Annotated in this window: 62 protein-coding genes (1 of these 62 cut by a window edge); 39 read left to right on the forward strand and 23 right to left on the reverse strand. The window is 66.5% G+C overall.

The annotated features are described in order from the left end of the window. Positions 1-1,049, forward strand: a 1,049-nt coding sequence (locus U9J41_RS00005) for an IS256 family transposase (RefSeq protein WP_322399561.1), incomplete at its 5' end; no start/stop codon positions are given. On the opposite strand, the gene U9J41_RS00010 is transcribed toward U9J41_RS00005, so the two are convergent. Beyond that, positions 1,046-2,119, reverse strand: coding sequence for an IS481 family transposase (locus U9J41_RS00010; RefSeq protein ID WP_322399562.1), 1,074 nt, complete (start codon positions 2,117-2,119; stop codon positions 1,046-1,048). The two genes, U9J41_RS00005 and U9J41_RS00010, sit on opposite strands and share 4 nt — an antisense overlap. 208 nt (positions 2,120-2,327) lie before the next feature. Beyond that, the gene (locus U9J41_RS00015) at positions 2,328-3,572 is read right to left on the reverse strand and encodes a dienelactone hydrolase family protein (protein WP_322399563.1); all 1,245 of its coding nucleotides are present in this window, start codon (positions 3,570-3,572) and stop codon (positions 2,328-2,330) included. 204 nt (positions 3,573-3,776) lie between these two features. On the opposite strand from U9J41_RS00015, the gene U9J41_RS00020 reads away from it, so the two are divergent. The 7 genes from U9J41_RS00020 to U9J41_RS00050 all read left to right on the forward strand — a co-directional run bounded on the left by U9J41_RS00020 (position 3,777) and on the right by U9J41_RS00050 (position 11,131). After that, complete coding sequence (locus tag U9J41_RS00020) at positions 3,777-4,208, forward strand: MarR family winged helix-turn-helix transcriptional regulator (protein ID WP_322399564.1); 432 nt, start codon at positions 3,777-3,779, stop codon at positions 4,206-4,208. Further along, on the forward strand, positions 4,205-5,944 hold the full coding sequence (locus tag U9J41_RS00025) for an MFS transporter (RefSeq protein ID WP_322399565.1): 1,740 nt from the start codon (positions 4,205-4,207) through the stop codon (positions 5,942-5,944). Before U9J41_RS00020 ends, U9J41_RS00025 begins: the two co-directional genes overlap by 4 nt. 15 nt (positions 5,945-5,959) lie before the next feature. After that, positions 5,960-7,195 (forward strand): HlyD family secretion protein, encoded by a 1,236-nt coding sequence (locus tag U9J41_RS00030; RefSeq protein ID WP_322399566.1) that lies wholly within the window; start codon positions 5,960-5,962, stop codon positions 7,193-7,195. Then, positions 7,192-8,577: an efflux transporter outer membrane subunit gene (locus U9J41_RS00035; RefSeq protein ID WP_322399567.1), complete on the forward strand. Its 1,386-nt coding sequence runs from the start codon at positions 7,192-7,194 to the stop codon at positions 8,575-8,577. Before U9J41_RS00030 ends, U9J41_RS00035 begins: the two co-directional genes overlap by 4 nt. A gap of 17 nt (positions 8,578-8,594) precedes the next feature. Then, the gene (locus U9J41_RS00040) at positions 8,595-9,209 is read left to right on the forward strand and encodes an NADPH-dependent FMN reductase (protein WP_322399568.1); all 615 of its coding nucleotides are present in this window, start codon (positions 8,595-8,597) and stop codon (positions 9,207-9,209) included. Positions 9,210-9,259: 50 nt separating this feature from the next. Next, on the forward strand, positions 9,260-9,883 hold the full coding sequence (locus U9J41_RS00045; protein WP_322399569.1) for a tRNA-uridine aminocarboxypropyltransferase: 624 nt from the start codon (positions 9,260-9,262) through the stop codon (positions 9,881-9,883). 144 nt (positions 9,884-10,027) lie between these two features. Further along, positions 10,028-11,131: a PA0069 family radical SAM protein gene (locus U9J41_RS00050; protein WP_322400127.1), complete on the forward strand. Its 1,104-nt coding sequence runs from the start codon at positions 10,028-10,030 to the stop codon at positions 11,129-11,131. On the opposite strand, the gene U9J41_RS00055 is transcribed toward U9J41_RS00050, so the two are convergent. After that, entirely contained in the window at positions 11,128-11,670 is a 543-nt protein-coding gene (locus U9J41_RS00055; protein ID WP_322399570.1) for a GNAT family N-acetyltransferase, read from the reverse strand. The two genes, U9J41_RS00050 and U9J41_RS00055, sit on opposite strands and share 4 nt — an antisense overlap. A gap of 138 nt (positions 11,671-11,808) precedes the next feature. Between U9J41_RS00055 and U9J41_RS00060 the strand changes: the two genes are divergently transcribed. Further along, a complete protein-coding gene (locus tag U9J41_RS00060) occupies positions 11,809-12,417 on the forward strand; it encodes an ATP-binding protein (RefSeq protein WP_322399571.1) in 609 nt (202 codons plus the stop codon). A 12-nt stretch (positions 12,418-12,429) separates the two neighbouring features. On the opposite strand, the gene U9J41_RS00065 is transcribed toward U9J41_RS00060, so the two are convergent. Further along, the gene (locus tag U9J41_RS00065; RefSeq protein WP_322399572.1) at positions 12,430-13,758 is read right to left on the reverse strand and encodes a deoxyguanosinetriphosphate triphosphohydrolase; all 1,329 of its coding nucleotides are present in this window, start codon (positions 13,756-13,758) and stop codon (positions 12,430-12,432) included. Between the two features lie 138 nt (positions 13,759-13,896). Between U9J41_RS00065 and U9J41_RS00070 the strand changes: the two genes are divergently transcribed. After that, the gene (locus U9J41_RS00070; protein ID WP_322399573.1) at positions 13,897-14,568 is read left to right on the forward strand and encodes a PadR family transcriptional regulator; all 672 of its coding nucleotides are present in this window, start codon (positions 13,897-13,899) and stop codon (positions 14,566-14,568) included. 105 nt (positions 14,569-14,673) lie between these two features. Here the strand turns inward: U9J41_RS00070 and U9J41_RS00075 are convergent, their stop codons facing one another. From U9J41_RS00075 to U9J41_RS00085, 3 genes are all read right to left on the reverse strand, one after another. After that, a complete protein-coding gene (locus U9J41_RS00075) occupies positions 14,674-15,222 on the reverse strand; it encodes an ankyrin repeat domain-containing protein (RefSeq protein WP_322399574.1) in 549 nt (182 codons plus the stop codon). A gap of 82 nt (positions 15,223-15,304) precedes the next feature. Continuing rightward, positions 15,305-15,877: a gamma-glutamylcyclotransferase gene (locus tag U9J41_RS00080; protein ID WP_322399575.1), complete on the reverse strand. Its 573-nt coding sequence runs from the start codon at positions 15,875-15,877 to the stop codon at positions 15,305-15,307. A 34-nt stretch (positions 15,878-15,911) separates the two neighbouring features. After that, positions 15,912-16,985 carry a LysR family transcriptional regulator gene (locus tag U9J41_RS00085; RefSeq protein ID WP_425259779.1) on the reverse strand — a complete coding sequence of 358 codons (1,074 nt, stop codon included), beginning with the start codon at positions 16,983-16,985 and terminating at the stop codon, positions 15,912-15,914. Positions 16,986-17,080: 95 nt separating this feature from the next. On the opposite strand from U9J41_RS00085, the gene U9J41_RS00095 reads away from it, so the two are divergent. Both U9J41_RS00095 and maiA (U9J41_RS00100) read left to right on the forward strand, forming a co-directional pair. Beyond that, positions 17,081-18,106, forward strand: a complete 1,026-nt coding sequence (locus U9J41_RS00095; protein ID WP_322399576.1) for a fumarylacetoacetate hydrolase family protein — start codon at positions 17,081-17,083, stop codon at positions 18,104-18,106. Next, the gene (maiA, locus tag U9J41_RS00100; RefSeq protein WP_322399577.1) at positions 18,103-18,747 is read left to right on the forward strand and encodes a maleylacetoacetate isomerase; all 645 of its coding nucleotides are present in this window, start codon (positions 18,103-18,105) and stop codon (positions 18,745-18,747) included. The genes U9J41_RS00095 and maiA (U9J41_RS00100) overlap by 4 nt, the downstream gene beginning before the upstream one ends. 47 nt (positions 18,748-18,794) lie before the next feature. On the opposite strand, the gene U9J41_RS00105 is transcribed toward maiA (U9J41_RS00100), so the two are convergent. Beyond that, positions 18,795-19,253, reverse strand: coding sequence for a CBS domain-containing protein (locus U9J41_RS00105; protein WP_322399578.1), 459 nt, complete (start codon positions 19,251-19,253; stop codon positions 18,795-18,797). 164 nt (positions 19,254-19,417) lie between these two features. On the opposite strand from U9J41_RS00105, the gene U9J41_RS00110 reads away from it, so the two are divergent. From U9J41_RS00110 to U9J41_RS00170, 13 genes are all read left to right on the forward strand, one after another. Beyond that, positions 19,418-20,200 (forward strand): uracil-DNA glycosylase family protein, encoded by a 783-nt coding sequence (locus U9J41_RS00110; RefSeq protein WP_322399579.1) that lies wholly within the window; start codon positions 19,418-19,420, stop codon positions 20,198-20,200. Between the two features lie 158 nt (positions 20,201-20,358). Next, the gene (gene iscR, locus U9J41_RS00115; RefSeq protein WP_056442087.1) at positions 20,359-20,856 is read left to right on the forward strand and encodes a Fe-S cluster assembly transcriptional regulator IscR; all 498 of its coding nucleotides are present in this window, start codon (positions 20,359-20,361) and stop codon (positions 20,854-20,856) included. Further along, positions 20,856-22,112 carry an IscS subfamily cysteine desulfurase gene (locus tag U9J41_RS00120; protein ID WP_056442090.1) on the forward strand — a complete coding sequence of 419 codons (1,257 nt, stop codon included), beginning with the start codon at positions 20,856-20,858 and terminating at the stop codon, positions 22,110-22,112. Before iscR ends, U9J41_RS00120 begins: the two co-directional genes overlap by 1 nt. A gap of 31 nt (positions 22,113-22,143) precedes the next feature. After that, positions 22,144-22,545 carry a Fe-S cluster assembly scaffold IscU gene (iscU, locus tag U9J41_RS00125; RefSeq protein WP_056442092.1) on the forward strand — a complete coding sequence of 134 codons (402 nt, stop codon included), beginning with the start codon at positions 22,144-22,146 and terminating at the stop codon, positions 22,543-22,545. Between the two features lie 230 nt (positions 22,546-22,775). Then, positions 22,776-23,099 carry an iron-sulfur cluster assembly protein IscA gene (gene iscA, locus U9J41_RS00130; protein ID WP_056442094.1) on the forward strand — a complete coding sequence of 108 codons (324 nt, stop codon included), beginning with the start codon at positions 22,776-22,778 and terminating at the stop codon, positions 23,097-23,099. Positions 23,100-23,115: 16 nt separating this feature from the next. Next, entirely contained in the window at positions 23,116-23,631 is a 516-nt protein-coding gene (gene hscB, locus U9J41_RS00135; RefSeq protein ID WP_322399580.1) for a Fe-S protein assembly co-chaperone HscB, read from the forward strand. Positions 23,632-23,697: 66 nt separating this feature from the next. Beyond that, a complete protein-coding gene (gene hscA, locus U9J41_RS00140) occupies positions 23,698-25,587 on the forward strand; it encodes a Fe-S protein assembly chaperone HscA (protein ID WP_322399581.1) in 1,890 nt (629 codons plus the stop codon). Between the two features lie 316 nt (positions 25,588-25,903). Continuing rightward, complete coding sequence (gene fdx, locus U9J41_RS00145; protein ID WP_036230756.1) at positions 25,904-26,242, forward strand: ISC system 2Fe-2S type ferredoxin; 339 nt, start codon at positions 25,904-25,906, stop codon at positions 26,240-26,242. Between the two features lie 17 nt (positions 26,243-26,259). After that, positions 26,260-26,454, forward strand: coding sequence for a Fe-S cluster assembly protein IscX (gene iscX, locus U9J41_RS00150; RefSeq protein WP_056442104.1), 195 nt, complete (start codon positions 26,260-26,262; stop codon positions 26,452-26,454). Then, positions 26,441-27,349, forward strand: coding sequence for a class I SAM-dependent methyltransferase (locus U9J41_RS00155; RefSeq protein ID WP_322399582.1), 909 nt, complete (start codon positions 26,441-26,443; stop codon positions 27,347-27,349). The genes iscX and U9J41_RS00155 overlap by 14 nt, the downstream gene beginning before the upstream one ends. Positions 27,350-27,359: 10 nt before the next feature. Beyond that, positions 27,360-28,397, forward strand: coding sequence for a low-specificity L-threonine aldolase (gene ltaE / locus U9J41_RS00160; protein WP_322399583.1), 1,038 nt, complete (start codon positions 27,360-27,362; stop codon positions 28,395-28,397). Then, positions 28,394-29,104 (forward strand): RNA pseudouridine synthase, encoded by a 711-nt coding sequence (locus tag U9J41_RS00165; protein WP_322399584.1) that lies wholly within the window; start codon positions 28,394-28,396, stop codon positions 29,102-29,104. The genes ltaE and U9J41_RS00165 overlap by 4 nt, the downstream gene beginning before the upstream one ends. Positions 29,105-29,173: 69 nt before the next feature. Further along, positions 29,174-30,169 (forward strand): DUF2268 domain-containing putative Zn-dependent protease, encoded by a 996-nt coding sequence (locus U9J41_RS00170; RefSeq protein WP_322399585.1) that lies wholly within the window; start codon positions 29,174-29,176, stop codon positions 30,167-30,169. Positions 30,170-30,260: 91 nt separating this feature from the next. Here U9J41_RS00170 and U9J41_RS00175 read toward each other — a convergent pair whose 3' ends face one another. Beyond that, positions 30,261-30,731: a MarR family winged helix-turn-helix transcriptional regulator gene (locus tag U9J41_RS00175; protein WP_322399586.1), complete on the reverse strand. Its 471-nt coding sequence runs from the start codon at positions 30,729-30,731 to the stop codon at positions 30,261-30,263. 124 nt (positions 30,732-30,855) lie between these two features. Between U9J41_RS00175 and maiA (U9J41_RS00180) the strand changes: the two genes are divergently transcribed. Beyond that, positions 30,856-31,503 carry a maleylacetoacetate isomerase gene (gene maiA / locus U9J41_RS00180; protein WP_322399587.1) on the forward strand — a complete coding sequence of 216 codons (648 nt, stop codon included), beginning with the start codon at positions 30,856-30,858 and terminating at the stop codon, positions 31,501-31,503. Positions 31,504-31,631: 128 nt separating this feature from the next. Here maiA (U9J41_RS00180) and U9J41_RS00185 read toward each other — a convergent pair whose 3' ends face one another. Both U9J41_RS00185 and U9J41_RS00190 read right to left on the reverse strand, forming a co-directional pair. Continuing rightward, positions 31,632-32,945 (reverse strand): ATP-binding protein, encoded by a 1,314-nt coding sequence (locus U9J41_RS00185; RefSeq protein ID WP_322399588.1) that lies wholly within the window; start codon positions 32,943-32,945, stop codon positions 31,632-31,634. Further along, positions 32,942-33,685, reverse strand: a complete 744-nt coding sequence (locus tag U9J41_RS00190; RefSeq protein WP_322399589.1) for a response regulator — start codon at positions 33,683-33,685, stop codon at positions 32,942-32,944. The genes U9J41_RS00185 and U9J41_RS00190 overlap by 4 nt, the downstream gene beginning before the upstream one ends. A 173-nt stretch (positions 33,686-33,858) precedes the next feature. On the opposite strand from U9J41_RS00190, the gene U9J41_RS00195 reads away from it, so the two are divergent. After that, positions 33,859-34,566, forward strand: a complete 708-nt coding sequence (locus tag U9J41_RS00195; protein ID WP_322399590.1) for a cytochrome c biogenesis CcdA family protein — start codon at positions 33,859-33,861, stop codon at positions 34,564-34,566. A 10-nt stretch (positions 34,567-34,576) separates the two neighbouring features. Then, positions 34,577-35,077 (forward strand): thioredoxin family protein, encoded by a 501-nt coding sequence (locus U9J41_RS00200; protein WP_322399591.1) that lies wholly within the window; start codon positions 34,577-34,579, stop codon positions 35,075-35,077. Between the two features lies 1 nt (position 35,078). Here the strand turns inward: U9J41_RS00200 and U9J41_RS00205 are convergent, their stop codons facing one another. Genes U9J41_RS00205 through U9J41_RS00220 form a run of 4 tightly spaced genes read right to left on the reverse strand, consistent with a single transcriptional unit; the run spans position 35,079 to position 37,373 of the window. After that, positions 35,079-35,600: an RDD family protein gene (locus tag U9J41_RS00205; protein ID WP_322399592.1), complete on the reverse strand. Its 522-nt coding sequence runs from the start codon at positions 35,598-35,600 to the stop codon at positions 35,079-35,081. A 7-nt stretch (positions 35,601-35,607) separates the two neighbouring features. Next, positions 35,608-36,381, reverse strand: coding sequence for a DUF3106 domain-containing protein (locus U9J41_RS00210; RefSeq protein WP_322399593.1), 774 nt, complete (start codon positions 36,379-36,381; stop codon positions 35,608-35,610). 3 nt (positions 36,382-36,384) lie between these two features. Beyond that, positions 36,385-36,807 (reverse strand): DUF3619 family protein, encoded by a 423-nt coding sequence (locus U9J41_RS00215; protein WP_322399594.1) that lies wholly within the window; start codon positions 36,805-36,807, stop codon positions 36,385-36,387. Beyond that, positions 36,804-37,373: an RNA polymerase sigma factor gene (locus U9J41_RS00220; protein WP_322399595.1), complete on the reverse strand. Its 570-nt coding sequence runs from the start codon at positions 37,371-37,373 to the stop codon at positions 36,804-36,806. The genes U9J41_RS00215 and U9J41_RS00220 overlap by 4 nt, the downstream gene beginning before the upstream one ends. Before the next feature lie 166 nt (positions 37,374-37,539). Between U9J41_RS00220 and U9J41_RS00225 the strand changes: the two genes are divergently transcribed. The 4 genes from U9J41_RS00225 (at position 37,540) to ilvC (ending at position 42,043) form a co-directional block, all read left to right on the forward strand. Beyond that, positions 37,540-38,175, forward strand: a complete 636-nt coding sequence (locus U9J41_RS00225; RefSeq protein WP_322399596.1) for a glutathione S-transferase family protein — start codon at positions 37,540-37,542, stop codon at positions 38,173-38,175. Between the two features lie 509 nt (positions 38,176-38,684). Further along, a complete protein-coding gene (locus U9J41_RS00230; protein ID WP_322399597.1) occupies positions 38,685-40,409 on the forward strand; it encodes an acetolactate synthase 3 catalytic subunit in 1,725 nt (574 codons plus the stop codon). Next, positions 40,409-40,900, forward strand: coding sequence for an acetolactate synthase small subunit (gene ilvN, locus U9J41_RS00235; RefSeq protein WP_211521245.1), 492 nt, complete (start codon positions 40,409-40,411; stop codon positions 40,898-40,900). The genes U9J41_RS00230 and ilvN overlap by 1 nt, the downstream gene beginning before the upstream one ends. A 126-nt stretch (positions 40,901-41,026) precedes the next feature. After that, positions 41,027-42,043 carry a ketol-acid reductoisomerase gene (gene ilvC, locus U9J41_RS00240; protein WP_056442168.1) on the forward strand — a complete coding sequence of 339 codons (1,017 nt, stop codon included), beginning with the start codon at positions 41,027-41,029 and terminating at the stop codon, positions 42,041-42,043. Positions 42,044-42,161: 118 nt separating this feature from the next. Here ilvC and U9J41_RS00245 read toward each other — a convergent pair whose 3' ends face one another. Further along, the gene (locus U9J41_RS00245; protein WP_322399598.1) at positions 42,162-42,962 is read right to left on the reverse strand and encodes a PEP-CTERM sorting domain-containing protein; all 801 of its coding nucleotides are present in this window, start codon (positions 42,960-42,962) and stop codon (positions 42,162-42,164) included. A 207-nt stretch (positions 42,963-43,169) separates the two neighbouring features. On the opposite strand from U9J41_RS00245, the gene U9J41_RS00250 reads away from it, so the two are divergent. Together U9J41_RS00250 and pssA are read left to right on the forward strand one after the other, a co-directional pair. Continuing rightward, complete coding sequence (locus U9J41_RS00250) at positions 43,170-43,946, forward strand: SIMPL domain-containing protein (RefSeq protein WP_322399599.1); 777 nt, start codon at positions 43,170-43,172, stop codon at positions 43,944-43,946. Positions 43,947-44,030: 84 nt separating this feature from the next. After that, a complete protein-coding gene (pssA, locus tag U9J41_RS00255) occupies positions 44,031-44,891 on the forward strand; it encodes a CDP-diacylglycerol--serine O-phosphatidyltransferase (RefSeq protein WP_322399600.1) in 861 nt (286 codons plus the stop codon). Positions 44,892-44,960: 69 nt separating this feature from the next. Here the strand turns inward: pssA and U9J41_RS00260 are convergent, their stop codons facing one another. From U9J41_RS00260 to U9J41_RS00275, 4 genes are all read right to left on the reverse strand, one after another. Then, positions 44,961-45,587 carry a phasin family protein gene (locus U9J41_RS00260; protein ID WP_322399601.1) on the reverse strand — a complete coding sequence of 209 codons (627 nt, stop codon included), beginning with the start codon at positions 45,585-45,587 and terminating at the stop codon, positions 44,961-44,963. A gap of 316 nt (positions 45,588-45,903) precedes the next feature. After that, complete coding sequence (locus U9J41_RS00265; RefSeq protein ID WP_322399602.1) at positions 45,904-46,629, reverse strand: hypothetical protein; 726 nt, start codon at positions 46,627-46,629, stop codon at positions 45,904-45,906. A 56-nt stretch (positions 46,630-46,685) separates the two neighbouring features. Further along, entirely contained in the window at positions 46,686-47,204 is a 519-nt protein-coding gene (bamE, locus tag U9J41_RS00270; RefSeq protein WP_322399603.1) for an outer membrane protein assembly factor BamE domain-containing protein, read from the reverse strand. 21 nt (positions 47,205-47,225) lie between these two features. Further along, positions 47,226-47,729: a hypothetical protein gene (locus U9J41_RS00275; RefSeq protein ID WP_322399604.1), complete on the reverse strand. Its 504-nt coding sequence runs from the start codon at positions 47,727-47,729 to the stop codon at positions 47,226-47,228. Positions 47,730-47,919: 190 nt separating this feature from the next. On the opposite strand from U9J41_RS00275, the gene rpsO reads away from it, so the two are divergent. The 3 genes from rpsO to U9J41_RS00290 all read left to right on the forward strand — a co-directional run bounded on the left by rpsO (position 47,920) and on the right by U9J41_RS00290 (position 50,989). After that, positions 47,920-48,189: a 30S ribosomal protein S15 gene (gene rpsO, locus U9J41_RS00280; RefSeq protein ID WP_056442303.1), complete on the forward strand. Its 270-nt coding sequence runs from the start codon at positions 47,920-47,922 to the stop codon at positions 48,187-48,189. A gap of 212 nt (positions 48,190-48,401) precedes the next feature. Further along, a complete protein-coding gene (pnp, locus tag U9J41_RS00285) occupies positions 48,402-50,507 on the forward strand; it encodes a polyribonucleotide nucleotidyltransferase (RefSeq protein WP_322399605.1) in 2,106 nt (701 codons plus the stop codon). A gap of 170 nt (positions 50,508-50,677) precedes the next feature. Beyond that, positions 50,678-50,989, forward strand: a complete 312-nt coding sequence (locus U9J41_RS00290; protein ID WP_322399606.1) for a type II toxin-antitoxin system RelE/ParE family toxin — start codon at positions 50,678-50,680, stop codon at positions 50,987-50,989. Here U9J41_RS00290 and U9J41_RS00295 read toward each other — a convergent pair. Continuing rightward, positions 50,986-51,192 (reverse strand): hypothetical protein, encoded by a 207-nt coding sequence (locus tag U9J41_RS00295; protein ID WP_322399607.1) that lies wholly within the window; start codon positions 51,190-51,192, stop codon positions 50,986-50,988. The two genes, U9J41_RS00290 and U9J41_RS00295, sit on opposite strands and share 4 nt — an antisense overlap. A 257-nt stretch (positions 51,193-51,449) precedes the next feature. On the opposite strand from U9J41_RS00295, the gene U9J41_RS00300 reads away from it, so the two are divergent. Both U9J41_RS00300 and U9J41_RS00305 read left to right on the forward strand, forming a co-directional pair. Then, positions 51,450-51,647, forward strand: coding sequence for a hypothetical protein (locus U9J41_RS00300; RefSeq protein WP_322399608.1), 198 nt, complete (start codon positions 51,450-51,452; stop codon positions 51,645-51,647). Positions 51,648-51,656: 9 nt separating this feature from the next. Then, positions 51,657-52,058: a hypothetical protein gene (locus U9J41_RS00305; protein ID WP_322399609.1), complete on the forward strand. Its 402-nt coding sequence runs from the start codon at positions 51,657-51,659 to the stop codon at positions 52,056-52,058. Here U9J41_RS00305 and U9J41_RS00310 read toward each other — a convergent pair. Next, entirely contained in the window at positions 52,055-53,476 is a 1,422-nt protein-coding gene (locus U9J41_RS00310) for a sensor histidine kinase (protein WP_322399610.1), read from the reverse strand. The two genes, U9J41_RS00305 and U9J41_RS00310, sit on opposite strands and share 4 nt — an antisense overlap. Then, a protein-coding gene (locus U9J41_RS00315; protein ID WP_322399611.1) for a response regulator transcription factor crosses the window boundary here: on the reverse strand, positions 53,473-53,701 show its 3' portion. 452 nt of this gene lie beyond the right edge of the window; only the last 229 of its 681 coding nucleotides appear in the window; the start codon falls outside the window, past its right edge; its stop codon occupies positions 53,473-53,475. Before U9J41_RS00315 ends, U9J41_RS00310 begins: the two co-directional genes overlap by 4 nt.

Genomic DNA, 53,701 nt, shown 5'->3' on the forward strand with positions numbered 1-53,701 from the left:
TGACCAACAGCACCGCCAACACCCGTAACGGCCATAGCACCAAGACGCTCAAGGGCGATTTCGGCGCGCTGCCGCTCGACGTTCCTCGCGACCGCCAGGGCACGTTCGAGCCGCAGATCGTCGTCAAGCATCAGACCCGCTGGGCCGGCTTCGACGACAAGATCATCTCGCTATACGCGCGTGGCCTGAGCGTGCGGGAGATCCAAAGCCATCTGGAAGAGATGTACGGCGCCGAGGTGTCACCGACCCTCATCTCCAACGTCACGGACGCTGTCAGCGAGGATGTGAAGCTTTGGCAGGCCCGCCCGCTCGATGCCGTGTACCCGATCCTGTATCTCGACTGCATCCACGTCAAGGTGCGCGACAACGGCGCAGTGCGCACCAAGGCGATCTACCTGGCCATCGGCGTCAACATGGATGGCCACAAGGAAGTGCTGGGCCTGTGGATCTCCCAAACCGAAGGCGCGAAGTTCTGGCTGCAGGTCGTGACCGAGCTAAAAAATCGCGGCGTACAGGACATCTTCATCGCCTGCGTCGACGGCCTGAAAGGCTTCCCGGACGCCATCGAGGCGGTCTATCCGCAGACCTCGGTTCAGCTGTGCATCGTCCACATGGTGCGCAACAGCCTGAACTTCGTGCCCTGGAAAGCGCAGAAGGAGGTCGCAGCTGATCTGAAGCTGATCTACAGTGCAGCCACCACCGACGAGGCTGAGCTCAGGCTTGCTGAATTCGAGGATAAATGGGATAAACAGTATAAATCCATAAGTCAATCCTGGCGCCGCAACTGGGCGCGCGTTATACCGTTCTTCGACTACCCGCCGGAAATCCGCAAGGTGATATACACCACGAACGCTATTGAATCGATTAACATGAGCCTGCGAAAAGTGACCAAGGCCCGCAGTTCCTTTCCAACCGACGAAGCTGTCAGCAAGCTGTTTTATCTCGCCCTGAACAACATCAGCAAGAAGTGGACGATGCCGATACGGGACTGGAAAGCTGCGCTAAACCGCTTCGCCATCCAGTTTGAAGACCGCGTGCCGCAGACTTAAACAAAGACTCGTTTACACAGAATCTGGTACACCCCCCTCGGCCGGACAGCGACGGGTTCTCCCACCAAGCCCTCACCGACGAACAACTGCCGCCCCAAAAAGCTGATGTATCCGCTGCCGCGGACCTTTCTGACTTCGTCACCTATATCGTATTCAATAGCGAGCAATTGTTCGGGATACGGTCTTGCGCTGACTGCGTAGCGAGAGGAAGGCGGCTTCTGACCTAAAGCTTGATGCGGTCGAACCAGGTTGTACTGATCACGCCAGCGATCAAAGGCCTGTTGGCAGTTCTGGAGCGAGTTAAATCCGGTACGCTCAAGAAGTTCGCGCTTGAGGGTACGATGAAACCGCTCATCTTTGCCTTGTGTTTGAGGATGCATTGGTCGGCTATGGCCGACTTTAATGCCGACTCGCATCAGCCACGCCTCGATTTTTGTGATCCCGTTCTGTTTCGGGGTTCCCCAGGGATTGCCGTTGTCGCAGGTAATTTTCTCAGGCAGTCCATAACGCCTGAATGCGTCGGTGAGAGCTTGTTTGACATGCTCACCGGTCTCGCCGGGGCAGGCCTTCAGACAGATGGCAAAGCGAGAGTGATCGTCCAATACCGTCAACGGATAGCATCGCCCGGCGCGCGAGTCGGTCAACGCAAAGTGCCCTTTGAAATCCATCTGCCAGAGCAGATTCGGAGCTTCATGCTCAAACCTTTTTATGGCAGGTGACCGGGCGTCTGTCGATACCGCCACCTGCCGGCCATGCCGCTTCAAAATGGCAGAGATGGTATTGGCATGAGGCCTGACATCTTCTGGCAAAAAAGTCGCCAACTTGCGCGCTCCCCAGCAGGGGTACTTTTCGTGCAGTGCCAGCACTTCGGATTCGAGCTGCTCGCTACTACGTCGCGGTGAGGAGTGAGGCTTTCGCGACCGCTCCTGCAGCCCCTCACTCCCATGTTCTTTGAAGCGTGCAAGCAGTTTATAGGCCGTCTGTGGACTGATTCCAAACGAACGGCATAGGGCTCGAATATTTGCTCCCTGCGCCGTCGCGAGCGTGACGAACTCCAGTCGAGAAGACATCTTTGAGGATTCCTTCCAAGGCATCGCAAGCTCCAAATAACGAAGTTGCAATGATGATAAAAGGTGTCAACTATGTCTCTAGACAAGTGTCCACTATGTGTCTGTGCCAAACAGGCCCTCCGCCCACGCGTAACGCCAACGAACCGCACCCGTCACGCGTGGGCACGGCGTGCCCACCCTACGGTCATTGTGCAGAGCGAAAAAAAGGTCAGTTCGCCGCCGTCATCCCGGCCGCATTGCCCACCGCGCCATCGCCGGGCCCGACGGGCGCCGGGGTGTTCGATGCCGTGACGGCAGCCTTCTCGGCCAGGTCCGGGTTCCACACGACGTTCTCGTCCACCGAGTACAGGCGGCACGGCTTGTCGCTCTTCGCCGAGCAGGTGGCCAGCGCGCGCGCATCCGGGTCCTCGCCTTCCTCCGCCCAGCACCAGGCGCCGCTGGGCGACACGGCGAAGGCGCGCGGGGTCATCTTGGTGAGATATTCGCGGTAGGCGCGCCTGCCGTTCTCGCTGAGGAAGGGCACGGCGTCAATGTCGTCGATGCCGGCGAAATTGGTCGCCTGCGGCTGCGGCGGTTCCGGCACCTTGTACACCACCTTGGTCGGCATTCCGACCTGCTGCAGGAATTTCATCGTGTCGGCCAGCCACACCTTCTCGCCGTCGCGGCTCGCGAGCATGCCGTGCGAATCGCGCTTGAACGCGTCGTATTCGACGAGTGTGGCGCGGCCGCCGGCCTGTTCGAAGGCGTCGTGCATGCGCGCCACCAGTTCCGGCGAGAACAGCGAATCGTTCTGGCCATACATCCACAGGCTCGGGACCTTGTTCTGCGCGCCGTATTCGGCGAACGCGGAGACGAGCGCCGAGCGCCAGCCGCAGCCGTTGCTGTCGTCGCGCAGGCCGCCGGCGAAGTTGAGCAGGGCGCGCACGCCCGGCAGGTCCTGGGTGCCCAGCGCGACCGTCGCGAGGCCGCCGTACGACTGGCCGGCGACGACGATGTGGTCGGCGTCGATCCAGCTCTGCTCGCGTGCATAGGCGAGGGTGGCGACGATGTCTTCGGCCTGGGTGTAGCCGTTGGCCGTCATGTCGCAGCCGTGGTCGTGGTAATAACCGGTCGAGTTGGCGAAGCCCTGGCGCATCGGCACCATTACGGCATAGCCGCGTTCCACGAAGGCGTGGGCCATGTGGTAGAAGCGGTCGCGCGGCTGCAGGTTCGGGTGGCCCGGGTCCTTGCCGTGGTTGATGATGATGAGCGGGAACGGTCCCGGACCGTTCGGCTGGAACACCGTCGTCTCGAGGCGGGCCTGGTGGTCCTGGCCGGCCGGGATCAGGATGATGTGTTCATTGATCCGATAGTCGAGTTGCAACTCTTGTTCGATCGCGAGGCCAGGCAGCAGGGCCAGGGCGGCGAGGAGGGCGGACGTCAGCTTGCGAACGGAAATACGGGCTCTGAACATAGGAAACTCTGAAGGACACCGGGTTTGCTCGTTTTCCCCGAGAACTGATTGCCTCGTGGAATGAATTGATTCTAAGCACGGTGATTTTCCAGAGCAATATCCGAATAACCAATTCTCGAATTAAATCTTCGCGTGTGGCCACATTTGCCATAACAGGCAGATAATCTGCAGGGCCAACGATTGGGATGCCCATGTTTCCTTGACATGATGAATACCGACGACCGTTTCCTGCAGGCCCTGCAAGGCGGCGCGCGTGCCTGGCGCCTCGCGCTCGAACGCCACCTGAAGGCGCACGGGTTGACGACGGCCGGCTGGAATGCGTTGACGGCCGTGGCGGACAGTCCCGAGCCGCCGTCGCAGCGCGAACTGGCGCAGCGCCTCGGCGTGGACGGCGCCACGCTGGTGACGACGCTCGACCGCCTCGTCGCGAGCGGCCTGGTGCTGCGCCAGGCCGAGCCGGGCGACCGCCGCGTCCGGCGCATCGCGCTGGCGGCGCAGGGCGTGGCGCTCGCGGCGCAGGTGCGCGCGGAAGCGGCCGCGCTGCGGCGCGCGACGGTCGAGCGGCTCGACGCCGATGCGATGGCCGCCGCCGCCGGCGTGCTGGAAGCGTTCCAACGCCTGCTGGAGGATGCATGAGCGACGACGACGACTACGCGCCGCGCCAGTGGCATCCGGACGAGCGCCCCACGCTGCCGGGCAGTCCGTCGTTTCCCAGCCACTCGACGCCGCGCCGTATCGCCTATTTCCTGGTCGGCACGCTGGTGACGCTGACTGGCGGCCTGGGCAATGCACTCGTCACCGTCAACCTCGTCAACCTGCAGGGCACGCTGGGCGTCTTTTCGGCCGAGGCCAATTGGCTGCCGACGGCCTATGTGATGACCAATGTCTCGATGAACCTTTTGCTCGTGAAATTCCGCCAGCAGTTTGGCCTGCGCGCGTTCACCGAGTTCTTCCTCGTGCTGTACGCGCTCGTCACGTTCGGCCATCTGTTCGTGGGCGACCTCGGCTCGGCCATCGCCGTGCGCGCGGCCCACGGCATGGTCGGCGCGGCGCTGTCGACGCTCGGTCTGTACTACACGCTGCAGGCGTTCACGAAGCCGTGGCGGCCGCGCGGCATCGTGATCTCGACCGGCATCGCGCAACTGGCGCAGCCGATCGCCTACATCTTTTCTCGCAGCCTGCTGCAGATGGCGGAATGGCGCGGCCTGTACCTGTTCGAATTGGGACTGACGCTCGTCACGCTGGCCGCCGTGCTGTGGCTCAAACTGCCGCCGGGCGACCGGTTCAGGGCGTTCCGGCCCGCCGACTTCCTCACGTTTTCCCTGTTCGCGCCTGGCATGGCCCTGCTGTGCGCGGCACTGACGTTCGGCCGCGTGCTGTGGTGGACCGAGAACGTCTGGGTCGGCATCGCGCTGGCCCTGGCCATCGTGTTGCTGCTGGCCGCGATCTGCGTCGAGCACAACCGCGAGAATCCGCTGCTGAACCTCCGTTGGCTGACCAACGGCATGATCGTGCGGCTGGCGCTGGCGCTGATGCTGGTGCGCGTCGTGCTGTCGGAACAGAGCATCGGCGCCGTCGGCTTCCTGCGCCTCGTGGGCCTGAACAACGACGAAATGCAGACGCTGTTCGTCGTCATCCTGCTCAGTACCATCCTCGGGATCGCCGTGTCGGTATTGATCATCCGGCCGCCGCACCTGATGGCGCCGCAGGTCGTCGCCCTGCTGATCATGGCGCTGGGCGCGTGGGTCGATTCGCACGCGAGCAACGTCACGCGGCCCGCGCAGCTGTACGTGAGCCAGGGCATGCTGGCGTTCGGCGGCGTGATGTTCCTGGGGCCGCTGCTGCTGACGTTGCTGGGATCCGTGATTTCGAATCCCGCGAACCTGATCAGCTTTTCCGTGCTGTTCGGGCTGACGCAGAACCTGGGCGGCCTGATCGGTTCCGCGCTGCTGGGCACGTTCCAGGTGATGCGCGAAAAATACCATTCGTCCGTGCTGGCCGAGCAACTGAGTTCGCTCGATCCGCTCGTCGCCGCGCGCATCCAGCAGGGCGCGGCCGCGTACGCGCGCATGCTGGCCGACCCGTCCGCGCGCACGCGCCAGGGCATTTCCGTGCTGACGCAGGCGACCGCGCGCGAAGCGAACATCCTCGCCTACAACGACGTGTTCCTGCTGATCGCCTTGCTGGCCACCTTGCTGGCGGCGTGGATCTTCGGCCGCTCGCTGTGGCTGAAATACGTGGCGCCGCCACCGCCGGCGCCGCTGCCGGTCCCGGCGCCGCCCGACCCGACCGATTCGCCGATCGCGGTGCCGTCCGGCGACCGGCGCCTGGCGCCGCGTCCGCCCCTGCCGACGCCGGCCGTCCCCACCTGAACCGAGCCCATCGCCATGCCGGAAACGACCACCACGACCACCACGACGACCACGCAGCGGAAGTCGAACCGCAACGTCATCGCCAGCGGCCTGCTGTTCGCGTTCATCGCCTTGATCGGCATCCTGATCGTGCTGTACGCGTGGAACCTGCCGCCGTTCCACAGCGCGCTGCAGACGACCGAGAATGCCCTCGTGCGGGGCCAGGTGACGATCATCAGCCCGCAATTGTCCGGCTACGTCGTCGAGGTCGACGTGCAGGATTACCAGATGGTGCGCGAGGGCCAGCTCTTGGTGCGCATCGACGACCGCATCTACCGGCAGCGCCTCGACCAGGCCCGGGCCCAGCTCGCGGCGCAGCGCGCCGCGCTCGCGAACTTCGCGCAGAGCCGGCGGACGGCCAGCGCCACCATCGCCCAGAACCAGGCCGCCGTCGCCAACGCCGCCGCCCAGTCGCGGCGCGCCGGCGCCGACCTGCGCCGGGTCGAAGAACTGGCGGCCGACGGGGCGCTGTCGGCGCGCGAGCGCGACGCCGCCCGCGCCGCGCGCGCCCAGACCGTCGCGGCGACCGAGCAGGCGCGCGCCGCGCTGGAGATCGCGCGGCAGAACCTGCGCACGGTGGACGTCAACCGCGCATCGCTGGAAGCGGCCGTCGCGAACGCCGAGGCGGCCGTGCGGCTGGCCGAGATCGACCTCGCCAACACCCGCATCACGGCGCCGCGCGACGGCCAGCTGGGGCAGGTCGGCGTGCGCCTGGGCGCGTTCGTCAACGCGGGCGCGCAACTGACGGCGCTCGTGCCGCAGGCGATGTGGGTGATCGCCAACATGAAGGAAACGCAGATGGCCGATGTGCGCCTGGGCCAGCCCGTGACCTTCACCGTGGATGCGCTGAACCACGCCAGGCTGCGCGGTCACGTCGAGCAGATCTCGCCCGCGACCGGCTCCGAATTCTCCGTGATCGTGCCGGACAATGCGACCGGCAACTTCGTCAAGATCGCCCAGCGGATCCCGGTCCGCATCAGCATCGACCCCGACCAGGCGCTGGCCGCGCGCCTGCGGCCGGGGATGTCGGTGGTGGCGAGCATCGACACCAAGGCCGCCGGCCGCGTCCCGCCGGGCCCGGGCGACGCGCGTACGGTCGGCACCCCCGTACCCGCGCCACGGTCACCGGAGCCAGAAAATGGTAGGGTGGGCACCCCCGTGCCCACGCGGACGCCGCAGTCCGCGCCACGTTCACCGGAGCCGGCCCGATGAAACGCCGCCTCGTGCTCGGCGCCTGCACCGCGCTGCTAGCCGGCTGCCGCATCCCCGTGCAGCCGCCGCCGCAACCGACGCTCGTCGTACCGGCGGCGTGGCGCGCCAAGGTCGGCCCCGGCGCGCCCGTGGAACGCGACTGGTGGCGCGCGTTCGGCGACCCCGCGCTGGACCGTCTCGTGGCACGGGCGCTGGAACGCAACAACGACGTGCGCACGGCGCAGGCGCGGCTGCGCGAATACCGGGCACGCATCCAGGTGGCGCGATCGGCCCAGGAACCGACGCTGTCGGCCGGTTTCTCGCCCGCACGCGCACGCGCGATCGGCCCGTTCGGCACGCCCATCGATGCCACCGCCATGCAGGGCAGCTTCCAGGCCGCCTACGAACTCGATCCGTTCGGCCGCCTGGCCAATGCGACCGAGGCGGCGCGCCAGGATTACGCGGCGCAGCAGGCGGCGTCCGATGCGACGGCGCTGTCGGTGGCCGCGAACGCGGCGTCCGGCTACCTGAACCTGCGCGGGCTGGACGCGCAGCTGGCCCTCGCGCGCGCCACGCTGGCGTCGCGCCAGCGCTCGCTGGACCTGGCGCGGCGGCAGTTCGAGGTGGGCTACAGCTCGCGCCTCGAACTGGCGCAGGCGGAAGCGGAATACCGTGCGACGGCCGCCGTCGTGCCCCAGCTGGAACGGGCGATCACGCAGCAGGAGAACGCCCTCGACATCCTTGCCGGCGCCAATCCCGGCCCGGTCGAACGGGGCGCGGACCTGGCCGGCCTGGACGCGCCGGCGATCCGGCCCGGCCTGCCGTCCGACCTGCTGCGGCGCCGGCCGGACGTCGCCTCGGCCGAGCGCGCGGTCGCGGCGGCCGACGCCAGTCTCGCCGCGGCGCGCGACCAGATGCTGCCGTCGTTGCGGCTGACGGCGTCGCTGGGCGCGTATGCGCACGACCTGCCGACGCTGCTGTCGTCGCCGACCGCGTTGTGGAGCGTGGGCGGCAGCGTCCTCGCGCCGCTGTTCGACGCGGGCCGGCTGCGCGCCCAGGCCGACATCTCGGCATCGCTGCGCGACCGCGCCGTGTTCGCGTACGAGGCCGCCGTGCGTAACGCATTCGCCGACACCGAGAACGCCCTGAGCGCCGTGCAGCGCCTGCGCGAACAGCTGGACGAGGCCGAGGCGCGCCGGGTGGCGACGAAGGAAGTGCTGCGCATCGCCCACAACCGCTACCGCAACGGCTATTCGTCGTATCTGGAAGAGCTGGATGCCCAGCGCAACGCGTTCAGCGCCGAGACCGGCGCGCTGCAGCTGCGCGCCGCCTGGCTGCAGGCCCACGTCGACCTGTACCGCGCGCTGGGCGGCGGCTGGGCGCCGCTGGAATCGGTCAAATAACCACAAAGGAGGGGAGCATGATCAAGATCGGGATCATCGTCGGGAGCACCCGGCCCGGCCGCAAGGCGCCGGACGTCGCGCGCTGGGTGCTGGACATCGCGGGCATGCGCGCCGATGCCGTGTTCGAACTGGTCGACATCCAGGACTTCGACCTGCCGCTGCTGGACGAACCGGTGCCGCCGTCCCAGGGCCGGTATGCGCACCCGCACACGAAGGCCTGGGCGGCCGCCATCGCCGGCTTCGACGGGTATGTCTTCGTCACGCCCGAGTACAACCACGGCACGTCCGGTGCCCTGAAGAACGCGATCGATTTCCTGTACAAGGAATGGAACAACAAGGCCGCCGGCTTCGTCGGTTACGGCAGCGCGGGCGGCTCGCGCGCCATCGAAAGCCTGCGCCTCGTGATGGGCGAGCTGATGGTCGCGGACGTGCGCGCGCACGTGATGCTGTCGCTGCGCACGGACTTCGAGAATCATGCGACGTTCAACCCGGCGGCGCACCACGAGCAGGCCGTCGACGCCATGCTCGACCAGGTGGTGGCGTGGAGCCGCGCGCTCAAGTCCCTGCGGCCGGATGCGCCTGACACGGCGGCCGACGCGCCCCACGTGGGGCAGCGCATGGGCAGCCAGTGATGGCGTGACGGCGTGGCAGCGGGGGATAGACGCTACAATCGTCGCCGCCCATGACGAATCTCCCATCACCGCCGCGGCGCGCCACCTGCGCCGCCTGCCTGCGCGCGCAGAGCGCCTGCATCTGCCACTGGGTGCGGCCGCTGTCCAGCCGCGCCGACCTGCTGATCCTGCAACACCCGCTCGAGGTGCGCAACGCCAAGAACAGCGCGCGCCTGCTGCACTTGTGCCTGGGCGGCAGCCGGCTCGAAGTGGGCGAGGCGTTCGATGCCGCGGCCCTGCACGCGCTGCTGTACGCAGGCGGGCGCGTGCCGCTGCTGCTGTATCCCGAGACGCCGGGTGACGCCGCCGCGCCCACGCCCGATCCCGTATTGATGGCGCAGCCGGAGCGCCTGCGGCTCGTCGTGCTGGACGCCACCTGGCGCAAGAGCCGCAAGATGCTGTACGTAAATCCCGAGCTGCAGCACCTGCCGCGGGTCGCCCTGCACGACGTGCCGGCGTCGGCTTATCGGATTCGCAAGGCGCACGCGGCGCACCAGCTGTCGACGCTGGAAGCGGCCGCGCTGGCGCTGGCCCAGCTGGAGGGCGACGCCGCCGCATGCCGGCCTCTGCTGCAGGCGTTTGACGGTTTTGTGCAACAACAAGCTGCTCTTTTTTCGCGCTTGAACCCTTCCTGAGATCGGCGTACTATACTGTATAAACATACAGTACTTAAGGAGCGCCGTGTGAATCGGGTCAAAGCAAACGCAAGTCGGGCGGTCAGCCAGGTGGTGTTGCCGTTCCCGCAAAAGTCCGCCGAGGTCGTGCCCATCCACGGGCCCATGAAAGGCCGCGGCGCCGTCACCAACATCCAGGGCCGCTACGAAGTGAACGGCCGCGAGCGTTTCGACGACGGCTGGACCGTGCCGGGATCCAAGGACGAGGCGCCGGCGCCCCTCAAGACGATCGTCACGGACGAGATCGCGAAATCCATCCTCAGCCGCAACACGTCGCCGGACATCCCGTTCAGCGTCTCGCTGAATCCGTACCGCGGCTGCGAGCACGGCTGCATCTACTGCTTCGCGCGGCCGACGCACGCCTATCTGGGCCTGTCGCCGGGCCTCGATTTCGAAAGCCGCATCTTCGCCAAGGTGAACGCGGCCGACCTGCTGCGGCGCGAGCTGGCGCGTCCGGGCTACGTGCCCGAAAACATCGCCATCGGCGTCAACACGGACGCGTACCAGCCCTGCGAGCGCGAGCGCCGCCTCACGCGCGAGGTGCTGGAAGTGCTGTCCGAATGCCAGCACTCGTACGGCCTGATCACCAAGTCGGCGCTGATCGAACGCGACATCGACCTGATCGCGCCGATGGCCGCGAAGGGCCTGGCCTGCGCCGCCATCACCTTGACGACGCTGGACGGCGAGATCTCGCGCACGCTCGAGCCGCGCGCGGCCGCGCCCGCCCGTCGCCTGCGCGCGATCCGCACGCTGACGGAAGCCGGCATTCCCGTCAGCGTCAGCGTCGCGCCGATCATCCCGTTCGTGACGGAACCGGAGATCGAGCGCATCCTGGAGGCGGCGAAGGACGCCGGCGCCGTCGGCGCCCACTACACGGTGCTGCGCATGCCGTGGGAAGTAAACCCGCTATTCCAGCAATGGCTGCACGCCCACTTCCCCGACCGCGCCCAGCGCGTGATGAACCGCATCCGCGACATGCGCGGCGGCAAGGACTACGACAGCGACTTCAGCAAGCGCATGACGGGCGAGGGCATCTGGGCCGACCTGATCCGCCAGCGCTTCACGAAGGCCGTCAAGCGGCTGGGGCTCGAAGGCCGCATGAGCCGGTTCAATACCTGCGATCCCTCGCAGTTCCGGCGTCCGCTGGTGGTGCCGAAGACGGTCGTCAGGCCGACCAGCGCGGCGGCGGCGCAGATGGATTTGTTTTAAGGCGTCTCCGGCACCAGCGCCAGCACGTGCGCCGCGAGGGGCCGGCCGTGCAGGTTGAGGCGGTTGCGCGCCAGGCATTCGTGGATGGCGCCGGCCTTGCGGGCGAGGGCGAGGCTGGACAGGTTGCCGTCGGCGACGACGATCTCGACGCGCGTCTGGCCGAGGCGGTCGAAGGCGAAGCATGCGAGCGCACGGATGGCTGCCAGCCCCGCGCCCTGACGCCGGGCCGATGCGCGGACCCAGTAGCCGAGGTTGCAGAGGCGGTGGGCACGATTGAACTGGTTCAGGCCCGCCGCGCCGATGTAGTGGTGGCCGTCCCGGCGGAAGATGCCGAACTCGTGCGCGGTGCCGTCCGCGCGCGCGGTGGCGCAGGCCGCGATCCAGGCCAGCGCATCGGTCTCGACGTAGGCGGCTTGGGCCCAGGGCATCCACGGGCCGAGGCTCGCCATCGATTCGCGGACGGTCGTCACCATCGCCGGGGCGTCGGTCGGGACCAGTGGGCGGAGCAGATAGTCGTCGGCGTGAAGTGACAGTGTCATGGTGGCGCCTGCGCTGGCTGGTTTGCGTTGCCGACATCATAACGTGCTGGACTGGACTCACGGCGCCGACGCCGCCGGGTTGTGAGGATGCATGCTCTCGGCTACGATTGCGCTCTTTGGCGCGATCAGCAGGCGGATATGGTGGAGCAGGGCAGTGCGACGGACAAGGTGACGAACAAGGTGACGAACAAGGTGATGGACGACAGGGCGGCGAATGGCGTCCAGCGGGTCGTCTTCGTCGGCGCGGAATCGACCGGCAAGTCGACGTTGTCCAATTATCTGGCGCACGCCTACGATACCGTCGCCGTGCCCGAGATCGGCCGCTTCATCTGGGAAGAAAAGCAGGGCCGGCTGGGGCCGGACGATTATGTCGACATCGCCGTCAAGCACCGCGCGGCCGAGGACGAGGCCATGGCGCAGGCGCGGCGCTGGCTGTTCGTCGACACCAATGCGTTGACGACGCTGTTGCTGGGCATCGAGTTCCACCAGGTCGGCGATACGCCGCCGGCCGCGCTGCTGCGCTGCGCCGACGATTGCCGGGCGCGCTATGCCCACACCTTCGTCTGCGCCGACGACATCCCGTACGAGGAACAGGCCGTGCGCGAGAACGAGGCGTGGCGCGGGCGCATCCAGCAGCTCGTGTTGCGGGACCTCGCTGCGCGCGGCATCCCGTACACCGTCGTGCGCGGCAGCGTGGAGGAGCGGGCGCGGCAGGTGCGCCGCGTGCTCGACGGCGCCATGCGCTGACCGCGCGGCGCGCTAGACGATCGTGCCCGGCAGCTCGATTCCGTGCAGGCGCCGGAACAGCTTCAGGGCGAAGCTGTCCGTCATCCCCGAAATGTAGTCGGTCGCGCCGAGCAGGCGCGTGTACGGCGTGGCGCCGCGGCTGAATTGCTGGGGGATGATCTGGGCGATCTTGCGGTCGGCCGCCGAGCGGTCCGCTTCCGGCTTGACGAGTGCCGGCACGATCTTGCCCAGCAGGCCGCCGAGGATCTCGAAACCGGCCGCTTCGATCTGCAGCACCAAGGGCGTGGCATAGATGCGCTCGCGCGACAGCATGGCGATCGCCTTGAGCTCGGGCGCGAAGCGCGACGCGCCGGCGAGATCCTGTTCGAAGCGGCCGTCCAGGATGGCGTCGTAGTGCGCGCGGAACACGTCCAGCGCGGCCGTCACGAGATGGCCGATGGCGCGGGCGCGCAGGTATTCCACGCGGCCCGTGTCGTCGGCCAGTTGGCGATAGGACGGGCTCTCGCTTGCGCCATCGGGAAAGGCGATGGGCCACAGCAGGGTGCGCGCTTCGTCGAACGAGACGCGGCCGAGGCGGTGGCCGTCTTCCAGGTCGACGATGCCGTAGCAGATGTCGTCCGCCGCCTCCATCACGAACGCGAGCGGGTGGCGTGCCCATGCGCCCGGTCCCTTGCGCACGAGGCCGACGTGGGTCGCGACGCGTTCGGCCGTGGCGGCGTCGTCCGCGAAGTAGCCGAACTTCTTTTCGCTGATCTTGTCTTTCGCCGGCGCCAGGTCGGAGGCGCGCGGGTACTTCATGAACGCGGCCAGCACGGCATAGGTCAGCTGGAAGCCGCCGTGGTCGACGGCATTCTGCAGCCGCGTCACGAGGCGGAAACCCTGGGCATTGCCTTCGAAGCGCAGGAAGTCCTGGCGCTCGCGGTCGGTCAATCCGGCGAGCCAGCGATCGGCATGGTCGGCGAACCACGACTGGATCGCGGCTTCGCCGGAATGGCCGAACGGCGGGTTGCCGATGTCGTGGGCGAGGCAGGCGGCGGCCACGATGCTGCCGAAGTCCTGCGGCACCATCGACAACGCCGGCGCGCGCTCCTTGATGAATTCGCCGCACAGCATGCCGAGCGACCGACCGACGGACGACACCTCGATGCTGTGCGTCAGGCGCGTGCGCACGTAATCGCTGTCCGACAGCGGGAACACTTGCGTCTTGTCCTGCAGGCGCCGGAACGCGCTCGAATATACGAGCCGGTCCCAGTCGCGCATATAGCCCGTGCGGCTGCCGCCGTCGCCCCCGTTATCTTCGCGGCCCAGGCGCATCGTCGAGACCAGGCGTTCCCATTCCATCGACATCGTTCCTCGCTCGCGAAAAAGTGTGCACCAGTGTAACGCAAGGCGTGAAGGAGCCGTGTTTTCGGATAATGGTTGACAGTATCAACTTCGTTGTATATCTTACGATGTATCTTACGACATATGGAGATCACAATGCGACATCACATGCACCACCATCATCACGACCATGCCGGGTTCTCGCCTCGCCACGGCCACGGCGGCCATGGTGGTCACCCGGGCCGCGGCGGCCGTCCGGGCGGCTTCGGCTTTTCCGACGATGGCGGTCTGCCGCGCGGCCGCAAGTTGTCGTCGGACGACCTGCAACTGCTGCTGCTGGCGCTGATCGCCGACCAGCCCAGCCACGGCTACGAGCTCATCAAGGCGCTGGAGACGCGGTCGAACGGTTTCTATGCGCCGAGCCCCGGCATGATGTACCCGGCGCTGGCCTGCATGGAGGACCTGGGCTGGGTCACCATCCAGCTCGAAGGCACGCGCAAGCGTTACGCGCTGTCCGATGACGGCCGCGCCCACCTGGACGCCAACCGCGAACATGTCGACATGTTGCTCGAACGCTTACAGCAGGCCGCGCAGAAGATGGACTTGATGCGCAGCGCACTTGCCGAAGGGGAGGAGGGACCGGGCGGACGCGGCGCCTGGTCCGCGGAACTGGCGGAAGCCCGCCACGCGCTCAAGCGCGCGCTGATGACGCGCGCCGGTGCGTCGCTTGATGAGCAGCGGCGCATCGCCGCAATCCTCGCGCGGGCGGCGGCCGAGATCGAGCAAGGGCCTGCCTGCGGCGGCCAGCCCGGCTCGACCGGGAGCTGAACGGCAGCACGTCGTTCTCGAGCATGGCGAGCATGCGCGCACGCAGCCGCGAGCCCGGGCCGACATAGCCCGCGATCGCGGACGCCGCCGGCCGCCGCGTCGGTTTCAGCGCTCGCTGGTCGCGGCCGTCAGCAGTTCGGCCGTGTCGGCCGCGCCCATCCTGCGCGCCGCGTCGAGGATCGCATTCCCGTCCGCGTCCAGGCGGAACGGGTCGGCGCCGCGCGCCAGCAGCAGGCGGACGATGTCCACGCGGTTGAACATGGCGGCGAACATCAGTGCCGTCTTGCCGTTCGGCCCCGCGTTGTCGACCGCCGCGCCGTGGTCCAGCAGCAGGGTCGCGATCGCCGTGTCGCCCTTGAAGGCGGCGCCGGCGAGCGGGGTCTGGCCGGCGTCGTTCATGAGTTCCGGATCGGCGCCGTGTTCCAGCAGCACGCGGGCGGCGTCCGCATGGCCGTGGTAGCAGGCCAGCATCAGCAGGCTGTCGCCGCGTTCGTTGCGCAGGTTGGGCGGCAAGCCCTGACCCAGCAACGTTGCGAGTTCCCCGGCCTCGCCGGCGCGCGCGAAGTGGAAGACCTTGCGCACGAAGGCCAGCGTGTCGTCGTCGAGTTCGCTCGCGGACGGCGGGCGGGACGGTGGCTGCTGCGGTTCCTGCATCGTGGTCTCCTGACGGCATATGGCCCGACAGGATTAGACCACAACGCCGCGCCGCGCACGGCAGCGGTGGTGTCGCGCGGGATCAAACCTCGCGCCGGAACTCTTCCAGGTGGCGCTCGATCTCAAACACATGCGGGTCGGGCTTGCCGAGTGCGCGCAGGGCCTTGGCCAGTTCCAGCAGGTATTCGCTGTTCGGTCCGCTCGGGCCGCGCGCGGTGGCGATCTGTAGCGCAATGTCGCGCTCACTCGCCGGGCCGAGGTAGGCCGCGTTCTCGTGCGTGGCGATGTAGACGAGCCCTTCGGCGCTGCCGCCGTCCTCGAAGCGGATGTCGGTCGCCAGCCGCAGGTAGCCGTTCTTTTCGCGGTAATCGAGGTGGGCGAATTCCTCGGGCGTGACGAGGTAGGCCATGCCGTGGCAGGTCGCGCCGGCATCCGGCACGAGCGTCACGACGCGGCCCGGCGCCGTCTCCGTGCCGCGGTGGTCGTGCGAGCCTTGCCAGAAGCGCCGGGTCCAGCCGCCGATGCTGGCGGGGCGCCGCTCGAGGTAGGGGAAGTCGGCCTTGAAGATGAGGGAGCCGTAGCCGAACAGCCAGACGCTGGCGTGCTTGTCGAACTTGCCCATGCGCCGGTTGATCGCGATGGTGTTATGGGACATCGATGACGGGAGGTTGCGTGGTAGAACCCGCATTCTAGCGCGGCCGCAGCGCGCCCGCGGGGTTGTCGGCCGCGCCGACCCAGTCGAACAGGAAGGCGATGAACGCGGCCGCCGCCGGCGACAGCGACCGCTGCTCGCGCGTGTAGACGAAGAAGCGGCGCGTCAATACCGGCGCGTCGAGCGGCAGCATGCGCAGGCCATGCAGCCGCACGAGCGGCGCGGCATAGGGCATGCAGACCGTGACGCCGAGGCCGGACGCGACCATGGCCAGCGCGGTCGTCATATACGTGACCTCGTGGGCCGGCCGCAGGGCGACGTCGCGCACATTGCCGGTGCGGATGTCGCTGCCGCCGTTGGTTCGGCCGTTGCTGCGGCCATCGCCGCCGCCGTTGCTGCGACCGTCGCGTTCGGCATCGCCCCCGTCGTCGCGCACGCCGTCATCCTTGCCGGCGCCACCGTCTTTGCCGCCGCCGTTTCGCCGTGCCATGTCCGCCAGCAGGCGCTCGGTGAACTGGCCGCGCAGCGAGATCAGCGGATGCGCGGCCAGGTCGCTCCAGCCGAGCCGGCTGTGCTTCGCCAGCGGGTGATCGTGCGGCACGACGGCTTCGAACGGCATCTCCATCAGCTCGCGCGCTTCCAGTTGCGGCGCGCCGTCGCGTTCCGGGCCGATGCCGAAATCCGTCTCGCCCGACAGCACGCGCGTCGTCACGGCCTCGACCGGCGAATCGGACAGGCTGATGCCGATGTCCGGGTAGCGCGTGCGCCAGGCGGCGATCACCTGCGGCAGCAGGGTGCAGGCCATCAACTGGGGCACGGCCACGCGTACGATGCCTTTCCTTAGTTGCGCTTGGTCCGCAATGTTCGCAAGCGCACGGTCGAGGTCGTCAATCATCTGGCTGAATAGGGGATACAGCTCGTTTCCCGTTTCGGTGACTGCGATACGCCGCGTATTGCGGTCGACGACACGGACGCCGAGAGTTTGTTCCAGCTCTTTGATCAAACCGGACAAAGCGGACTGTGTAACGTGCATGTACTGCGCGGCAAGCGTAAAGTTACCGGTCTTTGCCAGGGCAACGAAGGCGCGCATCTGGCGCAGGGTGGGATTCATCAGAAAGTCCGATAAATAGAGCGGAAAATATTGTTTGTATGATAGTCCGTTTTACTTTTTAATGGCGGAAACATTAAATCGTTGAAGGAAACGCCATGAAACTCGCTACCCTGAAGTCGGGCGGCCGCGACGGTACCCTCGTCGTCGTCAGCCGCGACCTGGTCACCTGCCAGGCCGTCCCCAAGATCGCCCGCACGTTGCAGCAGGCGCTGGACGACTGGGATCACGTCGCGCCGCGGCTGCTCCAGGTCTACGACCAGCTGAATGCCGGCACGGCCGCCGGGGCGGAATCCTTCATCGAGGCAGAGTGTGCCTCGCCGCTGCCGCGCGCCTTCCAGTGGGCGGACGGGTCGGCCTACATCAACCACGTGGAACTCGTGCGCAAGGCGCGCGGCGCCCAGGTGCCGCCGTCGTTCTACACGGACCCGTTGATGTACCAGGGCGGCTCGGATTCCTTCGTCGGCCCGTGCGATCCGATCGCCGTGCTGTCCGAGGAATGGGGCGTCGACCTGGAGGCCGAAGTCGCGGTCGTTACCGGCGACGTGCCGATGGGCGCGAGCATCGAGAAGGCGGCGCAGGCCATCCGCCTCGTCATGCTGGTCAACGACGTATCGCTGCGCAACCTGATCCCCAAGGAACTGGAAAAAGGCTTCGGCTTCTTCCAGTCCAAGCCGGCCAGCGCGTTCTCTCCGGTGGCCGTGACACCGGACGAGCTCGGCGATGCATGGCGCGACAGCAAGCTGTGCCTGCCGTTGCAGGTCACGCTGAACGACGCGCCGTTCGGGCGTCCGAATGCGGGCGACGACATGACGTTCAGCTTCGCGCAACTGATCGCGCACGCGGCGAAGACGCGCGAGCTCGGCGCCGGTTCCATCATCGGTTCCGGCACGGTGTCGAACAAGCAGGGCAGCCTGCACGGCTCGAGCATCGCCAACGGCGGCGTGGGTTATTGCTGCCTGGCCGAGCTGCGTATGTACGAAACGATCGAGCACGGGGCGCCCAGCACGCCGTTCCTGCGCTTCGGCGATACTGTCCGTATCGAGATGTTCGATGCCGACGGCGCCAGTGTCTTCGGCGCCATCGACCAGGAGGTTGCACACTATCACGGGAGGAAGGAATGAAGCTCTATACCTATTTCCGCAGTTCTGCCGCGTACCGGGTGCGTATCGCACTCAACCTCAAGGGGCTCGAGTACGATGCGGTTCCGGTGCACCTGTTGCGCGGTGGCGGCGAACAGCTGCAGGCGAACTACGTCAAGATGAATCCCAGCGGCCTCGTCCCCACCTTCCAGGACGATTACATCACGCTGACGCAGTCGATGGCGATCCTCGAATACCTGGAGGACGAGTACCCGGAGGTGCCGCTGCTGCCCAAGGATGCCGCCGGGCGCGCGCGCGCGCGCGAGCTGGCGCAGATTATCGCCTGCGACATCCATCCGGTGAACAACCTGCGCGTGCTGCGCTATCTCGTGAACGACCTCGGCCTGTCGGAAGAGGTCAAGACGCAGTGGTACCGCCACTGGCTGCTGGGCGGCCTCGACGTGCTGGAAAAGCACCTGGCGCGCGACCCCAGCGCGGGACCGCTGTGCCATGGCTATCTGCCGACCATCGCCGACTGCTTCCTCGTGCCGCAGGTGTTCAATGCGCAGCGCCAGGGCGTCGACATCGCGGCCTATCCGAACATCGCGCGCATCAACGCGGCGTGCGTGGAGATCCCGGCCTTCGTGGCGGCGCACCCGTCCCAGCAGCCGGACGCGGAATAGCGCGGACCGCGCGGCGGATCGGCGCGCCGCGCAGTCCGCCGCGGATGTCAGTGCCGCGTCTGCGACCCGGTCGTCGAGCGATCCGGCGCGGCCGGCGTCGAAATTTCTTCCAGCGTGTGGTCGATGCCGGCCGAATGCTTGGCCGCCATGTCGCCCAGCGAGACGATGCCGACCACCTCGTGCGACGCCGCGTCGACGACGGGCACGCGGCGGATCTGCACGTCGCCCATCTGGTCCAGCACCTCGTCCACCGACTGGTCGGGCGCGCAGGTGCGCACGTCGGTGCTCATCACGTCGCCCACGCGCGTCTGTCCCGGCGCCTGGCCGGCCGCCGTCGAGCGGACCGTGATGTCGCGGTCGGTGATCATGCCGACCAGCCTGGGGCCGTCCAGCACGGGAATGGACCCCACGTTCAGTTCGTCCATCATCTGCGCGGCGCGCTGCACGGTGTCCTGCGGCGAAATGCTTTGCACGTCGCGGGTCATCACATCCTGAATGGTCTGCATTTGAACCTCCTCGATACGTTCACACGGCGTTAAAACGGAGATGCATGATGCACGCATTCGCGCAGGTCGGACGCTACGTTGACTTGCGGAACAGCCCGTAAATGAAGGACTTGTGCGAACCCGGCTCGGCTACAATCTGCCCCTTTTCAACCTGGATCGATGCCATGCCGGACCACGCCATTTCCGCCGCCATTCCCCAGACCGTCATCGAAGCCCTGGCGCGCGCCGACACGTCCTGGCGCCCGCATCTCATGGCCGGCCTCGACGCGATGATGCGGGCCACGCCCGCCTATCTGCCGGACCTGGCGAACGATCATTACCTGCCGACGGCCGGCCGCCTGTTCGCCGCGTTCGCCCTGCCGCTGCCCGCCGTGCGCTATGTGCTGGTGGGCGAGGGCCCGTATCCGCGCGAAGAAAGCGCGACGGGCGTGTGCTTCATGGATGGCGCGGTCGGACCGCTGTGGTCGGACACGGGCCTGTCGAAGCCCGTCAACCGCGCGACGTCGCTGCGCAACTTCATGAAGATGCTGCTCGTGGCCGACGGCCAGCTGAGTCCGGACGACACGGGCGGCGCGGCACTGGCGCCCGTGGCGAAGGCGGCCGAGGCGAATGGTGCGATCCGGACGCTGGCCGAGCTGCAGGACAACCTGCTCGGCCACGGTTTCCTGTTGTTGAATGCGGCCCTCGTGTTCCGCAAGCACGTGCCTCCGGTGCAGGAAGCGCGCGCCTGGGTGCCGTTCCAGCGCGCCGTGTTCGCCGCGCTGGCGGCGCGGGCCGACAAGCCGACGCTGGTCCTGTGGGGCAAGATCGCCGAGCAGCTGAACAAGGTGCCGGAAACGGCCGGCTTTCCGCAGATCCACGCCGAGCACCCGTACAACCTGTCGTTCATTCGCCACGCGGGCATGCAGCAACTGTTCGGCCCGATGCATTTGCTGCACCGCCGCTAAAAGGGGGGCGCCAAGCAAAGGCTGGCGAAATACGCTATACTTGACTAAATCGATCAACTAATCAGGCTTTTCCGAATGTCCTCGAGGACAGATTAAAGCGTGACTGGTTGAAGAGAAGCAAGATTTTAACACTGTCTGGAAAACCAACCGGGGTTGTGATGCGTCTGACCACCAAAGGCCGTTTTGCTGTTACCGCGATGATCGATCTTGCCCTGCGCCAGGGCAATGGTCCGGTCACGCTGTCGGGCATCAGCCAGCGCCAGGCCATTTCGCTGTCCTATCTGGAGCAGTTGTTCGGCAAGCTGCGCCGGCACGAGATCGTCGAATCGGTGCGCGGCCCGGGCGGCGGCTACAGCCTGGCGCGTACGGCCGACAAGGTGACCGTCGCCGACATCATCATCGCCGTCGACGAGCCGATCGATGCGACCCAGTGCGGCGGCAAGGAAAACTGTCACGGCGCCGACGCTGCCAGCGGCACCCGCTGCATGACGCACGAGCTGTGGGCCACGCTGAATGCCAAGATGGTCGATTTCCTCGATTCCGTCACGCTGCAGGACCTCGTCGACCAGCAGAAGCAGAAAGAACAGAACGTCGTGGTGATGCACCGCCCCGCGCCGTCGGAAAATACTGAAGCTAAGCATATTGGAGTGAACTGATGAACGCGCCCTTGGACAAAAAAATCGAGCAGAGCTTCGCGACTGCGCCGCATTTCCCGATCTACATGGATTATTCGGCCACGACGCCGATCGACCCGCGCGTGGCGGACAAGATGATCCCGTACCTGCGCGAGCAGTTCGGCAACCCGGCCTCGCGCAGCCACGCGTACGGCTGGAGCGCCGAGGCGGCCGTCGAGGAAGCGCGCGCGCAGGTCGCGGCACTCGTTGGCGCCGATCCGCGCGAGATCATCTGGACCTCGGGCGCGACCGAGTCGAACAACCTCGCACTCAAGGGCGCCGCGCACTTCTACAAGTCGAAGGGCAAGCACATCATCACGGTCAAGACCGAGCACAAGGCCGTGCTGGACACCGTGCGCGAACTGGAACGCCAGGGCTTCGAGGCGACCTACCTGGAGCCGCAGGACAACGGCCTGATCTCGCTCGAGCAACTGGAAGCGGCGATCCGTCCGGATACGATCCTCGTGTCGGTGATGTTCGTGAATAACGAGATCGGCGTGATCCAGCCGATCAAGGAAATCGGTGAACTGTGCCGCAAGAAGGGCGTGATCTTCCACTCCGACGCCGCCCAGGCCACCGGCAAGGTGCACATCAACCTGGAAGAGCTCAAGGTCGACCTGATGACCTTCACGGCGCACAAGACGTATGGCCCGAAAGGCATCGGCGCGCTGTACGTGCGCCGCAAGCCGCGCGTGCGCCTGGAAGCGCAGATGCACGGCGGCGGCCACGAGCGCGGCCTGCGTTCGGGCACGCTGCCGACGCACCAGATCGTCGGCATGGGCGAAGCGTTCCGCATCGCCCGCGAAGAGATGGATGCCGAGACCGCGCGCGTGAAGGCGCTGCGCGACCGCCTGGCCAAGGGCCTGACGGAGATCGAGGAGGTCTACATCAACGGCGACATGGAACACCGCGTGCCGCACAACCTGAACGTGTCGTTCAACTTCGTCGAAGGCGAATCGCTGATCATGGCCATCAAGGACATCGCCGTGTCGTCCGGTTCGGCCTGCACGTCGGCCAGCCTGGAACCGTCGTACGTGCTGCGCGCCCTGGGCCGCAGCGATGAACTGGCGCACAGCTCGATCCGTTTCACCATCGGCCGCTTCACGACCGAAGAAGACATCGACTTCGCCGTCAACCTGCTGAAGTCCAAGGTCGGCAAGCTGCGCGAACTGTCGCCGCTGTGGGAAATGCACAAGGACGGCATCGACCTGAACTCGATCCAGTGGGCCGCCCACTAATTCACCGAACCGAACACGAAGGAGTACTACCATGGCATATTCCGACAAGGTCCTCGACCACTACGAAAACCCGCGCAACGTCGGCTCGTTCGACAAGAATTCCGACGACGTCGGCACCGGCATGGTCGGCGCGCCGGCCTGCGGCGACGTGATGAAACTGCAGATCAAGGTCAACGAAGCGGGCGTCATCGAAGACGCGAAATTCAAGACCTACGGCTGCGGTTCGGCGATCGCATCGAGCTCGCTCGTGACCGAATGGGTCAAGGGCAAGTCGCTGGACGAAGCGCTGTCCATCAAGAACACGCAGATCGCCGAAGAACTGGCGCTGCCGCCGGTGAAGATCCACTGCTCGATCCTGGCCGAAGACGCCATCAAGGCGGCCGTCGCCGACTACAAGCAGAAGCACGGCGCCGAAGAAGTCAAAGCCGCGTGATCGCACGTGGGCACGGGGTGCCCACCCTACGGCCACGACAATCGTCGTAGGGTGGGCTGCCCGAGCCCACCAAATGGCGACGGCGATCATCGCAGGGCGGCACCCGAGCGCACCAAATGACGACGGCGATCATCGTAGGGTGGGCATTTGAGGCCGGGGGCCTCAAATGAAACGAGCCCACCTTGGCGCACGCATACCGCAACATCGTATTCAAGCTGGAGATTTTTGAAATGGCTGTGACCCTGACCGAAAAGGCCGCAAAGCACATCAACCGTTACCTCGAGCGTCGGGGCAAGGGCGTGGGCCTGCGTTTCGGCGTGCGCACGACCGGCTGCTCCGGCCTGGCCTACAAGCTGGAATACGTCGACGAAGCCGCGACCGAGGACACGGTCTTCGAATCGCACGGCGTGAAAGTGTTCGTCGATCCCAAGAGCCTGCCGTACATCGACGGCACCGAGCTCGATTTCGCCCGCGAAGGCCTGAACGAAGGCTTCCGCTTCAACAACCCGAACGTCAAGGACAATTGCGGTTGCGGCGAAAGCTTCCGGATCTGACCGGGAGCACTCGATCGTGCAAAACCACTTCGAGCTGTTCCAGCTGCCCGCCAGGTTCGACGTCGACATGGAAGCGCTGGACAGCGCTTACCGCGAAGTCCAGGGCCGCGTCCATCCGGACCGCTTCGTGAATGCGAGCGATGCCGAAAAACGCGTCGCGATGCAATGGGCCACGCGCGCCAACGAGGCCCACCAGACGCTGAAGAATCCGATGCTGCGCGCGCGCTACCTGTGCGAGCTGAATGGCGTCGACCTGCAGACCGAGTCGAACACGGCGATGCCGATGGACTTCCTGATGGAGCAGATGGAGCTGCGCGAAGCCTTGTCCGACGCGCGCGCCGCGAAGGACGCGGGCGCCCTCGACGAGTTGGACGCGCGCGTGCGCGGCGAGCGCAAGCAGCGCCTGGCGCAGGTCGGCAAGCTGCTCGACGCCGGCGATTACAGCCAGGCGGCGCAGGGCGTGCGGGCGCTGATGTTCCTCGATAAATTCGGCGACGAATTGCATTACGCGTTCGAGGCGCTGGAGAGTTGAGGCGACGATAAACGGGACGAGCGCAATTTGCGACAGTATCCAACAAGAAGATTAGGTAACACGACCATGGCACTACTGCAGATCTCCGAACCCGGCATGTCGACCGCGCCGCACCAGCACCGGCTGGCGGTGGGCATCGACCTGGGTACCACCAATTCCCTCGTCGCGACCGTGCGCCACTCGATCCCGGAAGTGCTCTCCGACGACGACGGCCGCGCGCTGCTGCCATCGATCGTGCGCTACCTCCCGAACGGCCACGCCAACATCGGCTACAAGGCCATGGCGGCCCGCACCACCGATCCCAAGAACACCATCGTCTCCGTCAAGCGCTTCATGGGCCGCGGCCTGAAGGACATCGCCCACGTCGAGAACCTGCCGTACGATTTTGTCGATGCTCCGGGTATGGTGCAAGTGAAAACCGTGGCCGGCGTGAAGTCGCCCGTCGAAGTCTCCGCGCAGATCCTGGCCACCCTGCGCCAGACGGCCGAGGATGCCCTCGGCGATGAACTGGTCGGCGCCGTCATCACGGTGCCCGCGTATTTCGACGACGCCCAGCGCCAGGCGACCAAGGACGCGGCCCAGCTGGCCGGCCTGAACGTCCTGCGCCTGCTGTCCGAGCCGACGGCCGCCGCCATCGCCTATGGCCTCGACCACGGCAAGGAAGGCGTGTTCGCCGTGTACGACCTGGGCGGCGGCACGTTCGACATCTCGATCCTCAAGCTCTCCAAGGGCGTGTTCGAAGTGCTGTCCACGGGCGGCGATTCCGCGCTCGGCGGCGACGACTTCGACCAGCGCCTGTTCTGCCATATCACCCAGCAGGCCGGCCTCGCGCCGCTGTCCGAAGTCGACACCGCGACCTTGATGGTCAAGTCGCGCCAGGCCAAGGAACTGCTGTCGACGAACGAAGAGACGACGGTCGAGGCGATCCTGAAATCGGGCGAAGTGGTGCAGGTGACCGTCAGCGCGAAGACCTTCGCCGAGATCACCCAGCCGCTCGTCGCGAAGACGATGAACGCGGTACGCAAGGCGATGCGCGACGCGAACGTGTCCGTCGAGGACGTCGACGGCGTCGTGCTCGTCGGCGGCGCCACGCGCATGCCGCACATCCGCCGCGCCGTCGGCGATTTCTTCAAGACGATCCCGCACGCGAACATCGACCCGGACAAGGTCGTCGCGCTGGGCGCCGCCATCCAGGCGAATCTCCTGGCCGGCAACCGCGCGGCGGGCGACGACTGGCTGCTGCTGGACGTGATCCCGCTGTCGCTCGGCATCGAGACGATGGGCGGCCTGGTCGAGAAGATCATCCCGCGCAACTCGACGATCCCGTGCGCCCGCGCGCAGGAATTCACGACGTTCAAGGATGGCCAGACGGCCCTCGCCGTGCACGTGGTGCAGGGCGAGCGCGAGCTGGTGTCCGACTGCCGTTCGCTGGCGCGCTTCGAGCTGCGCGGCATCCCGCCGATGGCGGCCGGCGCGGCGCGCATCCGCGTCACGTACCAGGTCGACGCGGACGGCCTGCTGTCGGTGTCGGCGCGCGAAACCCGCTCCGGCGTGGAGGCGGCGATCACGGTGAAGCCGTCGTACGGCCTCGGCGACGACGAAGTGGCGCGCATGCTGCAGGACTCGTACAACTCGGCGCAGGTCGACATGGTCGCGCGCGCGCTGCGCGAGGAACAGGTCGAGGCCGAGCGCATCCTGCTGGCCACGCAGTCCGCGCTCGATACGGACGCCGACCTGCTGAGCGCCGAAGAACAGGACGCGATCGCGGCACTGGTGCAGGTCGTGCGCGACGCGGTGAAGCGTTCGAACGATGCGGACGTCGCGGTCGACTCGCGCCAGAACGTGCTGCACGACGCCGTGCAGGCGCTGGCGCACGGCACCGAGGAATTCGCCGCGCGGCGCATGGACAAGAGCGTGCGCAAGGTGTTGGCCGGCAAGACGCTGGATCAGGTATGAAACGCTTGGTGGGCACGGGGTGCCCACCCTACGTGCTACGCCAAGCAACGTCGTTCCCGCGCAGGCGGGAATCCCACGTACATTAAAGCAGCGTCGTTCCCGCGCAGGCGGGAACCCCACGTACATTAAAGCAGCGTCGTTCCCGCGCAGGCGGGAACCCAAGTTGAGCAGCAGGAATCGTATCGGTTGCGGCGTGACCGGCGTACCGATTTCGATCGCATGCATTGGGTCCCCGCCTGCGCGGGGACGACGGTTTGAAGGGCGCGGATAACATATCGGCCACGCCACAGAGCAAACAAATCGAAGAGGTCAATCAGTGCCACAAATCGTCATCCTCCCCCATCCCGTCTTCTGCCCCGAAGGCGCCGTGCTCGACGGCCAGAGCGGCAAGTCGATCTGCGACACGCTGCTCGAGAACGACATCGAGATCGAGCACGCCTGCGACCGCGTGTGCGCCTGCACCACCTGCCACGTGATCGTGCGCGAAGGCTTCGATTCGCTGAACGAGCAGGAAGAAAAGGAAGAGGACATGCTCGACAAGGCCTGGGGCCTGGAGCCGAACTCGCGCCTGTCCTGCCAGGCCATCATCGCCGACGAAGACCTCGTCGTCGAGATCCCGAAGTACACGATCAACCACGCAGCCGAGAACCATTGAGCGCGACGGAGGGTACCATGAAGTGGACCGATGTCACGGCCATCGCCGAGGCCTTGTACGAAACCTATCCGGACGTCGATCCGGCCACCGTGCGCTTCGTCGACCTGCATAACTGGGTCGTCGCGCTGGATGGCTTCGACGACGACCACGCGCGCGGCGGCGAGCGCGTTCTGGAAGCCATCCAGGCGGCATGGATCGATGAAGCAAGATAAAAAACCAGTCCCGACGATCTACGAACAGGCGCCGGAAATCAAGCCGGGCCAGTCGATCGAGCTGCTGAAGGAACTGCACATCCTCACGCGCGACGGCAAGCTGAATCAGGACAGCCGCCGCAAACTGAAGCAGGTCTACCACCTCGTCCAGTTCATCGAGCCGCTGCTCAAGGACGTCGAGGCCCAGAAGGACGGGCAGGGCGCGACCGTGGTCGACCACGGCGCCGGCAAGTCCTACCTCGGCTTCATCCTGTACGACCTGTTCTTCAAGGGACGCGAGAACGGTGGCCACATCTACGGCATCGAGACGCGCGAGGAACTCGTGCAGAAGTCTACCGAACTGGCCGCGCGCCTGGGCTTCCCGGGCATGTCGTTCCTGAACCTGTCGGTCGCGGAATCGACCGGGTCGGACAAGCTGCCGGCCACGATCGACGTCGTGACGGCACTCCATGCCTGCAACACGGCGACGGACGACGCCATCGATTTCGCGCTGAAGAAGCAGGCCAGGCACATCGTGCTGGTGCCGTGCTGCCAGGCCGAAGTCGCGACCGTGCTGCGCAAGAACAAAGGCCGCGACCTGGGCCGCAGCGCCCTGACCGAGATCTGGCGCCATCCGATCCACACGCGCGAATTCGGCAGCCAGATCACCAACGTGCTGCGCTGCCTGCAACTGGAAGCGCACGGTTACCAGGTCACCGTGACGGAACTGGTGGGCTGGGAACACTCGATGAAGAACGAGCTGATCGTCGCCACGTACAAGAACCTGCCGCGCCGCCGGCCCGCCGAGCGCCTGCAGCAGGTACTGGCCGAAGTCGGGCTGGAAGAACTCTCCCCGCGTTTCTACTCAGGCCAGCCAGCGTCACAAGCGCAGGCCGCCGAATCAACGACCGATTGATGCCCACACCATGAGCGAACAACCAGACCGCTGGATCGACCTGCGCAGCGACACCGTCACCCAACCGTCCGCCGCGATGCGCGCCGCGATGGCCGGCGCACCCGTCGGCGACGACGTCTACGGCGACGACCCCACCGTCAACCGCCTGCAGGATTTCGCGGCCGAGCTGTTCGGTTTCGAGGCCGGCCTGTTCGCGCCGAGCGGCACGCAGACGAACCTGATCGCGCTGATGACGCATTGCGGCCGCGGCGACGAATACCTCGTCGGCCAGGAAGCGCACACGTACAAGTACGAAGGCGGCGGCGCGGCGGTACTGGGCAGCATCCAGCCGCAGCCGATCGCCAACCAGCCGGACGGCTCGATCGCCATCACCGATATCGCCGCGTACATCAAGCCGGACGACATGCACTTCGCGCGCACGCGCGTGCTGGCGCTGGAAAACACGATCGGCGGCCGCGTGCTGCCGCAGGACTACGTCAAGGCCGCGACGGATTTCGCGCATGCGCGCGGTCTCGTCACGCACCTGGACGGTGCCCGGATCTGCAACGCGGCCGTCAAGCAGGGGTTGAGCCTGCGCGCGGCGGCGGCCGGTTTCGATACCGTGTCGGTGTGCCTGTCGAAAGGGCTCGGCGCGCCGGTCGGCTCCGTGCTGCTCGGTCCCCGGGCCTTCATCGAGCAGGGCAAGCGCTGGCGCAAGATGCTGGGCGGCGGCATGCGGCAAGCCGGCGTCATCGCGGCCGCCGCGCACTACGCGCTGGAACATAACGTCGAGCGCCTCGCCGACGATCACCAGAACGCGGCGGACCTGGCGGCCGGCCTCGCGCGCATCGAACCCCTGCGCGTGACGGCGCCGCAGACGAACATCTTCTACGTCGAGATCCCGGACGCCGCGTGCGCGCCGTTGCGCGAGGCGCTGGCGCGCCAGGGCATCCGCGCGTCGATCGGCCCGCACACGCGCCTCGTCACGCACCTGGACGTATCACGCGCCGACGTGAAGAACACCGTCGCCTTGTTCGAAGCATTCTTCCGCGACTGGAAAGCACAATGACCGACGAAGGAATCCGCCTCGCCAAGCGCGTGGCCGAAGTGGTGCCGTGCTCGCGCGCCGAGGCCGAACGCTATATCGCGGGCGGCTGGGTGACGGTCGACGGCGTCGTCGTCGAAGACCCGGCCACGCGCGTGACGGCGCCGCAAACCGTCGCGCTGCTGGCCGGCGCCGAGCCGGTCGACGTGGCGCCCGTGACGATCCTGCTGCACAAGCCGGCCGGCGTCGACGCGGCCGGCGCGCTGGCGCTGATCGCACCGGAGACGCTGGCCGCGACGGCGGGCACGCGCTTCCTGCGCCGGCACCTGGCGCGGCTGTCCATCGTCACGCCGCTGGAACCGGAAGCGAGCGGCCTGCTCGTGCTGAGCCAGGACTGGCGCGTGACCCGCAAGCTGGTCGAGGACGGCGCGCGCATCGAACAGGAATACGTGGCCGAGGTGACGGGCGCCATCGCGGACGACGGATTGTCCCGCCTGAATGGCAGCATGCGCGTGCAGGGCAGGGCGACCGTGCCGCTGAAGGCCAGCTGGCAGAGCGAGGCGCGGCTGCGCATGGCCGGCAAGGACATCCGCCCGGGCCAGGTCGCGGCCATGTGCGCCGAGGTCGGGCTCACGGTCAAATCGCTGCGGCGGCTGCGCGTGGGCCGCGTGGCGCTCGGCGCGCTGCCGAACGGGCGCTGGCGCTATCTGCTCGAGACCGAACGCTTCTGACTTGCCGGAAAGGCAACGCCTCCTGTACACTGCGCCGCGCGCATCCGGCGCGACAGAGAGGATCGATGGATGAAGTTCAGTAAGCTGCTTCTGCCCGTGCTGATGCTGTGGGCGGGGACCGTTCTTGCGGCGGGCGTCGACCCGCTGACGGCCGATATCGACGCGCGCGACGCGCTGCGTTTCGCGAATCTCATGAAGGACGGCGCCGTGCCGACGGCCGACGCCCTGCAGCGCGGTTATCTGGACGGGGCCGGACCCGGCGTGAAGATCTTCACCCCGGCGCCGCGCATCATCGATGCGCAACGCCTGGCGAAGGCGGTCGCCGCCAGGCCCGACACCTACCGCTATGCGATCCGCGAATGCCTGCCGCAGTTGCCGGCCCTGCGCGGCGACCTGCGCGCGATCTACCTCGCGTTTGCCGGCCTGCTGCCGGAGCGTCCGCTGCCTGCCATCGACGTCGTCTTCGGCGCCAACTCGTCGGGCGGCACCGCCAGCAACGACACGCAGGTGATCGGCCTGGAGGTGACGTGCCCGCCCGGTACCACGCCCGAACAGTTCCGCACCACGATGCGCGGCTTCTTCGCGCACGAGACGGTGCACACCTGGCAGGACGACGAAACGCCGGCGGCGCTGGCCGATCTCCTGCTGAGCCAAGCCTTGCGCGAGGGCGTCGCCGACTATCTCGCGACGCTGGTCACGGGCACGATCCCGCATCTGGACCGCGACGCCTGGGCGCGCCCGCAGGAAGCGCGGTTGTGGCGCGCGTTCCAGCGCGACCGCGCGGCCATCCGCGGCAGCGGCGGCGGCGTGGACAAGCTGGTCGCCAGTCCCCACTTCCGGCGCTGGTTCGCGAACTGCGGTGCCGCGCCCGAAGGATGGCCTTGCGAGGCCGGCTACTGGGTCGGCATGCGCATCGCCGAAGCGTATTTGGCGCGTTCCGCCGACAAGCGCGCCGCGATGCGCGAACTGATCGAGTTGCGGGACCCGGACGCGATCCTCAGGGCGAGCGGCTATGGCGGGCAAGGCGCTCAGGCCACGAAGCCCGCGTCGGCCCCGACGAGGTAAGCCGCCGGTGCCGCGCAACTGGGCGCGACGGTCGATTTCGTCACCACCGCGCTGAAGGCGCATGGCGCCCCGGTCGCGGAAGCCTGGCGGGTCAGTCGCCGGTCCTGGCGGCCGCCGCGATCAGGTTGTCGCGCAGGTGCACGACGGCCTTTTGCAGGGCCGGGAATTCTTCCGGACCCAGGCCCGATGCGGCCACCGTCTGCTTGCCGAAGCCCAGTCCCCGTTCGCGCAGCGCGCGGCCCGCGTCGGTGAGGGAGAGGCGGACGTTGCGCTCGTCTTCCTTGTCGCGCTCGCGGTGCACATAGCCCATGCCTTCCAGCCGCTTGAGCATGGGCGTGACCGTGCTCGGTTCGAGGAACAGTTTTTCGCTCAGGCTCTTCACCGTCTGGTTGTCTTCTTCCCACAGCGCGATGATGGCCATGTATTGCGGATAGGTGAGCCCCAGCGCGTCCAGCACGGGCTTGTACACGCGCGAATACGCGAGGTTGGTCGAATAGATGGCGAAGCACATGAAGTCCGCCATGCGGGCGGCCTTGGCGCGGGTATCGTTGTCGTTAGGCATGAGTATCGAGAAAATTATCGTGATAACGATTATCGTACTTGAAATTGGCGGAACGCGCTGCTAGACTTTGCGAAAATAATTACTTCGATAACCATTATTTCGATAGCCAACAACGGAGCCAACGATGAAACTGTACGACGCCGCCATCTCGTCCGCCGCCGCGCGGGTCCGTATCGCTCTTGCGCTGAAAAGCCTCGCCGTGGAGCGCATCCCCGTCGAGATCGTCGGCGCCGGTGCGGAGAACCGCCGGCCGGCCTACCTGGACGTGAATCCGCAAGGCCTCGTGCCCGCGCTGCTGACGGACGACGGCGTGCTGCTGACCCAATCGCTGGCGATCGTCGAATACCTGGACGAGGTCTTCCCGCAACCGCCGCTGCTGCCGCCCGACGCGGCGACGCGGGCCTGGGTGCGGGCGTTCGTGCTGGCCGTGCTGGCCGAGACGCATGCGATCGTGACGCCGCGCGTGATAAACCGTTTATCCAGTTTGCCGGGCGCCGACGAGACGACCGCGCCGGCCTGGCGCCGCCACTGGACGGAAGAGGGCATCGATGCGCTGGAAGCCCTGCTGGCGCGCCGCCACGCGGCGGCGCCCAGCCGTTTCTGCGTGGGCGACGCGCCCGGCCTGGCGGACGTCTTCCTGTTCCCGCAGGCGCTGAATGCCGGCCGCGTGGGCCTGCCGTTGGCGCGCTGGCCGCACGTCGAGGCGATCGCGGTGCGGCTCGCGGAGATTCCCGCGTTTCGGGATAACGCGCAGGCCATATTGCAGCGCTAGGGTGAGGCGAGTGATGCCGGGGCGTCAATCACGTGCCCACGGTGCACGACGACACCGCCGGTTCAGCCGCGGCCACCGAGAAATCGCAGGGTGGGCGGCCCCCGCCCACGGTGCACGGCCGCAGTCCGTCATCGGGACAGCGTCAGCCGCGCTTCCAGTCCGCCCTCGGGCCGGTTGTTCAAGGTGAGCGTGCCGCCTAGGCTCCCCGCCAGCTGGCGCGCGATGGCGAGGCCCAGGCCGGTGCCGCCCGTGTCGCGGTTGCGCGACGCCTCCAGCCGGAAGAATGGCTCGAACACGGTCTCCAGCTGTTCGGCGGGGATGCCCGGACCGTCGTCCAGCACGCGCACGAGCACCGCGCCCTGGCTGTCGCGGCCGACGACGATGTCCGCGCTGCCGCCGTAGCGCAGCGCGTTGTCGACGAGGTTGCCGACGATGCGGCGCAGCGCCTTCGGGCGCGTCTGCACCGGCGTGCCGATGCGGCCTTCCAGCTGCACGGCGCTGCCGGCGTCGCGGTAGTCCAGCACGAGGCTGTCCAGCTGGGCGTCGAGGTCGATGGCGCGCGCCGGTTCCCGTTCGCCGTGCATGGCGCGCGCATAGCCGATGCCGTCCTTGACGAGTCCCTGCAGTTCGTCGAGGTCGGCGCGCAGTTTCGGCTGCTGGGCCTCGTCGTCCATCAGGTCCACGCGCAGGCGCATGCGGGTGATCGGCGTCTGCAGGTCGTGCGAGATGGCGGCCAGGATGCGCACGCGCTCGTCGACATAGGCGGCGATGCGGCGCTGCATGGCGTTGAACGCGCGCGCCGAACGCAGGACTTCGGACGGTCCGCGTTCCGGCAGTTCGACGGGACGCAGGTCGGGGCCGAGCGCGTCGGCCGCCTCGGCCAGCGCGCGCAGCGGCCGCACGGCCTGGCGCACCGCGAGCCAGCAGCACGCGGCGAGGATCGCCAGCTGCGCGGCCAGCACGTACGGCAGCCACGGCGACAGCGGCACGCCGCGCATCGGCTGCACGTCGATGGTCAGCGGCGACCCGTCGGACAGGCGCAGGTGGACCTGCATGCGGCCGTTGTCGCCGAGGCCGTTCACGGTGAGCGGGTAGCTGCGCCCGATGCCTTGCGCGATCGAGCTCGCGATCTGGGCGGACAGCTTCTCGTCCGGCATCGCGCCTGTCGTTTCGCCCGGGCCGAGGATGAAGCGGTAGCTGCGCCGCGCGAGGCGGGGCAGCCAGGCCGGGCGCTCGGCCGCCGGCAGCAGGTCGAGCAGGGCGACGGCGCTCGCGACCTCGCGTTCCACATAGCCCATCATCAGCTGCGTCGTGGCCTGGTCGCGCTCCGTGAACGTGAGTGCCACCGACAGGCCCTGCGCCAGCGCGAGCCCCGCGAACAGGATCAATGCCAGGCGTGCGTACAGGCTGCGCGGCCATGGACCGGACCACCGCGCGTTCATGCCGTCCGGCCTTCCAGGATCGTCACGTCGGACGAGAACACATAGCCCTCGTTGCGCAGCGTCTTGATGTAGCGGGGCTCGCGCGCGCCGTCGCCCAGGCGCTGGCGCAGGCGGCTCACGAGCAGGTCGATCGAGCGGTCGAAGAATTCGGCGTCGTTGCCGTGCGTGAGACCCATCAGCTGGTCGCGCGACAGCACGCGCTGTGGGTGGTCGAGGAACACGCGCAGCAGCCGGTATTCGGCGCCGCTCATCGCGACCTCGACGCCGTCCGCATCGAGCAGGTGGCGGCCGACCGTGTCGAGGCGCCAGTCGCCGAACGCGAGCAGTTTCGCGGCCTCCGTCACCTGCAGGTTCGGCGGCAGCATGCGCGTGCGGCGCAGCACGGCGCGGATGCGGGCCAGCAGTTCGCGCACGGCGAACGGCTTCGGCACATAGTCGTCGGCGCCGAGTTCCAGGCCGACGATGCGGTCGGTCTCGTCGTCGCGCGCCGTCAGCATCACGATCGGGACCGCGCGGTGCTTCCCGGCGCGCAGTTCGCGGCACAGGGTCAGGCCGTCCTCGCCGGGCATCATGATGTCGAGCAGGATCAGGTCGGGCGCTGCGTGCATCAGCGCGTTCTTCATCTCGCGGCCGTTGGCGGCCAAGGTCACGCGCAGGCCCTGCTTTTCCAGATAGGCGCCGACCAGTTCGCGGATGCCGCGGTCGTCGTCGACGACCAGGACGTGGTCGTTCTCGTTCATGTTGTCTCCTTCGGTGGTTGCGGAGGTAATGTAGCGCGGCGTACCGGCGTCATTATGTCCGAATGTGTCGGGGCCGGGCCAGGACACATGGCCTGACAAAAACGGGAGGTTGCGGACACATCGCGCACACATCGCGGGCGTCCAATGGAGTCTCACAAAACAAGGAGGCTCCCATGACCCATGCGATCGAATCCCCGCTTGCGCTGCTGGCCGGCCTGGCCACGGTGGCGTCCCCGTGCGTGCTGCCCGTGCTGCCGTTCCTGCTCGGCGCGACCGTCGACAAGGTGGACGGCGCGCGCCGCCGGCGGCCGCTTTTGATCGTGGCCGGCTTCGTGCTGTCGTTCTCGGCGTTCGCGCTGGCGCTGGGCGCCGTGTCGAGCGCCGCGCAACTGGCGCAGGAAACGCTGCGCAACGCGGCCATCGTGCTGCTGGGCGTGTCGGGCCTGCTGCGCATCTGGCCGCGGCCGTGGGACCTGCTCGTCGGATACGTCCGTCCCGTTTGGGCGCGGCTGCGCGGCGTCCGCGCCGACGCGGTGCCGAAGCAGAGTGGGGCGTTCGTGCTGGGCCTGTCGCTGGGTGCCGTGTGGACGCCGTGCGCCGGCCCGGTGCTCGCATCGATCCTCGCGCTCGTCGTGCAGGCGCACGATCCGGCCAGGGCCGTGCGGCTCGTCGGCCTGTATGCGCTGGGCGCGGCGCTGCCGATGCTGGCGCTGATCCACGGCGGCCAGGCCATCGTCCAGCGTGTGCGCGGCGTCGCCCGCCATGCGGTGGCGCTGCAGCGCGCATTCGGCGTGCTCGTGCTGGCCAGCGCGGCCGCGATCTGGTTCCAGGTCGACACGCAGCTCGCCGCCCATATCCCTTCCATTTTCCCGACCATCTAAGGAGTTCGCCATGAAATACGCCATCCGTTCCCTCGCCGCCGCCGTCGTCGCCATCGCCGCCGTGAGCGCGCACGCCGCCCCCGCGCCGGAATTCGCGGGCATCGACAACTGGATCAACAGCGCGCCGCTCAGCATGCAGCAACTGCGCGGCAAGGTGGTGCTCGTGGATTTCTGGACGTATGACTGCATCAACTGCCAGCACGTGCTGCCGTACGTGAAAGGCTGGCACCAGAAGTACAAGGACCAGGGGCTCGTCGTCGTCGGCGTGCACACGCCGGAATACGGCTTCGAGCGCAACCTGAACAACCTCAGGACGGCCGTGCAGCGCAACGGGATAACGTTTCCGGTCGCGCAGGACAACCGGTATGCCACGTGGAGCGCGTACAACAACCAGTTCTGGCCCGCGTTCTACCTCGTCGACAAGAAGGGGGCCGTCGTGTACACGCACTTCGGCGAAGGCGATTATGCGCAGACCGAGGCGACGATCCGCAAGCTGCTGGCCGCGCCCTGAATCAGGCGGCTTCGGCGGGGGCGGCGGCCGGGGCCGGCCGCTTCTTCGGCAGCACGACGATGCGCGTGCCGGCCAGGCGGTCGTGCAGGAAGCGGCGGTCGCGGTCGAGGAAGGCCGTCAGGCTCCAGCCCAGCACGCCCAGGGCGATGGCGGCGCCGACCTGCCCCTTGTCCTTCAGGCCGAGCGCCGCGCAGGCGAGGAGGGCCGGCAGGAACCAGCCCCACGCCAGCAGGTAGCGCACGATGGCGGTCGTCAGCGGCAGGCGCGCGTGATCGGCCGTCACGACCTGCATGCGCCACGTCTTCATGGCGAGCGTGTGGCCGCTGTTGGTCCAGCCCCAGACGAAATAGGCGCCGGTGACGACGAACAGCCAGACCTTCAGGCCGTACTGGAACACGGGGGCGTGATTGTTGAGGGTGATGAGCAGGTACAACGCCACCGCCAGCATCTCGACCGCCAGCAGCAGGAAGGTCTCGTAGACCATCGCGATCAGGCGGCGTTTGATGGTTGGCGTGTCAGTCATGCGGACCTCAGGCGTTGTTGGGTGTGATGCCCCAGTTGGCCGGCACCTGCTTTTCCGGTTCGGGCGCGGGCGGCTTGGCGGGCGTCGGCGGCTGCACCGGTTGCGGCGGCACCGGCGTCGCGGACGCCGGGGGCACGCAGGGCGGGGCGGCCGATACCGTGTTCTTGACCATGCCGGCCGGGCACGACGTCGCGCCCTGGCCCAGCGGCGCGACGACCTTGCCGCTGGCCTGCGACGGCACCACCCGCGGCGACTTGCGCGCGGTGGCCGATGCGGCCAGCTTTTTCTTTTGCTCTTCCGGCAGCTGTTGATAGGTTTCCCACGTGGCGTTCTTTTGCTCGGGAGCGATCTTGCGGGTGCGCGTATAGGTTTCGCGCGCCAGTTCACGCTGCTCGGGCGTCAGCTTGGCCCATTCGCGCATGCGTTCGTGCACGCGCGCCTGTTCCGCCGGTTTCAGGCCGGCGAAGCGGTTCGCGAGCTGCAGCCATTTCTGCTTGCGCACGCCGTCCATCTGGTCCCACTCGGCCTGCAGCGGCTGCAGGGCGACCTGCTGGGCCGGGCTCAGGCTGTGCCACAGGGGCTTGTCGCCGCCTTTGTGGCTGCCGGTCGCCGGCTTGGCGGGCTGGGCGTGCGTGGCGGGGACGGCGGCCGGCGCTTCGCGCGTGGCCGGGCCGGAGGCGGCGGGGAGGGAACCGCCGCGCTGGCTGATGCTCAGTACGGCCGCGCCAACGAGCACGACGGCGGCGGCGGCGCCGGCAAGTTTGAGCTTGTTGGCCGTCATCCTTTACTGGGCTCGCTGCGGCTGTTGCTGTGCTTGCTGCTGTTGTGCCAGGTAAGCGTTGAAACCGTGGTCGGTGTAGGCGGTCAGGGGCAGGTCGTCGGACAGCACGGCCGCATCCAGCTCGGCCAATTCGGCGACGCGCTGCTCACGTTCGTACTGGTAGACGCCGACCATGCCGGCGACCATCGCCAGCAGCGGGGCGACGACGGCGGCGCGCGCCACCCATTGCATCGAGAACAGCGCGCCCAGGTCGAACGTGGCGCGTTGCGGCGCCCTGCCGCGGACCGGCGCATCGGCCTTCTTGCGCGCCAGTGCCTGCGCGCGCGCGGCGGCCAGGCGGTCGGTCGTCGACGCCGGCAGGTTGTCGAGATTTTCGTTCAGGGCATGGCGGATCTTGTACGCCAGGTTGATGTCGTCGGTGTTCATAGTTTAATTCCCTTGGCCTCCAGGGCTTTCTGCAGGGTATGCGTAGCGCGAGAACAATGCGTTTTTACACTGCCCTCGGAGCATCCCATCGCTTCGGCCGTCTCGGCCACATCCATGTCCTGCCAGTAACGCATGAGGAACGCTTCCCGTTGACGCGCCGGGAGTTTTTGTATCTCTTCCTCGATCAGGTGCAGCGTTTGCGCCCGTTCGACCTGGTCCGCGCTGGACTCCGCGGCGGACGTCCCTTCCTCGGCCTCATAAGATGCCAGTATATCAAATTCCGAGTCGTCTTCGTCCCTGCGGCCGAGGCCTCCGAAGAGGCTGACCCAGGTGTTCCTGACTTTTTCGCGGCGGAAGTAATCGAGGATGGTGTTTTGCAGGATGCGCTGGAAGAGCATCGGCAGTTCGGCCAGGGGCTTGTCGCCGTACTTCTCCGCGAGCTTGATCATGGCGTCCTGAACGATGTCGAGCGCTGCCTCGTCCTTGCGGACCGCGTACGCCGCCTGCTTGAAGGCGCGCCGCTCGACACTCTCGAGGAAGTCGTTGAGTTCTTTATCAGTGGCCATGCGATAAGTGGTGGACGCCACCGGTACGTTGCCTGTGGCTTTTCGGAAAACTTTCGAATCCTAGCAAAAATTACGGATGACCGCACCCGAAACCGGCAGGCGCGCGCGTGCGGCCTTGTCGTTTTGACTCTAGAATAGGCGGATTGACGCGATTCCGGAGGCGGGCTTGGTGCGTATCCTCGGCAAGGCAAGTTCGATCAACGTTCGCAAGGTCTTGTGGACCTGTGCCGAACTCGACATTGTATTCGACCGGGAAGACTGGGGCAGCGGTTTCCGTTCGACGCAGGATCCCGCCTTCCTGGCGTTGAATCCGAACGCGATGGTGCCGGTGCTGGTCGACGGCGACGTCGTGCTGTGGGAGTCGAACACGATTTGCCGCTACCTGGCCACGCGCTACGGCGACGGGGCGGCGACGAGCCTGTTGCCGCGCGACGCGCAGGCTCGGGCGCACGTGGAGCAGTGGATGGACTGGCAGGCGACGGAACTGAACAATGCCTGGCGCTATGCCTTCATGGGACTGGTGCGCGGCAGTCCCGCCCACCAGGACCCGGGGCGCCTCGCCGCCGGCATCGCCGACTGGAACCGCCATATGGGCATCCTCGAACGCCAACTGGAGACGACCGGGGCGTATGCGGCCGGCGCGGCGTTCTCGCTGGCCGACGTCGTGCTGGGCCTGTCCGCGCACCGCTGGCGCAAGACGCCGATGGACGACCGGCCGGCTTATCCCGCCGTCGCCGCATGGATGGCGCGGCTGCGGGCGCGGCCCGGCGCGGGCGCGTGGCTGTCCGACGATACGGCGTGAGCCGGCGTGTCGCGGGCACAGGGTGCCCGCCCTACGGCGCCATATCCCCGTGCCATACAACCCCGGGCCCACGATGCAACGTCGAAACGCGTGGTAGGGCGGGCACCCGTGCCCACGATGCGATGCCGAAACGCACGCAAAACTCGTGGAAAAATAATTATTTATCTTGACCAGAATGGTGCGACGCAGTAAGGTATGAAACGCTTTGCACCCCCGAAGCATATTGTCAAGCCAGCTTGTCACACAAAGTCAACCTCGGCATGACGCGCTTTCACAATGTAGGCAGTTTGCTCCAACCCGTGCCACAAGCGCGAGAGATTCGCATTCCGCTACAGTAACTCAAGCTGAACGAGTTGCGTCCAGCGTCGGTTCGTAAGGATCCTACGGTATCCTGAAAGATCGTCGCGACCGCAGAGAGAAGGGAAGCATGAGCACTGTTGCGTGACACGTATCTCGTCAGGGACGAGCATCCGATCAATCTCCCTATGGGTCTTGAAAGGAAACGTATCATGAGTAACGACGCAGCAGCTTCCATCACGGGCGCTGAGATCGTAGTCCGTTGCCTGGCGGAAGAGGGCGTGAAACACGTCTTCGGTTACCCCGGCGGAGCGGTTCTCTACATCTACGACGCCATCTTCAAGCAGGACAAATTCCAGCACATCCTGGTACGTCACGAGCAGGCAGCCGTGCACGCGGCCGACGCGTATTCGCGCAGCTCGAACGAAGTCGGCGTTTGCCTGGTCACGTCCGGTCCGGGCGTCACCAATGCCGTCACCGGCCTCTCCACCGCCTACATGGATTCGATTCCGATGGTCGTGATTTCCGGCCAGGTTCCGACCGCGGCGATCGGCCAGGACGCGTTCCAGGAATGCGACACCGTGGGCATCACGCGCCCGGTGGTGAAACATAATTTCCTCGTCAAGGACGTCAAGGACCTTGCCGAGACGATCAAGAAAGCCTTCTATATCGCACGTACCGGCCGTCCGGGCCCGGTGCTCGTCGATATCCCGAAGGACGTCAGCATGCACAAGGCCGTGTACTCGTATCCGAAAGAGATCGAGATGCGTTCCTACCGCCCCGTCGACAAGGGCCACGCCGGCCAGATCCGCAAGGCGGTGCAGCTGCTGCTGGCGGCCGAGCGTCCGATGATCTATTCGGGCGGCGGCGTCATCCTGGCCAATGCGGCGAACGAATTGAACCGGCTGGTCGACAAGCTCGGCTTCCCGATCACGAACACGCTGATGGGCCTGGGCGCGTTCCGCGCCACCGACGAGAAATTCGTCGGCATGCCCGGCATGCACGGCACCTACGAAGCGAACATGGCGATGCAGCACTGCGACGTCCTGATCGCCATCGGCGCCCGCTTCGACGACCGCGTGATCGGCAACCCGAAGCACTTCGCGACCAATCCGCGCAAGATCATCCACATCGACATCGACCCGTCGTCGATCTCGAAACGCGTGAAGGTCGACATCCCCATCGTCGGCAACGTCAAGGACGTGCTGATCGAACTGCTGTCGCAGCTGGACGCCGCCGAACAGCGTCCGAACCCGGCCGTGCAGAAATGGTGGCAGCAGATCGCAGACTGGCGCGGCCGCCAGTGCCTGCGCTATGCCACCTCGGATGAACTGATCAAGCCGCAATCCGTCGTCGAGAAGCTGTGGGAAGTGACCGGCGGCGACGCGTTCATCACGTCGGACGTGGGCCAGCACCAGATGTGGGCCGCGCAATACTACCCATTCGACAAGCCGCGCCGCTGGATCAATTCCGGTGGCCTGGGCACGATGGGCGTGGGCCTGCCGTACGCGATGGGCGTGCAGATGGCGAACCCCGGCGCGACCGTCGCCTGCGTCACCGGCGAGGGCTCGATCCAGATGAACATCCAGGAACTCGCAACCTGCAAACAGTATCACCTGACGCCGAAGATCATCCTCCTGAACAACCGCTTCCTGGGCATGGTGCGCCAGTGGCAGGAACTCGACTACGGCGGCCGCTACGCCGAGTCGTACATGGATTCCCTGCCGGACTTCGAGAAGCTGGCCGAGGCCTATGGCCACGTCGGCATGCGCATCGAGAAGCCGGGCGACGTGGACGGCGCGCTGCGCGACGCCTTCGCCATGAAGGATCGCCTGGTGTTCATGAACTTCATTACCGACCGTAGCGAAAACGTCTGGCCGATGGTCAAGACGGGCAAGGGCTTGTCGGAAATGCTGCTCGGATCGGAGGACCTGTAATGCGACACATCATCTCCGTCCTGCTCGAAAACGAAGCCGGCGCGCTGTCGCGCGTCGTGGGCCTGTTCTCGGCACGCGGCTACAACATCGAGACGCTGACCGTGGCGCCGACCGAAGACGCCACCTTGTCGCGCATGACCATCGTGACTTCGGGCTCGGACGACATCATCGAGCAGATCACCAAGCACCTGAACCGCCTGATCGAAGTGGTGAAGGTGGTCGACCTGACCGAAGGCCAGCACATCGAGCGCGAGCTCATGCTGATCAAGGTGAGGGCGGTGGGCAAGGAGCGCGAGGAAATGAAGCGCACCGCCGACATCTTCCGCGGCCGCATCATCGACGTGACGGAAAAAACGTACACGATCGAGCTGACGGGCGCGAAGACGAAGCTGGACGCCTTCATCGACGCCATCGACCGCGCCTCGATTCTCGAGACCGTCCGCACGGGTGGTTCCGGCATCGGCCGCGGCGAGCGCATCCTCAAGGTTTGACGCCGGTGGTGTGGTGGGCACGGGGTGCCCACCCTACGGCGTCCGTTGCGCCGGCAAATGAACGTAGGGTGGGCTCCCCGAGCCCACCGAACACATAACGAAACACATAAAAGTACAGGAATAATCATGAAAGTTTTCTACGACAAAGACTGCGACCTCTCCCTCATCAAAGGCAAGAACGTCGCCATCATCGGCTATGGCTCGCAAGGCCACGCACACGCCCAGAACCTGACGGAATCGGGCGTCAATGTCACCGTCGGCCTGCGCCGCGGCGGCGCGTCCTGGGGCAAGGTCGAACAGGCCGGCATCAAGGTCGCTGAAGTCAACGAGGCGGTCAAGGCCGCCGACGTCGTCATGATCCTGCTGCCGGACGAGAACATCGCCGAAGTCTACAAGAACAACGTCGAGCCGAACATCAAGCAGGGCGCCGTGCTGGCGTTCGCGCACGGCTTCAACGTGCACTACGGCCAGGTCGTGCCGCGCGCCGACCTGGACGTCATCATGATCGCACCGAAGGCCCCGGGCCACACCGTGCGCGGCACCTATCGCCAGGGTGGCGGCGTGCCGCACCTGATCGCCATCTACCAGGACAAGTCGGGCTCGGCGCGCGACATCGCCCTGTCGTACGCGATGGCCAACGGCGGCGGCAAGGCCGGCATCATCGAAACCAACTTCCGTGAAGAAACCGAAACCGACCTGTTCGGCGAGCAGGCCGTGCTGTGCGGCGGTACCGTCGAGCTGATCAAGGCCGGCTTCGAAACGCTGGTGGAAGCCGGCTACGCGCCGGAAATGGCCTACTTCGAGTGCCTGCACGAGCTGAAGCTGATCGTCGACCTGATCTACGAAGGCGGCATCGCCAACATGAACTACTCGATCTCGAACAACGCGGAATACGGCGAATACGTCACCGGCCCGCGCGTCGTGACCGAAGACACGAAGAACGCGATGCGCCAGTGCCTGAAGGACATCCAGACCGGCGAATACGCCAAGTCCTTCATCCTGGAAAACAAGGCCGGCGCCCCGACCCTGATCTCGCGCCGCCGCCTGACGGCCGAGCACCAGATCGAAGAAGTCGGCGCCAAGCTGCGCGCGATGATGCCGTGGATCGCCAAGAACAAGCTGGTCGACCAGTCGAAGAACTGATCGTTTAGTTCGCTGAAGTACCGTCGCCCCTGCGCAGGCAGGGGCCCAATCCGGCGTTGCCGCAACGCTGGAACCTGGGCCCCCCGCCTGCGCGGGGGCGACGCTTTTTTGGGGGCGCTCAGATTCGCTGTCGTCGCGCCACGCCGGTCAGCAATCCGGCGCCCAGCACCAGCATCGCCCACTCCCCCGGCTCGGGCACCGGCGCGGGTCCGCCCTGGATCTCGCCCGAGACGCCCACGTCATAGATCACATGCCCCTCGATCCACGTGTCGCCGGTGTTCGCCCAGCTCACCGTCGCGGTCCGCGTCAGGTCGAACGACGACGGAAAGTCGCCGGCCTGGCTCGTTCCGGCCGAGCCGAACAGGCCGTCCACGATCGGCGCGCTCCACGCGCCCGAGGCGGTGCGGTAGTACAGCGTCGCGAAGGCGTTGGCGCCGCCGTATTCGCTGGCGGTCGCGCCCTCGTCGAGGGCCATGGCGATGGCGACGTCGAACGAGAACGCGATGCCCGTGTGCGGCGCCAGCGTGAAATACCAGGGCGCCAGCGTCGCGGTCGCGGCGCCGCGCGTGAACGCATCGGGCGCGGTGTCGACGTCGAGCGCCGTGCGCACGCCGAGCCGGCCCAGGCTGGCGTCCACGTGCACCTCGGGCGTCCAGTTGCGCGACAGCGTCGTGGGCGTGGTCGCCGTGACGTCGGCGATGTGCTCGTCCGGGCGCGTGCCGGGCGCCATCAGCAGGCTCTGGACGCTCAGCGCGACCGCCTGCCCATTCGTGAAGTTCACGGCCGGCGCGAGGCCGTCGGCGGGCGTGAGGTCGGTCAGGGTGTAGCGCAGGTTCGTGGCCTCCGCGGTACCCTGGACCTGGCCCCAGGCCGGTGCGGACGCGGCCAGCGCGGCCAGCAGGGACAAGGCGATGCGCATGATCTTCTCCTCGACGCGAACGGCATGATGATCGGGCTAACTTAGCACGGTCGCGTCCGCATGCGTCGCGCCGTGTATGGCGTGCGCAACTGCACTCCTTTGCAATCAATTGCAACTTTCCATTACACAAACTCGACTTCCGCGCAAAACCGGTTATCGTTCTCGTGCCGCGGCACCACGCCGCGCATGCCATCAAGGAGAACAACGATGTCCATCAAAAAACTCGTCCTGCTGTCCGCGCTGACCTGCGCGTTCGCGGCCCAGGCGCAAGTCCAGGCCGCACCGGCCGTCGCCACCACGAGCGGCACGCTGGTCGTCGTGCCCGCGTTCGGCGAAGTGAAACATGCCAACGACGAGGCCACCGTCACGTTCGCGGTCGAGGAACAGGACAAGGACCGCGCCGCGGCCACGGCCCGCGTCAACCAGAAGATGAAGCAGGGCACCGACACCGTGCGTCGCGAGGACCCGCAGGCGGAACTCAAGACGGTCGGTTACTACACCTACCCTGTCTATCCGGAAGTGCCGGACGGTCCGCGTCCGCTGGCGCATCCCGCGGCGCGCCGCATCCCGGTCGGCTGGCGCGTCGGCCAATATCTCGAAGTCAAAACGCGCAACCTGCAGGGGCTGCCGAAGACGGTTGCGGCCGCGCAGAAGATCCTCAACCTGAACGGCATCGATTACCACCTGAGTCCGGAATTGTCGAAGCGCCTCGACGACGAGCGCATCGCGGCGACGTACCGCAACCTGAACGAGCGCATCGCATCGATCGCGCGCGCGATGGGCCGCAACGTCGGAGATGCCGTCATCGACACGGTCGACTTCGAAGGCAGCGGCAATTACGCCGGCGGGCAGGCCGAGGCGGTGCCGACGATGATGCGCATGACGGCCAAGCGCGCCGACGTGGCCGAGATGCCGGAACCGAGCTTCGAGCCGGGGGAAACGACGTTGCAGATGCGTCTCGTCGGCAAGGTGAAATTCCGCTGACGATAGTGGTTCGCTAACACGGGGGTGCGGACACTATAATGGCGTGGTCCCGCGCCGCTGCGCACTGTTAAGAAAAAGAAACCTATGCCGAACCTTCCCCGACGCCGCAAACCCGGCGCCATCAAGGCACCCCGCTTCGCCCGGTTCAGCCGCGTCCGCAAGTCCGACGCCGCCGCGGGCCGCCCGCGCCGGGGCATCTTCCTGCTGCCGAATGCCTTCACGACGGCCGCGCTGTTCGGCGGCTTCTACGCGATCGTGATGGCGATGAACCAGCGCTTCGACCAGGCCTGCTGGGCCGTGTTCATCGCGATGGTGCTGGACAGCCTGGATGGCCGCGTCGCCCGCCTGACGAACACGCAATCCGAATTCGGCGCCCAGTACGACAGCCTGTCCGACATGGTCTCGTTCGGCGCCGCGCCGGCCCTCGTCATCTACGAATGGTCGCTGCGCGGCCTGGGCAAGCTGGGGTGGATCGCCGCGTTCGTCTATTGCGCCGGCGCCGCGCTGCGGCTGGCCCGCTTCAACACGAACATCGAAGTGGTCGACAAGCGTTTCTTCCAGGGCTTGCCGAGCCCGGCCGCCGCCGCGCTCGTCGTGGGCTTCGTGATGATGATGACGGACCCGGACATCAACGTCAGCGCGCGCAAGGTCGACTGGATCTCGTGGGGCATCGCGCTGTTCGCCGGCCTGACGATGGTCACGAACGTGCCGTTCTACAGCTTCAAGGACGTCAATTTCCGCAAGTCCGTGCCGTTCATCGTCGTGTTCCTGATCGCTCTTGCGCTGGCGCTGCTGGCGATCGACCCGCCCAAGGTCTTGTGGCCGCTGTTCGTCGTGTACGGCCTGTCCGGCTACGTCGTGTACCTGTGGCGTCTTGCCAAGGGCAAGCCCGTCAGCATCATCCAGACGGATGAAGAGACGCTCGACCCGAGCGAGCGGCGCTGAAACGGCGGGAGTCCACCAACGACAACGCCCCTTCCGGGGCGCTGTTGCGATGATCCTTTCCGGCCGGCGTCAGCTGGCCTTGGCCGGCTTGCCTTGCGGGCCCTGTTGGCCGGTCTGCTGGCCGCCCTGGACATTGCCGCGGAACGTGCCGTCACGCGCATCGGCGTCGGCGTGCATGCCGGCCTCCGCGCCGTTACCGCCGCTTTGCAGATTGCCGCGGTGCACGCTGCCGCTGGCGCCGGCGTGCTGGAACGGATCGCGGAAGTTCTTCAGCGTGTCCTGCTGGGTGCGCAGGCTGTTCTGCGTCTCTTCGGACGCGACGCGCGCCACCTCGTCGGCCAGCGTCCTGGCCGTACGCGAGGTCTCGGGGACGTGCTGCTCGGCCACGCGGGCCATCTCGACCTGGGAGTCGGCCATGACGCGGGACAGGTGCTGCTGGTAGGCGCGCAGCTTGTCCGCGGCGGGCTGGGCGCGCGACGCGGCGGCCGAGATGATCTCGGCCGGATGATTGGTGGTCAGCAGTTGTTGGCCGGCGATACTGCTCTCTTCGAGCAGTGTCTGACTCAACTGGATGTTGGCCTCGACGATGTTCTGGATCGAACGCGACCACGATTTCGACATGTCGTTGAGGAAGGCGACCTGGGCGTCCAGGTGCGAACGGATTGCGGGCGTAACCGATTGCGAGAATAGGAACATGGATGACCTCATTAAAGTGTATCCGCTCTATGAAATGCGATGCCCTGGCATGAAGATGCCAAAAATCAATAGACCTCGATAATTTTGCACCGCACAATCACGCTACTTCGCAAAATGCGTACTAGCGCGAGTTCGTTAGACTAGACCATTTCGATGACATTTCAACCGCTTTTTCAATCGTGCGGGCGAAATAAATGACTTGCATCAGCGTTTTCCCACGCAAGCGGCCAATTGTTTTTTTGTACAGTATCCTGTCGGCTTTTAAACGAAATTGCTGCGACGCAGCAGGTCTGTCATGGGGGCACGGCGCACCCTGTCAATCGCGCGCGGTGCGCCATTCCTGCCCGTTGGCCGTCGATTCATGCGCCGGACAATTGGTCTGTCTCCACTTGCCGTGCTTTTCGACCATGTCGATGCTCGTCGCGGGCGAGCGCTCCGTCATGCAATAGGTGCCGCCGCCCGTGATGACGCGCGTGCGGCGGGCGCCGTCGCCCGTATTGTTCACAAGTTCCGCCGTCTTGGGCGCTTCGTACCACGCGTTCGGCGCCATGTCGGCCGCGGCCTGGATGCCCTTGCGCAGGCGGATCTGCGGGCTGTCCAGCGGCGCCACGATGTACGGGTTATTTTCCTTGCGCAGCGCGCGGTCGACCGCGCCCGCGTCGCGGCGTGCCCGTTCGAGCAGCGCGGCGGCGGCGGACGGCGCGGCAGGCGCCGCCGGTGCGGATGCGGCCGCGGCGGGGGCGCTCACGGCCGGCGGTGCGGCAGGCGGCGTCGGCCGCACCAGCGTGATCGCATTCGTCCGCGGGACCACGTGCGGCCGGGCCGGCGCCATGCGCTCGTCCTCGCGGCGCGGCAGGGGCGCGGCGGGCGCGGGCAGGCGTATCCACTGGATGGTCGTGCGTGGGGGCTCCGGCGCGACGGGAGGCAGCCGGCGCGTCGCCTGCCAGCCCAGGATCAGGACGGCATGCACGAGCACCGTGGCGGCGATGCCGGCAGGGCGGCGGTCGCGCGGCGGAAGGAGGGCGGGAGCGGTGGCGATCATGGCGTCCCAGTATAGCCAGCGCCGGGCGTGCCATTCTCACACATTGTCGCGCGCCGTCAGCGGCGGTGGAAGCGGTCGTCGTACATCGGGTCCGGCCCGTTGAGCATCTGGCGCACGACGCCCTGTTCGTCGAAGTGGACGTTCATCATCGAATTCCACACGCCGGCTTCCTTGTAGCGGTAGGACCAGACTACGTAGTTGTGCGTGTACACGCGCGAGACTTCGGCGGGGCGGCCGAAGTGGCGCAGGATGTCGTCACGGGTCCAGCGGTCGACCTTGACCTGCGCGAAGTTCTCGCTGGTGAGCACCTGGTCGTACGAGACGAGGCGGCCGTCCGGGCCGATGTGCGCCATGTACTGGAACTGTCCCATCGGCTGGCCGCGGTATTCGAGCATCTGCCCGCCGTCCGGCAACGGGTAGGCGGCGTTCGGCTGGCCCAGCTGCGCCGTGACCGCGGCCAGCGGCGCGCCCGCGGGCGGCGGCTGCCGCAGCAGCGTGGTGCAGGCCGACAGGGCCAGCGCGGCGGCGAGCGCCACGCCGGCCGCGCGCGGCGTCGAACGGAATCGGGTGGTCATCGCATTCCTCCGTTGGCGCGGTCAGACGCCTTTCGAGCGGTCGTCGAGCAGCGGATCGGGGGTGATGTCCGTGTGGTGCACTTCGCCCCGGCCGTTGAAATAGATGTTCATGAACGAATCCCAGACGCCGTCCTGCTTGTAGCGGTACGACCAGACTTCGAAGCCGTTCGCGCGCGCGCGCCCGACCTCGGCCGGGCGGCCGAAGTTGCGCAGGATGTCGTCCTTCGTCCAGTGGCCGGGCTGCACCTTCGCGAAGTTTTCGCTCGTCAGCACCTGGTCGTACGAGACCAGCCGGCCGTCGGCGCCGATGCGCGCCATGTGCTGGTACTGGCTCATCGGCTGGCCGCGGTATTCCAGCACCTGGCCGCCGGCGGGATCCGGATACACGGCATCCGGCTTGCCCAATTTCGCCGTCACCTCGGCCAGCGGGGTGCCGGCGGGCGGCGTGCGGCTGAAGGTCGCGCAGGCGGACAGGGACAGGGCGAGTGCGAAGGCGGCGGCGATGTTCTTGGTCGGATTGTTCATGGTATGGTCGCATCATCGGGCGTGCCGGAACGGCATCGCCAACCCGCCGATTTTAACGGAAGACGACGAAACACTGGCTCCTGGCCGCATTTTCACCTATACTTCCCGGTCTTGGCCTTCCGGCCAGGTTTTTTATTAATTCACGGTGCGCTGGGTTCCGACTCTTGCACCGCATGTGAAAGGCAACATCATGACCGTAGAAAACATCAACAAGGCCGCGATCATCGCGGACAACGCACGCGGCGACAAGGACACCGGTTCGCCGGAAGTCCAGGTTGCACTGCTGACCGCCCGCATCAACGATCTGAACGGCCACTTCAAGCAACACCAGAAGGACCACCACTCGCGCCGCGGCCTGATCATGATGGTCAACCGTCGTAAGAGCCTGCTGGCTTACCTGAAGCGCAAGGATCTGAACCGTTACCGCGACCTGATCTCCAAGCTCGGCCTGCGTAAGTAATCAGCAGTTCCTGAGCATTGCGCCAGACGGCACAAGCTTCGAAATGCCTGCGTCAGTTTTACTGTCGCGGGCATTTTTCGTTTTTGTAGTCAGTCGGGGTCAGAGCACACCCGTGAAAACCGTGCTCTGACCCCGAAAAACGAAGGAAAAAAACGTAGTTGAGGTGAACGACAGCGCCTGAAAATCTGTCGGCAAATAGAAAGGGATTACCCATGTTTAACAAAGTTACGAAAACCTTCCAGTACGGCGACCATACCGTCACCCTCGAGACCGGCGAAATCGCCCGTCAAGCCAGTGGCGCCGTCCTCGTGTCGGTCGAAGACACCGTCGTCCTCGCGACCGTGGTGGCCAGGAAGGACGCGAAGCCGGGCCAGGATTTCTTCCCGCTGACCGTCGACTACATCGAGAAGAGCTATGCCGCCGGCAAGATCCCGGGCGGTTTCTTCAAGCGCGAAGGCCGTCCGTCGGAGAAGGAGACGCTGACGTCGCGCCTGATCGACCGTCCGATCCGTCCGCTGTTCCCGGAAGGCTATCTGAACGAAGTCCAGGTAATCATCCACGTCCTGTCGGTCAATCCGGAAATCGATCCGGACATCCCGTCGATGATCGGTGCCTCGGCCGCCCTGTGCGTGGCCGGCATCCCGTTCAACGGCCCGATCGGCGCCGCGCGCGTCGGTTACGCGAACGGCCAGTACATCCTGAACCCGACCACCGCCCAGCTCAAGACGTCGCAGATGGACCTGGTCGTGGCCGGTACCGAACACGCCGTGCTGATGGTCGAATCCGAAGCGCAGCAGCTGTCGGAAGAAATCATGCTGGGCGCGGTCGTCTACGGCCACGAGCAGATGAAGGCCGTGATCGACGCGATCCATGCGCTGGTCGAAGAAGGCGGCAAGCCGGAAGTCGAATGGTCGCCGGCACCCAAGAACGAAACCCTGATCGGGCAGGTCGCGCAACTGGCCGACGCGAAGATCCGCGACGCCTACCAGACCCGCGAAAAGTCGGCGCGCCAGCAAAAGCTGAAGTCGCTGTCGACCGAAGTGATGGCAGGCCTGGCCGGGCAGGGCATCGACGCCGACTCGGCTGAAGTCGGCAACATCCTGTTCGACATGGAAGCCAAGGTCGTGCGTTCGCAGATCCTGGAAGGCGAGCCGCGCATCGACGGCCGCGACACCCGCACCGTGCGTCCGATCTCGATCCGCACCAGCGTCCTGCCGCGCACCCACGGTTCCGCCCTGTTCACCCGCGGCGAAACCCAGGCGCTCGTGATCGCCACGCTGGGCACCGGCCGCGACAGCCAGAAGATCGACGCGCTGATGGGCGAGTACACCGACGACTTCATGATGCACTACAACATGCCCCCGTTCGCCACCGGCGAAACGGGCCGCGTGGGCACGCCGAAGCGCCGCGAGATCGGCCACGGCCGCCTGGCCAAGCGCGCGCTGATCGCCGCGCTGCCGGCGCCGGAAGAGTTCAGCTACTCGGTCCGCCTGGTGTCGGAAATCACCGAATCGAACGGTTCCTCGTCGATGGCTTCCGTCTGCGGCGGTTGCCTGGCGCTGATGGACGCCGGCGTGCCGATGAAGGCCCACGTGGCCGGCATCGCCATGGGCCTGATCAAGGAAGGCGGCAAGTTCGCCGTCCTGACCGACATCCTGGGCGATGAAGACCACCTGGGCGACATGGACTTCAAGGTCGCCGGCACCGCCAACGGCATCACGGCGCTGCAGATGGACATCAAGATCCAGGGCATCACCAAGGAAATCATGCAGGTGGCACTGGCGCAAGCCAAGGAAGGCCGTCACCACATCCTGGCCGAGATGCAGAAGGCCATGCCGACCGTGAAGACCGAGCTGTCGGACTTCGCCCCGCGCCTGATCACCATCAAGATCAACCCGGAAAAGATCCGTGACGTGATCGGCAAGGGCGGCGCCGTCATCCGCGCGCTGACCGAAGAGACCGGCACGCAGATCGACATCACCGACGAAGGCATCGTGACCATCGCCTCGGTCGACGCCGCCGCCGGCCAGGAAGCCAAGCGCCGCATCGAAGAGCTGACGGCATCGGTCGAAGTGGGCAAGACCTACGACGGCACCGTGCTGAAGCTGCTGGACTTCGGCGCGATCGTGCAGGTGATGCCGGGCAAGGACGGCCTGCTGCACATCTCGCAGATCGCCAACGAGCGCGTCAACGCCGTCGCCGACTACCTGAAGGAAGGCCAGCAAGTGCGCGTGAAGGTCCTCGAGACCGACGAGCGCGGCCGCCTGAAGCTGTCGATGAAGGCAGCGGCTGCGGACGACGCGGCAGCGGCGCAGTAAGCCGGTGGTGGGGCGCCGCGGCGTCCCGCCAGACAAAAAAACCGCCAGTGCGTGAGCCTGGCGGTTTTTTTTATCGGTACGGACGATGTGCTGAATGCAGCGCTTAATTTGGTTGCGCCATGGCAGGATACCGTCCTTGCCCATGGCCAGAAACAAATCGAAGAAGGCAAGTGACCGATCATGGTGATCTGTTCGCCCGGCTCGAACTTCGTGCCCACCCCAAGATGCACCAGTCAGTGGCGTTCGTCAACAAGGTGATCGAACATATCCGCGACGAGGTCGGATCGCTCAAGGACTGGCCATCCAAGGGCGTCCATGTGCGGGAACTGGAGGAGCTTCAACTGGGCCAGTACCGGGAGCTCCCCGCGGGCCGGCAGCGCATCATAATCGAACGCACGGGCGACGCGTTCTACATCCACATCGTTTGCCATACGGGCCGCGATCTCGAATCGCTGTTGCGCCGCCGGCTGCTGGCTGCTTAGGCCGCCAGCGCGGCCTTCTGCGCGGCCGTGAGGCGCTTGCCGACGATGACGATCGTGATGGCCGGTGCGGTCGGCACGGCCTGGACGACCGGCCGGGCGGCCAGTTGCAGGGGCGCGGCGGGGGCGGCGAAGGTGTTCGAGATGCTCACTGCCACGACCAGGGCTGCGAGAAAGACGGCTTCCATGTTTTTTGCGATGTTCATTTTTTTCTTTCCGTTTCGTTTGACTGTACGGACATTATCGGAACGGATGAGATATAAATCCAATTTCAAGTTCAAATACTCGGCATTCCCCCGGTAAATATCTTGCTGGCCGGACAGCGCAGTGATATCACGACAGTGAATAATTTGATTGAAGTCCATGAATGAGGTGGCTGGATTTTCGCGCCGTGCGCGGAACCGTCGGCCTGCGCCCGCGCACATATGCCCAGTGCCGATCAGGCAGCCGACGACTGGACATCATGGACAAACTATTCTTCATCCAACATTTTTTCTCTAAAAAACCGCCGGCGAAGCCCGACCGGCACCCGGCCTGCGCGTCGTTGAGCGACGGGAGGCTGGTGGTGACGGCGCGCGGTCCCGCCGCGCGACACCTGAGCGACGACGTCGACTGGGGCCATATGCGGGGCCTGCCGCGAAAAGGCGGAGAGACGGCATAAGGGGGACACGTGCAACATGATGCCGGCACTGCCCCTGGCACGCTCGACGGTTCGCCGGCGCGGATCAGGGCGCTGCTGCGCGAACTGATCGAGCTGGCCGGCGACGACGAGGGCGGCATGCCCACGCTCGAGCTCCGGTTTGGCGATATCCTGACGCGTACCGCCCTGCATGCGCCGGACGAGAATGCCCTCGTGATCACGGCCATGCTGCCGCCGTGCGGCGAGGGCGGATACCGGCCGCCGCACGGGCAGCACATGGAATTCCTCTGGGATGCGGACGAGGGCCGCTATATCGGCTTGCGCCTGGTGCCCATCGGATCGCTGCCGGACGAACGCGGCGTGCTGGATGCGATCCTGGCGACGGCCGACATGGCGGCGGCCTGGTTGACGGCGCTGCGTCGCGGCGCCTAGGCGGCCGGGTCGCCCGGGTCGGCAAGGCGGCGCGCGAAGCGGACCCGCGCCTCCAGTCCGGTGACCGCGCCCGCCGCGCCGCAGTTGCACAGCGTCAGTTCGGCGTGCATCGACACCCCGATTTCGGCGCAGATCGCGAGCCCCAGGCCGCCGCCTTTCGAGTTGTGGGCGGCGGCGAACGGTTCGAACACGCGCATCTCCTGCTGGTCGGCGATACCGGGACCGGAATCCCAGACGCACAGCAGGGCGCCCCCGTCGAGGGGCGCGACGCGAATGCCGAGGCGGGACTCGGCCGGCGTGTGGCGGATCGCATTGTGCAGCAGGTTCGACACCATCTCGGCGGCCATCCAGTGGCGTCCCTCGACCCAGACGCTGCTGGCGTCCAGCTCGAAATCGAGGTTCTTGTCCGAGATCAGCGGGGACAGGTCGATCGCCACCTCGCGCGCCACGTCCGCCAGGTTGCACCGCTCGCGCGTGGGCTTGCCGCGCAATTGCTCGATCCTGGCGAGCGACAGCAACTGATTGGCCAGCTTGGTGGCGCGCTCGACCGTTGAACGCATTTCGCGCAGTGCCAGTTCCGGCTCGATGTCGCCGCTCAGTCCCGATTGCAGCTGCGTCTGCAGCACGGCCAGCGGCGTGCGCAGCTGGTGCGACGCGTTCGCCACGAAATGCTGCTGCAGGTCGACGGTGCGGTGCAGCCGGCTCATCAGCTGGTTCAATGCCGCCACCACCGGCCGCAGTTCGCGCGGCGCGGACGCGCAGTGGAGGGCCGACAGATCGTCTTCGTGGCGCGCGTCGAGCTGCGCGCGCAGGCTGTCGAGCGGGCGCATGGCCAGCGTGACGACGGCCATCGTCACCGCGGCCGCGACCGCCAGCAGCAGCGCCTGTCCGAGCACCGTGCCCCACAGGATGCCGCTCACTACCTCGCGCCGATACGTCAGCGGTTCGGCGATCTGGATGATGAGATCGTCTTCGTGGTGCCGCAGCTTCGACGGTTGCGCCAGCGCGGCGACGCGCACGGGCGCGCTGCCGTAGGTGCTTTCGTAGACTTTCAGCAGGGTCGGCTCTTTCGGCCACCGGACGTTGTTGTTGCGGAAGGTCGGCAAGTCCTCGTCGCCCGCGACATACCGGCCGTTGCGGTCGCTGATCTTGTAGATCATCCGGGTCGAAAACCCCGCCTCGTAGACTTCCAGCGCGGCGAAGGCCACCTCGTTGAGCAGGTGACCATTCTCCATTGCAAGATCGTTGCCGATCGAATAGGCGGTCGTCACCAGCATGCGGTCGTAGGCCGTGTTGGCCGAATCGAGCGCGCGCTCGTACAGGCGGAAGGCATTGAGGACGATGAACAGCGCGATCGGCGCCAGGATCCCGGCCAGCAGGTAACGGCGCAGCGAGCGGTCGCGCAGCGCGAACTTCATGCCGGCCGCACGGTCTCGGGACGCAGCAGGTAGCCGACGCCGCGCAGCGTCATGATCTCGGTCCTGGTCGCCATCAGTTTCTTGCGCAGGCGGTGGATGACGACCTCGATGGCCTCGACCTGGACGCTGGCGTCTTCGGGAAAGACCACTTGCAGCAGCCGTTCGCGATTGACGGCGTGGCCCGGGCGGGCGATCAGGGCCTTCAGCAAGGCCTGCTCGCGCGGC

It is taken from the genome of Massilia luteola, from assembly GCF_034420155.1.
Lineage (GTDB): Bacteria > Pseudomonadota > Gammaproteobacteria > Burkholderiales > Burkholderiaceae_D > Telluria > Telluria luteola.

Excerpts from the sequence above, each read along its gene's own strand:
- U9J41_RS00010 (WP_322399562.1), bottom strand. The coding sequence starts at position 2,119 with ATGTCTTCTCGACTGGAGTTCGTCACGCTCGCGACGGCGCAGGGAGCA.
- U9J41_RS00300 (WP_322399608.1), top strand. The coding sequence starts at position 51,450 with ATGGACAAACTATTCTTCATCCAACATTTTTTCTCTAAAAAACCGCCG.
- U9J41_RS00185 (WP_322399588.1), bottom strand. The coding sequence starts at position 32,945 with ATGAACGCGCGGTGGTCCGGTCCATGGCCGCGCAGCCTGTACGCACGC.
- pnp (WP_322399605.1), top strand. The coding sequence starts at position 48,402 with ATGTTTAACAAAGTTACGAAAACCTTCCAGTACGGCGACCATACCGTC.
- U9J41_RS00120 (WP_056442090.1), top strand. The coding sequence starts at position 20,856 with ATGAACGCGCCCTTGGACAAAAAAATCGAGCAGAGCTTCGCGACTGCG.
- U9J41_RS00215 (WP_322399594.1), bottom strand. The coding sequence starts at position 36,807 with ATGAACACCGACGACATCAACCTGGCGTACAAGATCCGCCATGCCCTG.
- iscR (WP_056442087.1), top strand. The coding sequence starts at position 20,359 with ATGCGTCTGACCACCAAAGGCCGTTTTGCTGTTACCGCGATGATCGAT.
- U9J41_RS00025 (WP_322399565.1), top strand. The coding sequence starts at position 4,205 with ATGAGCGACGACGACGACTACGCGCCGCGCCAGTGGCATCCGGACGAG.
- U9J41_RS00220 (WP_322399595.1), bottom strand. The coding sequence starts at position 37,373 with ATGGCCACTGATAAAGAACTCAACGACTTCCTCGAGAGTGTCGAGCGG.
- U9J41_RS00205 (WP_322399592.1), bottom strand. The coding sequence starts at position 35,600 with ATGACTGACACGCCAACCATCAAACGCCGCCTGATCGCGATGGTCTAC.
- iscA (WP_056442094.1), top strand. The coding sequence starts at position 22,776 with ATGGCTGTGACCCTGACCGAAAAGGCCGCAAAGCACATCAACCGTTAC.
- U9J41_RS00260 (WP_322399601.1), bottom strand. The coding sequence starts at position 45,587 with ATGTTCCTATTCTCGCAATCGGTTACGCCCGCAATCCGTTCGCACCTG.
- U9J41_RS00250 (WP_322399599.1), top strand. The coding sequence starts at position 43,170 with ATGTCCATCAAAAAACTCGTCCTGCTGTCCGCGCTGACCTGCGCGTTC.
- hscA (WP_322399581.1), top strand. The coding sequence starts at position 23,698 with ATGGCACTACTGCAGATCTCCGAACCCGGCATGTCGACCGCGCCGCAC.
- U9J41_RS00085 (WP_425259779.1), bottom strand. The coding sequence starts at position 16,985 with ATGAATCCCACCCTGCGCCAGATGCGCGCCTTCGTTGCCCTGGCAAAG.
- rpsO (WP_056442303.1), top strand. The coding sequence starts at position 47,920 with ATGACCGTAGAAAACATCAACAAGGCCGCGATCATCGCGGACAACGCA.
- U9J41_RS00020 (WP_322399564.1), top strand. The coding sequence starts at position 3,777 with ATGATGAATACCGACGACCGTTTCCTGCAGGCCCTGCAAGGCGGCGCG.
- U9J41_RS00065 (WP_322399572.1), bottom strand. The coding sequence starts at position 13,758 with ATGGAATGGGAACGCCTGGTCTCGACGATGCGCCTGGGCCGCGAAGAT.
- U9J41_RS00105 (WP_322399578.1), bottom strand. The coding sequence starts at position 19,253 with ATGCAGACCATTCAGGATGTGATGACCCGCGACGTGCAAAGCATTTCG.
- U9J41_RS00170 (WP_322399585.1), top strand. The coding sequence starts at position 29,174 with ATGAAGTTCAGTAAGCTGCTTCTGCCCGTGCTGATGCTGTGGGCGGGG.
- bamE (WP_322399603.1), bottom strand. The coding sequence starts at position 47,204 with ATGACCACCCGATTCCGTTCGACGCCGCGCGCGGCCGGCGTGGCGCTC.
- ltaE (WP_322399583.1), top strand. The coding sequence starts at position 27,360 with ATGAGCGAACAACCAGACCGCTGGATCGACCTGCGCAGCGACACCGTC.
- U9J41_RS00245 (WP_322399598.1), bottom strand. The coding sequence starts at position 42,962 with ATGCGCATCGCCTTGTCCCTGCTGGCCGCGCTGGCCGCGTCCGCACCG.
- U9J41_RS00055 (WP_322399570.1), bottom strand. The coding sequence starts at position 11,670 with ATGACACTGTCACTTCACGCCGACGACTATCTGCTCCGCCCACTGGTC.
- U9J41_RS00075 (WP_322399574.1), bottom strand. The coding sequence starts at position 15,222 with ATGCAGGAACCGCAGCAGCCACCGTCCCGCCCGCCGTCCGCGAGCGAA.
- U9J41_RS00070 (WP_322399573.1), top strand. The coding sequence starts at position 13,897 with ATGCGACATCACATGCACCACCATCATCACGACCATGCCGGGTTCTCG.
- U9J41_RS00060 (WP_322399571.1), top strand. The coding sequence starts at position 11,809 with ATGGTGGAGCAGGGCAGTGCGACGGACAAGGTGACGAACAAGGTGACG.
- U9J41_RS00110 (WP_322399579.1), top strand. The coding sequence starts at position 19,418 with ATGCCGGACCACGCCATTTCCGCCGCCATTCCCCAGACCGTCATCGAA.
- ilvN (WP_211521245.1), top strand. The coding sequence starts at position 40,409 with ATGCGACACATCATCTCCGTCCTGCTCGAAAACGAAGCCGGCGCGCTG.
- U9J41_RS00080 (WP_322399575.1), bottom strand. The coding sequence starts at position 15,877 with ATGTCCCATAACACCATCGCGATCAACCGGCGCATGGGCAAGTTCGAC.
- U9J41_RS00095 (WP_322399576.1), top strand. The coding sequence starts at position 17,081 with ATGAAACTCGCTACCCTGAAGTCGGGCGGCCGCGACGGTACCCTCGTC.
- U9J41_RS00295 (WP_322399607.1), bottom strand. The coding sequence starts at position 51,192 with ATGAACATCGCAAAAAACATGGAAGCCGTCTTTCTCGCAGCCCTGGTC.
- U9J41_RS00175 (WP_322399586.1), bottom strand. The coding sequence starts at position 30,731 with ATGCCTAACGACAACGATACCCGCGCCAAGGCCGCCCGCATGGCGGAC.
- U9J41_RS00190 (WP_322399589.1), bottom strand. The coding sequence starts at position 33,685 with ATGAACGAGAACGACCACGTCCTGGTCGTCGACGACGACCGCGGCATC.
- U9J41_RS00035 (WP_322399567.1), top strand. The coding sequence starts at position 7,192 with ATGAAACGCCGCCTCGTGCTCGGCGCCTGCACCGCGCTGCTAGCCGGC.
- U9J41_RS00310 (WP_322399610.1), bottom strand. The coding sequence starts at position 53,476 with ATGAAGTTCGCGCTGCGCGACCGCTCGCTGCGCCGTTACCTGCTGGCC.
- iscX (WP_056442104.1), top strand. The coding sequence starts at position 26,260 with ATGAAGTGGACCGATGTCACGGCCATCGCCGAGGCCTTGTACGAAACC.
- U9J41_RS00045 (WP_322399569.1), top strand. The coding sequence starts at position 9,260 with ATGACGAATCTCCCATCACCGCCGCGGCGCGCCACCTGCGCCGCCTGC.
- U9J41_RS00230 (WP_322399597.1), top strand. The coding sequence starts at position 38,685 with ATGAGTAACGACGCAGCAGCTTCCATCACGGGCGCTGAGATCGTAGTC.
- pssA (WP_322399600.1), top strand. The coding sequence starts at position 44,031 with ATGCCGAACCTTCCCCGACGCCGCAAACCCGGCGCCATCAAGGCACCC.
- U9J41_RS00015 (WP_322399563.1), bottom strand. The coding sequence starts at position 3,572 with ATGTTCAGAGCCCGTATTTCCGTTCGCAAGCTGACGTCCGCCCTCCTC.
- U9J41_RS00195 (WP_322399590.1), top strand. The coding sequence starts at position 33,859 with ATGACCCATGCGATCGAATCCCCGCTTGCGCTGCTGGCCGGCCTGGCC.
- ilvC (WP_056442168.1), top strand. The coding sequence starts at position 41,027 with ATGAAAGTTTTCTACGACAAAGACTGCGACCTCTCCCTCATCAAAGGC.
- U9J41_RS00155 (WP_322399582.1), top strand. The coding sequence starts at position 26,441 with ATGAAGCAAGATAAAAAACCAGTCCCGACGATCTACGAACAGGCGCCG.
- U9J41_RS00275 (WP_322399604.1), bottom strand. The coding sequence starts at position 47,729 with ATGAACAATCCGACCAAGAACATCGCCGCCGCCTTCGCACTCGCCCTG.
- maiA (WP_322399577.1), top strand. The coding sequence starts at position 18,103 with ATGAAGCTCTATACCTATTTCCGCAGTTCTGCCGCGTACCGGGTGCGT.
- iscU (WP_056442092.1), top strand. The coding sequence starts at position 22,144 with ATGGCATATTCCGACAAGGTCCTCGACCACTACGAAAACCCGCGCAAC.
- U9J41_RS00030 (WP_322399566.1), top strand. The coding sequence starts at position 5,960 with ATGCCGGAAACGACCACCACGACCACCACGACGACCACGCAGCGGAAG.
- U9J41_RS00210 (WP_322399593.1), bottom strand. The coding sequence starts at position 36,381 with ATGACGGCCAACAAGCTCAAACTTGCCGGCGCCGCCGCCGCCGTCGTG.
- U9J41_RS00200 (WP_322399591.1), top strand. The coding sequence starts at position 34,577 with ATGAAATACGCCATCCGTTCCCTCGCCGCCGCCGTCGTCGCCATCGCC.
- U9J41_RS00165 (WP_322399584.1), top strand. The coding sequence starts at position 28,394 with ATGACCGACGAAGGAATCCGCCTCGCCAAGCGCGTGGCCGAAGTGGTG.
- U9J41_RS00040 (WP_322399568.1), top strand. The coding sequence starts at position 8,595 with ATGATCAAGATCGGGATCATCGTCGGGAGCACCCGGCCCGGCCGCAAG.
- maiA (WP_322399587.1), top strand. The coding sequence starts at position 30,856 with ATGAAACTGTACGACGCCGCCATCTCGTCCGCCGCCGCGCGGGTCCGT.
- U9J41_RS00050 (WP_322400127.1), top strand. The coding sequence starts at position 10,028 with ATGAAAGGCCGCGGCGCCGTCACCAACATCCAGGGCCGCTACGAAGTG.
- U9J41_RS00265 (WP_322399602.1), bottom strand. The coding sequence starts at position 46,629 with ATGATCGCCACCGCTCCCGCCCTCCTTCCGCCGCGCGACCGCCGCCCT.